The organism is Enterobacter sp. WCHEn090032 (assembly GCF_003986875.1).
Taxonomy (GTDB): Bacteria; Pseudomonadota; Gammaproteobacteria; order Enterobacterales; family Enterobacteriaceae; genus Enterobacter; species Enterobacter sichuanensis.
In genome coordinates this window covers 1-57,387 of the sequence record NZ_RXRN01000004.1, presented here as the reverse complement: position 1 = coordinate 57,387, position 57,387 = coordinate 1, and the positions used below count along the sequence as shown (strand labels likewise).

Sequence of the window (57,387 nt, the reverse complement as noted above, 5' to 3'; positions counted from 1 at the left end):
GCACCGTCTTTCACAAACTTCAGCCCTTCACTCTCCGGCATAATTTGCCCGATACAGGTAAATTTCGCGCCGAGATGGGCTAACGCCACATCCAGCGTGCCACGGTTGAGTTCCGGAACGGTAAAACACAATTCATAGTCTTCACCACCTGAGAGCGCCCAGCGCAGAGCCTGCTCAGGCTCCACATGGCGAAGCAGCTGCTCTGACAGCGGGAACAGATCCAGATCGATGCGCGCGCCAACGCCGCTGGCTTTCAGAATATGCCCGAGATCTGAGATAAGCCCGTCAGAGAGATCGATAGCCGAGCTTGCCCGCTCGCGCAGCGCCTGACCGTGCAGAATACGCGGCGTCGGGCGCAGATGGCGTTTCACCAGATAGGCCGCATCGTCAGCGTTCTTCACGGTTAAGCGATCCTGAAGAATCGCCAGTCCCGCGGCGCTGTCGCCCGGTGTACCGGTCACGTAGATCCAGTCGCCGGGTTTTGCACCCGAGCGCTTCAGCGCGCGACCGAGCGGCACATAGCCGTGGATCGCCAGCGTCATCGACAGCGGCCCGGCCGTGGTATCACCGCCGATCAGCTGCATATCGTAGTAGTTAAGCTGCTCAAACAGCGCATCGCTAAAGGCTTCAAGCCAGGCTTCATCCACCTCAGGCAACGTCAGAGCCAGCGTTAACCAGGCGGGATCGGCCCCCATTGCCGCCAGATCGCTAACGTTAACCGCCAGTGCTTTATAGGCCAGATCGGCAGGATCGATATCCGGTAAAAAATGACGTCCGCACACTAAGGTGTCGGTGCTGATTGCCAGCGTCTGTTTTTCGGGAACATTGAGAAGTGCGCAGTCATCGCCAATGCCGGTTTCAACATCAAGACGAGAGGTTCTGACACGGTCGAAATAACGGGCAATCAGGGAGAATTCGCCGCATGCCATACGTTATGCCTCAGCAAATAAAAGAAAAAACCGGAGCCGCACTGCCCGTCAGGCAATGCAGGACTCCGGTTTGCGGATCACTTTTTGTGGGGACGGATCGCAGGTGCTGCTTTATCAAGAACGCCGTTTACGAACTTGTGGCTGTCTTCAGCGCCGAAGGTTTTCGCCAGTTCGATCGCTTCGTTGATGGCCACTTTATACGGCACATCATCACGTTTAGACAGCTCAAACAGCGCAATGCGCAACACTGCTTTTTCAACCTGGCCCAGCTCTTCGAGCAGACGGGACAGGTATGGCTTCATCAGACCATCGAGATACGCGCTATTAGTCGCCACTCCCGACAGCAGTTCACGGAAGTACAGAACGTCAACGTCTTTCACGTCCTGTTCTGACAGGAACTGGTATTCAACATCAGCGATGTCGTTCTGGGACAACTGCCAGGAGTAAAGTGCCTGGACGGCACATTCACGGGCGCGGCGACGAGCAGCAGGTTTCACGGAATTCCCCTTACAAAAAATCAGGCCTTGATGGCTTTCAATACATTGATCATTTCAAGCGCGGTCAGTGCAGCTTCTGCACCTTTGTTACCGGCTTTGGTGCCAGCACGTTCGATGGCTTGTTCAATACTTTCGGTGGTCAGCACGCCGAACGCGACAGGAATTTCAGCATCCTGTGCAACGTGTGCCAGACCGTTGCTTGCACCGCCCGCAACGTATTCGAAGTGCGCAGTGCCGCCACGAATAACGGTACCCAGCGCAATCACCGCGTCGTATTTACCGGTTTTCGCCAGTGCGCCCGCTGCCAGTGGCAGTTCGTAAGCACCTGGAACCCACACAACGGTAATGTTGTCATCTTTAACCTGGCCGATGCGTTTCAGGGCGTCAACCGCACCTTCCAGCAGGCTGTCGTTGATGAAGTTGTTGAAACGCGCAATGGTGATGGCGACGCGAGCGTCCGGGGTAGCTACAGCAGCTTCAATAATGTTCATACTCTTCCTTTACGGGTTCATTTGGCCCCGCAGGGGGGCGGATTTTATCATAATACTTTGCGCACTGCTTCCCTATTTCGGGAGCAATTACGCTGTCGTTAAGTGGAGGCAGACATCCGGGCCCACCGGACGAATCTCGCTGAATTTGAGTTGTGGTGCATCAGCCAGTTTTTCAAGACCGGGCAGTACAAACAGGCCACGCGCGTCGCTGCCCAACAGTTTAGGCGCCACGTAAACAATCAGCTCATCCACCAGCCCGGCCTGCAGCAGCGCGCCGGCCAGCGTCGGACCCGCTTCCACCCAGATGCTGTTCACCTGCTGCTTACCGAGTAGCATCATCAGCACCACGAGATCCAGACGTCCGTTGTGCTCCGGCACCCTGATACTGCGCACGCCTTCCGGCCATTCGCGCGTATCGTCTTTAGTGCGCGCAAACCAGGTTTCACCCGGCTGCTGGACAATGCGGTGCTCTGGCGTCACACGGTTCTGACTATCAATCACAATACGCAGCGGCTGGCGCAGGTTCTCCTGCGGATAGAGCGCCTGGGTATCGGCATTCAGTTCGTCCCAGCGCACGGTCAGCGCCGGATCGTCAGCCAGAACGGTTTCACTGCTGGTGAGGATAGCATGGCTTTGCGCACGCAGACGTTGCACATCGCGCCTTGCCTGCGGCGAAGTGACCCACTGGCTTTCACCGTTTGCCATCGCCGTGCGTCCATCCAGCGAGGCGCCCAGCTTAAGCTGAATATACGGGAACCCGGTGCGCATGCGCTTCAGGAAGCCTTTATTAAGCGCCTCTGCGTCCTGCATCATCAGGCCATGGCTGACCTCAATCCCTTCCTGCTGCAGGCGATACAGACCCCGGCCCGCCACCTGCGGATTCGGGTCCTGCATTGATGCGACCACGCGTGCAACACCTGCGGCAATCAGCGCGTCGCAGCACGGCGGCGTACGCCCGTGATGGCTGCAGGGCTCTAGCGTAACGTAGGCTGTGGCGCCGCGCGCCTTCTCGCCGGCCATGCGCAGGGCATGAACCTCAGCATGGGGCTCACCCGCGCGGTAGTGAAAACCTTCCCCCACGATCTCGCCATCGTTAACGATAACGCACCCGACATTCGGGTTAGGGTGGGTGGTAAAACGACCGCGCTGCGCCAGTTTCATGGCGCGCGCCATGTACATCTCATCCTGCATGGACTTAATCCTGTAAGCGGGCGATCTCTTCGCCAAACTCTTTGATATCTTCGAAACTGCGATAAACAGAGGCGAAGCGGATATAGGCGACCTTATCGAGCTTTTTCAGCTGTTCCATCACCAGATTGCCGATCATCTTGCTGGGCACCTCACGCTCGCCCAAACCACGAAGGTAAGATTTTATGTGGTTTAACGCCATTTCAACGTCATCCGCACTGACGGGCCGTTTTTCCAGGGCCTTCAGCATCCCGCTACGCAATTTCTCTTCGTTGAAGGGTTCACGCACGTCGTTAGTTTTTACCACGCGCGGCATGACCAGCTCTGCCACCTCAAAGGTCGTGAAACGCTCATTACACACCAGACACTGCCGACGACGGCGTACGGATGATCCTTCGCCCACAAGACGAGAGTCGATGACTTTGGTATCCACAGCGGAGCAAAATGGGCAATGCATACGGTATCCCTGTTATCTGGTTAACTGATTTTCATTTTACCCTGATCTGGCCTGACAACAAAGGAAGAGCTTTTTGAGATAAAGGATCTATGTCTGACGCCACAATGCTGGCTACCATTAGGGCGATCCGTTATTTCAAGGAAATAAACGCAATGACAAGACGTTACCTGAAAATATTGCTGGTGGGGAGCCTCTTCACCCTTAGCGCCTGTGCACAGCAAACCGAAGTCCGTCAGATGAAACAGAGCGTGAATACGCTTAATACCGCGATGGACAAACTGAACAAAGAAACGGTGAAGATCACCCAGCAAAATGCGCTGAACGCCAAATCCAGCAGCGGAGTTTATCTGCTGCCGGGCGCGAATACCCCTGCGCGACTTAACAGCCAGGTTGGCACGCTAAAAATGTCTCTGGTGAATGTGGCGGCGAATGCAGATGGTACTCGCGCAACATTACGCATCCAGGGAGAATCCAACGATCCGCTGCCGGCCTTTAGCGGCACCGTCGAGTGGGGCCAGATCCAGGGCACCACGGAGAACTATCAGGAAGTGAATGTCAGAAATCAGCTTTTCACTGCACCCGCCAGCGTGCTGGCTCCGAGCGATGTTGACATTCCGCTGCAGCTCACCGGACTGACCCCGGATCAGTTAGGTTTTATCCGCATTCACGATATCCAACCCGCCGCGCAATAACCCCTTCTTTTCGCGGAGTGCAATGTCACTCCGCTAACATTTACATTTCGTATGGATTGGCAACATAAATGATTGCCGCTACAATCCCGCCCGTTTAAAGTACGCAAACGTGAACGCAATCGATTACGTGTATGAGAGATATGTGAAACAACACATATTTTTGTGAGCAGGGATTCCTATAATAGGCACCGCAGAAACACGAAATATTTAGAAACGCAATTCGCGCATTTTTCACTCCCGGAAGGGAATTTCAATCAGTGGCATGATTATGAAAAAAACATTACTCGCAGCTGGCGCCGTGCTGGCACTGTCCTCTTCTTTCACTGTTAACGCAGCGGAAAACGATAAACCACAATACCTCTCCGACTGGTGGCACCAGAGCGTTAACGTGGTCGGCAGCTACCACACCCGTTTCGGACCACAGATCCGTAACGATACCTACCTGGAATACGAAGCATTCGCCAAGAAAGACTGGTTTGATTTCTACGGTTATATGGATGCACCTGTCTTCTTCGGTGGTAACACCGACGCGAAAGGTATCTGGAACCACGGTTCCCCACTGTTCATGGAGATCGAACCGCGCTTCTCTATTGATAAGCTGACCGGTACCAGCCTGGCGTTTGGTCCGTTCAAAGAGTGGTATTTCGCAAACAACTATATTTACGACATGGGCCGTAACAAGTCCGGTCGCCAGAGCACCTGGTACATGGGTCTGGGTACGGACATCGACACCGGTCTGCCAATGAGCCTGTCTCTGAACGTGTACGCGAAATATCAGTGGCAGAACTACGGTGCCGCGAACGAAAACGAGTGGGATGGCTACCGTTTCAAAGTGAAATACTTTGTGCCAATTACTCAGCTGTGGGGCGGCAACCTGAGCTATATCGGCTTCACCAACTTTGACTGGGGTTCAGATCTGGGCGACAACGACTTCCGCGACCTGAACGGTAAGAAAGCGCGCACCAACGACTCCATCGCATCCAGCCACATCCTGGCGCTGAACTACGATCACTGGCACTACTCTGTTGTGGCACGTTACTGGCACAACGGTGGTCAGTGGAACGACGATGCCAGCCTGAACTTCGGCAACGGCGACTTCAGCGTTCGTTCTACCGGCTGGGGTGGTTACCTGGTGGTGGGTTACAACTTCTAATCGTATGATTGTTGCCGGGTGGCGGCTACGCCTTACCCGGCCTACAAAACCTGTAGGCCCGTGCAAGCGCAGCGCCGCCGGGCAAAAAAGCCAGCTCAAGGGCTGGCTTATTACTGCTTCACCTTCCGTAAAAAATCCGCCAACGACCTGTCCGCACTCTCGCTAAAGCGCCTCTCCGTTTGCGCAATATTGAGACATCTGTCGAGCCGAAAACAGCGATAGTCCTCGCGCCGTTCGCACCACGCTGCCAGCAGCCAGCGCTCGCCCCAAAAGAACAACCCCAGCGGCTGAACTTCGCGTTTAGAGAGCTGTCCGGCTTCATCACGGTAATGCAACGCCAGCACCCGCTGGGCGGAAATCGCCTGATGGATCCTGTCAAAATCGCTGCGGGAGTGGCTTTGCATGCAAAAGTCCGGGGCGTAGATCCGCGTCTGCTCCGCCTTTCGACGACTCTCCTCGGGCAGGATCGCCAGCACCTTCTCCTGAGCCGATTCCAGCTCACGCGACAGCGACTCCCCGCCCCAGGTTTTGAGCAGGCGAATCGCAACAATCAACGCCTCAGACTCCTTGTTTGTCAGCATCAACGGCGGCAGGTCAAAACCCGACATCAGCCGGTATCCGCTCCCTGCCTCGCCTTCCACCGGCACGCCGGAAAGCGACAGGTCGCGGATATCGCGGTAGACCGTGCGTTCGGACACGCCAAGGCGGTCCGCCAGATGCGCTGCCGTTGTCAGACGCCTGCCCCGCAGGATCTGCACTATCTGAAACAAACGGTCAGCGCGTCGGGTCATAGATTCGTTAACTCTCAGGCAGGTTGATGGAGGCCGACGCGATTACCTTCGCTGTCAGTAAACAACGCGATAGTGCCAATACCATGCGGCAGTTCCAGTGGGCCAAACACGCACTCGCCGCCAGCAGAGGCAACGCGATCGAGCGTGGCCGCCAGATTGTCGGTATGCAGATAGATAATAGCGCCTTCATGAGACGGTACAATGCCCTCAAATTTTGCCAGCGCCCCGCCGGTAGCCGGATCCTCATGGGGGAAAACGGCCAGTTCAGCACAGTCCATTTTCTCGCGTTTTAATGACACCTGCATCACGGGCTCATAAAAACTCATCGCGCGATCCATATCCGTGACCGGGATTTCAAACCAGTTAATCACACTTTTCATACATCCTCCTGACGGTTGTTTGGGTTCGAAAAGAGTCTACGACAGGGCTCCTGACAGCATACTGTCAGGAGTGTTTGTCAGGAGCAGATAAAAAAAATCCCGGTCAACAGACCGGGATTTCGATAACGCGCTAAACATCGGCTTACGGCAGAATCGACGGCTGATCCGCCCCTTCTTTCTCGACTTTCTGCTGGAGCAGGTGCTCGCGCTTCATGCCGAGTTTCAGCGCCAGTGCGGACGCTACGTAGATAGACGACGCCGTACCGATGGTGACACCAATCAGCATGGTCAGCGAGAAGCCTTCCAGTACCGGGCCACCGAACAGGAACAGCATCAGGATCACCATCAGGGTAGTACCGGATGTGATCAAGGTACGGTGCAGCGTCTGGGTCAACGACACGTTAAAGATTTCGTACGGCGTACCGCGACGGATCTTACGGAAGTTTTCACGGATACGGTCAGATACCACGATACTGTCGTTCAGTGAGTAACCGATAACGGACATCAGAGATGCCACAATCGTCAGGTCAATCTCAATATGGAACAGAGACAGTATCCCCATGGTGATTACCACGTCGTGCGCCAGAGCGATAACCACACCGGCCGCCAGTCGCCACTCAAAGCGGAAACCGACGTAGACCAGGATGGAAATCAGCGCCACCAGCAGCGCCATGGCCCCGGTTTGCGCCAGGTCAGCACCCACGCTTGGGCCGACGAACTCAATACGTTTGACCGCCGCATTCTGGCTGGTTGTTTCGTTAATCACGTTCACAACCTTACTGCCCAGCTCCTGGCTGCCGTTGGCATCGTGCACCGGCGGCATACGCACCATGATGTCGCGGCTGCTGCCGAAGTTCTGCAGCAGTGGCTCTTCAAAGCCCGCCTTCTGCAGAGACAGGCGCATCTCGTCCATATCGACCGGTTTTTCCAGGGAGATCTCGATGACCGTCCCCCCGGTGAAATCAAGCCCCCAGTTAAAGCCTTTCACGCCCATAATGACGATGGACAGGATCAGCAGGAAACCTGAAATGCCGAAGGCCCAGTAGTCCCAGCGCATAAAGTCCCAGACTTTACGGCCGTGGTTCAATTGTTCAACAGTATATTCCTGTGCCACAACGCACTCCTCAGATAGACAGCTTTTTGACGCGCTTGCCGCCGTACAGCAGGTTCACGATGGCACGGGTGCCGACAATAGCGGTAAACATTGACGTTGCGACACCGATACCGGTTGTAATCGCAAAGCCTTTGATCGCGCCAGTACCCACTGCATACAGGATAAGAACCTTAATCAGTGTTGTTACGTTCGCATCGAAGATGGAGCTAAACGCGCCTTTGTAACCTTCGTCAATCGCCTGCTGAACAGAGCGACCGTTGCTCAACTCTTCTTTGATACGTTCGTTAATCAGTACGTTGGCGTCGACCGCCACCGCAAGGGTCAGAACGATACCCGCAATCCCCGGCATGGTCAGCGTCGCCCCTGGCAGCAGGGACATAATGCCGATGATCAGCACCAGGTTGGCGATCAGCGCGCTGGTCGCAATCAGACCAAACTTCTTGTAGAAGAAGATCATGAAGAGGATAGAGACCACCAGACCGGCCAGACACGCTTCCAGACCCTGCTGGATGTTTTGCATCCCAAGCGTTGGACCAATGGTACGTTCTTCAACAATCTGAATTGGCGCAATCAGCGCGCCGGCACGCAGCAGCAGAGAGAGCTGACGCGCTTCGTTCGGGTTGTTAATACCGGTAATACGGAAGCTGTTACCCAGACGAGACTGGATGTTGGCGATGTTAATCACCTCTTCCTCTTTCACCAGTACCGCACGGCCGTTTGCATCTTTCTTACCGCTGTCTTTGTACTCCACGAACAGGGTCGCCATCGGCTTGCCGATGTTGTCCTTGGTGAAGTTAGACATGATGTTACCACCCGCGCTATCCAGCGAGATGTTAACCTGCGGCTGGTTGTATTCGTCCTGGCTGGAAGTGGAGTCGGTGATATGGTCACCGGTCAGGATCACGCGTTTGTACAGCACCACCGGCTGACCTTCGCGAGTCTGTTTCACTTCCGAGTCACCCGGAATACGGCCAGAAGCGGCAGCAGACTGGTCAACGTTGGTATTCACCAGACGGAATTCCAGCGTTGCGGTCGCACCCAGAATCTCTTTCGCACGCGCGGTGTCCTGAATACCCGGCAGTTCAACCACGATACGGTCAGCACCCTGACGCTGTACCAGCGGCTCAGCGACGCCCAGCTGGTTTACACGGTTACGCAGAATATTGATGTTCTGCTGAACGGCATATTCACGCGCTTCTTTCAGTCGAGCATCGGTCATCACCGCACGCAGCTGATTGCTGCCCTGAGAGGTGATCACCAGGTCACGGTGACGTTGCGTCAGGTAATCTACAGCCTGATCGCGCGCCGCGCTGTCGCGGAACGTGATGCTCATACCGTAGTTATCTTCTTTACGCACGGTGGTGTAAGCGATGCCTTTTTCACGCAGATCGCTGCGCAGGCTATCGATATTTTGTTCCTGCAGTTTGCCAAGCGCGGTATCCATATCCACTTCCATCAGGAAGTGAACGCCGCCACGCAGGTCAAGACCGAGTTTCATTGGCTCAGCGCTCAGCGCAGCCAGCCAACGCGGGGTTGCAGGAGCAAGGTTAAGCGCCACGACGTATTTATCACCCAGCACGCCCATCAGCGCTTCACGAGCGCGGAGCTGCGTGTCGGTGGTGTCGAAGCGAGCAAGAATTGCACCCTCTTCCAGAGCCACAGACTTAGCGGTAATTTTTTCTTCTTGTAACGTTTTCTGGACCTGGATCAGCGTTTGCTCACTGGCGGCGACACCGCGCGCGCCAGTGATTTGAACAGCCGGATCCTCACCATACAGGTTGGGAAGTGCGTACAGCAGGCCGACGAGAATCACGACGACCAGCATGATGTACTTCCACAAAGGATAACGGTTTAACACGGCAGTTCCCTTTGGGAAAAGTTGGGATTACAGCGCCTTCATGGTGCCTTTCGGCAGAACGGCAGCTACGAAGTCACGTTTGATGACCACTTCAGTGGTGTCGTTCAGGGCGATAGCAATGTAGCCGCTTTCAGCCACTTTCGTTACACGACCGACCAGACCACCGTTGGTCAGTACTTCATCGCCTTTCGCGATGGAGTCCATCAGCTTTTTGTGCTCTTTGGTACGCTTCTGCTGTGGGCGCAGGATCATGAAGTAGAAGATCAGACCGAACACAACCAGCATCAGAATCAGAGACATCGGGCTGCCCTGCGCCGGAGCACCTGTTGCCGCTACCGCATCAGAAATAAAAAAGCTCATTCAAATTCCCTCATTATTAATATTAATCAACGTTCAAAGGTGGAACGGTTCGACCCTGACGTTGGTAAAAATCGGTCACGAAGCTCTCTAATTTACCCTCTTCGATAGCCTTGCGTAAACCAGCCATTAAGCGCTGATAATAGCGAAGGTTATGAATGGTATTGAGACGCGCGCCCAAAATCTCATTGCAACGATCGAGATGATGCAGATACGCGCGAGAATAATGGCGACAGGTATAGCAATCGCACTCGGCGTCGAGCGGACTGGTGTCACTTTTATGCTTCGCGTTACGGATTTTCACCACGCCATCGGTAACAAACAGATGACCGTTACGCGCGTTGCGGGTTGGCATGACGCAGTCGAACATATCGATGCCGCGGCGCACGCCTTCAACCAGATCTTCTGGTTTACCCACGCCCATCAGGTAACGGGGTTTATCAGCCGGGATCTGCGGGCAGACATGTTCCAGAATGCGATGCATGTCTTCCTTCGGCTCACCGACAGCCAAACCGCCGACAGCGTAGCCATCAAAACCTATCTCTACCAGACCTTTAACAGAGATATCGCGTAAATCTTCGTAAACGCTGCCCTGGATAATGCCGAACAGCGCATTTTTGTTCTGCAGGGAGTCAAAACGGTCGCGGCTACGCTTCGCCCAGCGCAGCGACATCTCCATTGAGCGCTTCGCGTAATCCCAGTCCGCCGGGTACGGCGTACATTCGTCGAAGATCATCACGATGTCAGAGCCGAGATCGTACTGAATCTCCATCGATTTTTCAGGATCGAGGAAAATCGGATCGCCGTTGATCGGGTTACGGAAGTGAACACCCTCTTCGGTGATCTTACGGATATCACCGAGGCTGAAGACCTGGAAGCCGCCGGAGTCGGTCAGGATGGGGCCTTTCCACTGCATGAAATCATGCAGATCGCCGTGGAGCTTCATAATCTCCTGGCCCGGGCGCAGCCACAGGTGGAAAGTATTGCCGAGGATAATCTGCGCGCCAGTGGCTTCCACCTCTTCCGGCGTCATCCCTTTGACGGTGCCGTAGGTGCCCACAGGCATAAACGCGGGGGTTTCCACCACGCCGCGATCAAACACCAGGCGGCCGCGACGCGCGCGGCCATCGGTGGTATCGAGTTCAAATTTCATTTTCTTTCCTCTGTGCCAGAAAAACAGTCCAACACATTATTCCGGTGCCGCGGACTTATTCCCCGACACGCTCATTCAAAGCCAGCGGATTGTACGTGATAAACATCGCGTCCCCGTAGCTAAAAAAGCGATATTTTTGTTCTACCGCAGACTTGTAGGCATTCATTGTATGCTGATAACCCGCAAACGCGGAGACCAGCATAATCAGCGTTGATTCAGGCAGATGGAAGTTGGTCACCAGCGCGTCAATCACTTTGTACTGATAGCCCGGGTAGATAAAGATCTGCGTATCGCCAAAGAACGGCTCGATAAGACCATTTTTCGCCGCCTGCGCGGCACTCTCCAGTGAGCGCACCGAGGTCGTACCGACCGCAACGACACGGCTACCGCGCGCTTTCGCCGCCAGCACCGCATCCACCACATCCTGCGGCACTTCAGCATATTCAGAGTGCATGATGTGATCTTCGATGCTGTCCACGCGCACCGGCTGGAAGGTTCCCGCCCCGACATGCAGCGTCACAAACGCCATCTCAACCCCTTTCGCGCGCAGTTTATCCAGCAGGGGTTCATCAAAGTGCAGGCCTGCCGTCGGCGCCGCGACCGCGCCAGGCTTCTGGCTGTAGACGGTCTGGTACAGCTCGCGGTCAGCCTCTTCGTCAGGACGCTCAATGTACGGCGGCAGCGGCATGTGGCCGATGGCGTTCAGAATGTCGAGCACGGTGCGCTCGTCGTTAAACTCCACTTCGAACAGCGCGTCGTGTCGCGCGGTCATGGTCGCGTTGATGCTTTCATCATCGCCCAGCAGCAGTTCCGCGCCCGGCTTCGGCGCCTTAGACGCGCGAATATGTGCCAGAATACGTTTATCATCGAGCATACGTTCGACCAGCACTTCAATCTTGCCGCCGCTGGCTTTACGGCCAAACAGGCGCGCCGGGATCACGCGGGTATTGTTAAAGACCAGCAGATCGCCAGGGTTGAGCTTGTCGAGCAAATCGGTGAAAGTACCGTGCGTCAGCTCGCCCGTTGGCCCATCCAGTGACAGCAAACGACAGCTACTGCGCTCAGGCATGGGGTAGTGAGCAATCAGGGATTCAGGTAGTTCAAAGGAGAAATCGGCGACGCGCATGACGTATACTCGTGACTTAAAAACAGGCGGCATAGTCTAGTGCTCACACCCTTTTGCTGCAACAACTAGCCGCCCCCGGACAAATAAAACGCATGAATTTTCTCGCTCACCTGCATCTCGCTCACCTCGCTGACAGCTCCCTTTCCGGTAATTTGCTGGCCGATTTCGTGCGCGGCAACCCCGCCGAAAACTATTCCCCTGAGGTGGTCGACGGCATTTTTATGCATCGCCGCATCGACGTCCTGACGGATAACCTGCCGGAAGTGACCGAGGCCAAAGGGTGGTTTCGCCCCGAAACGCGCCGCGTCGCGCCGATCACGCTCGACGTGATGTGGGATCACTTCCTGTCGCGCCACTGGGGACAGCTGTCGCCGGAGATGCCATTGCCGGAGTTTGTACGCTACGCCCATCAGCAGGTGTCGATTATTCTGCCCGACTCCCCGCCGCGCTTTGTGAATCTCAATAACTATCTATGGTCAGAACGCTGGCTGGAGCGCTACCGCGATATGGACTTCATTCAGAATGTGTTAAACGGCATGGCGAGCCGCCGCCCGCGGCTGGATGCCCTGCGCGACTCCTGGTATGACCTGGATGAACATTACGACGCGCTGGAAACGCGTTTCTGGCAATTTTACCCGCGCATGATGGCCCAGGCGAAAAGCAAACAGCTCTGACAGAATTCACATTGATAGGTAAAAGCTGGCGGAACGATTGTCACCACCTCTTTGTCTTATCCCTGAACACTCTCTATACTGGCTCGCGTTGCGTTCCAAATAACCTTAGTATCTACAGGAGAATCATATGGTTCTGGTAACTCGTCCGGCTCCGGATTTTACAGCTGCAGCAGTTCTGGGCAACGGTGAAATCGTTGAAAACTTCAACTTCAAACAGCACACCAACGGTAAAGCGACCGTTCTGTTCTTCTGGCCAATGGACTTCACTTTCGTTTGCCCGTCTGAACTGATCGCGTTCGACAAACGTTATGAAGAATTCCAGAAGCGTGGCGTAGAAGTGGTTGGCGTCTCCTTCGACTCTGAGTTTGTACACAACGCATGGCGTAACACCCCTGTCGACAAAGGCGGCATCGGTGCGGTGAAATACGCAATGGTTGCGGACATCAAACGCGAAATCCAGCAGGCTTACGGTATCGAACATCCGGACGCTGGCGTTGCACTGCGTGGTTCTTTCCTGATCGACGCAAACGGCATCGTGCGTCACCAGGTTGTGAACGATCTGCCGCTGGGTCGTAACATCGACGAAATGCTGCGTATGGTTGACGCGCTGCAGTTCCACGAAGAGCACGGTGAAGTGTGCCCGGCTCAGTGGGAAAAAGGAAAAGAAGGTATGGCTGCTTCTCCAGACGGCGTAGCAAAATACCTGTCCGAGAACGTATCCAGCCTGTAATCGGCACGGTTTACGAGAAGGCCCGCTAATGCGGGCCTTTTTTTATGCCTTACGCTGCGTCTCTCGCCAGATGCGCCAGGCCATGCCCGCCAGCAGAACGACACCCGCAATCAGCACGCCCCAGACCAGTAGCGTGTTCATCCTGCTTTCCCGCTCGGCTGCGGACGTGGCGGTTAAACGCCCCTCGCCGCCTAATGCGACATTATCCTGAATGTCAGCCTGCGGCAGATTTGCCAGATCATAGGTTTTGCGCAGGTCGGCAGGGATCAGCATGTCGGGCTCCACGCTGGCAGGCTTTGCTGCTCCGTTGCCCCAGGCGAGCACGTACGGCGCTTTTCCCTGCGCGTTGAACACGAGGTCATAGCGGTCGCGATGCCCCGTCACGACCGGCAGGTTTTCCGGCAGACGCGCATTCAGCGTCGTGATTTTCACCGCCTGGACCAGCCCGCCGTTGAGCGAAACCGGTGCCGATGTTTTCCCCTCCAGACGGTAAAGGACCTCTTTCTTCAGGGGATGCCATGTGTCTTTTTCCGTACTCCGCCAGGCGATTTCCACGGGAAGGACACCGTCGCCATTCAGGGTGATGCTGACCGCGCTCAGGGGCTGCGGATGTGTCCAGTGCCATTGCGCTTCGCTTGCCGATAACGGTTCCGCCTCGGCCTCCAGACTCATTTCTTCAGACATGGCCTGCGCCGGTGCGCTAATTGCGTTTACGCCGGTCAGTGTCAGGCCCGGGTGTTCCGAATTCAGCACCACCAGCAGATAGCGGTTCGCATCGGGAGACAGCACCATGTCGGTATCGATCCGATCGAGCTTAAGACGATCCTGACCGCTGACGACATCCAGCAAGGGCATATCCTCACGCAGGCTAAACCAACGCTTAAGATCCTCGCTGTAATAGACCGACGCGGTTCCCTGCCACGGTGTCCGGGGCGCATTCCAGAGCAACTGAAGCTGGGACAGGGCAATCTCCCCTGCGTTCTGCTCCGGCAGCGTCAGGAGGTAATGTTGCCCTGAGGCGGCCGTGTTTTGCCCTTCCAGCACAATCTCCACGCCGTTGCGGGAACGGAGCAGGACCTTATCGCTATCCCCGGCGTCTCGCGAAGGCGCAAGCGGCGACGCGTCCAGAGGGAAGAGGCGCAGCGCCGTGGATTGCGGGGTCGCCTGCGGACGCGTGGCGGTGACCAGGCTAAAAGGCACCGGCTCGCCCGACTGATTAAAGACGCGAACATCATGCAGTTCTGGTGACGTGCTCTGTTCATAAACGGCGAGCGGGAGCATGACCCGATACCACTGGGAAGGGGCAGACGTATCGAGTGAACGACCAAAGGCATAGTCCCGTGGCGATTCCGTTTGTCCCTCGTCGCAAAGTGCCGGGCCGCAAAGCGCCAGCAGCGCGGTACACACTACCGCATTCATCCATTTCATTTTTCATCTCCTGTTTTGGGCGGCAGCGGTGAGAAATACCCCACAATCAGCACCAGTATCGCCACGCCGATAAACGCCACCGCGCGCGACAGACCGCCTCCGCCCGCGCTGTCTACCAGCATCAGTTTAACCATCACCACACCGAGCAGCACGGCGCCGCAGAGCCACTCCTGCCGGGAAGCCCGACGGGTGGCATGGATCATGACCACCAGCGCGCTCAGCATCCAGAACAGGGCAAAGCTGGTCTGGATAAGCCGCGAATCCCACAGCGATGCCATATTCCAGGCCACGTCGCCGTACCAGGCCAGGGCGCGCATCAGCGCACCGTTAAGCCACCAGAAGCCAAACGCCATCAGCGCGACGGCAGGCCACGGGCGCGCTTGCGCAAGCAATGCCGGGTAGTAGCGCTCCACCGCCCGATAAAAGACCACCAGCCCCAGCAGTGCGAACGCGGCACCTTCCTCAAGCGGATTCACCAGCGGCAGCCAGGTCTGACGATAGACCACACCGTCCTGGAAATTGGTCACGACCAGCAATACCAGCAGCGCCACGACCACAGGGATCGGTGCCAGGCAGGCATAAAGCGCAGGCCACTCCCGGAAGGGCCAAACGCGACGCCGTACCGCAGCCCGGAGCGCCATAATCAAACCGCCCCCCGCGGCCATCGCCAGTCCACTGCCCCAGGCCGCCATCCCCCACGGCAGCGACCGGGCAAACCAGTAAAGCTCCGCGGCCAGCGCCAGTAAAATCATCCAGAACAGCGACAGATGCAGCCCCATCGCGATACGCGGCAGGAGCCTTTCACCGTCGCGCCACAGCAGCATCAGCGCGGCAGGAAGCGCAACGCACCACGCCAGATTTGACCAGCCGGCGGCAAAGACCTGCTGATGCCAGAGCTGATAACCCACCATCAGCAGCATCAGCGGCCACAGCAGCCATTTGCTGGCATCCAGCTCTCGCCACGCCAGACGCGCGGCGGCCTGCCGCCAGCCCCAGACCGACACGGCCGAGAGCGCCAGCACGCCTGTCAGAACAGATAATTCCTGCTTCAGCATTAGCTGCGCCGCCCCCAGTTGCGCCACTATCCAGAACAACAGCCCGCCTGCCAGCAGCGCCCAACTGACCGGCAGCAAGAGAGTCCGCCACAGCCAGGCCGCAGCCAGCCAGCAGAGGCTGAGGATGGTGAAGATCAGCAGCAGGCTCAGCGACGTCACACCATTCGTTTGCGCCCACAGCGCGCTACCAAGAGCCAGCACCAGCAGCGCCGTCCCGCTATAGCTCATGCGCCGCTGCTGCTGTTGTACGCCCAGCCAGAGGATGCCCAGCCCCTCCAGCGCCCAGGCCATTGCCGTCCAGCGCGCCGACAGCGCCAGCGGAATGGCGAGCGTGGCAAACCCGCCGCCGATTGCCAGCGCCGCCATAACCAGCGGCCGTCCGAGAGAGGGATAGCGCCGCAGGGCGAGGAACGCGAGGGTAAGATAAAAGGCGCCATATCCGAGGGCACTCAGCGCCGGGCCGTAGGTCCAGTGCTGCGTCATGCCATACTGCATGCCAAAACCAACCAGCGGCGGGGCAAACAGCAGGACACCGTCAATAATCTGCTTGCCTTTCTCCTGCGCCCGCAGCGACAGCGCCACGCTCAGCACGCCGAATATCAACGTGTTGGCCATCAGGAACAGCTGGCAGACCCAAAAGTCTTCTGGCCTGTAGTCGTTCAGCCCCCACAGGCCGCCCACGCCGAACGTAAACAGCAGCCCGAGGAGATTGAGCTCGCGCCAGTGCTGCCAGATGCTAATCGCAAGAATGCCGATGGAAAGCAGGAGATAGAAAGAGAACAGCGCCACAAAGCTACCGCCCCCGGTAGACAAGAGCAGCGGCGCAAGATAGCCACCGAGGCTTGCCAGCATGGCCAGGCTCAGCGCCTTCTGCAGCACCGCCAGCCCGACGCTCGCCGCGCAAATCACCACCAGCAATGCAAAGGCCAGCGTCATCGGCAACATTTGCCAGAGCCGGAAAGCACCAAAGACGGTCAGATAGAGAATGCCTGTCGCGCCCCCCTGCAGGATCAGCGCATAGACGCGCTGTCTGTGCCGCAGCCGCCACCCGAGGGCCAGCAGGACAATAGCAAACAGCGCCGTCGCGGCCAGACGAAGCTCAAGCGGGAACAGGGAGTGCTCGACGGTATAGCGCAGCAGGAATGAAAGCCCAAGAAAGAGCAGCAGGATCCCCAGTTTCGCCAGCGGATTACCCTGCATGAACCAGCGCACCAGCGACGACAGCATACCGCCAAAGGCAGAAGGCTGTTTGGTCGCTGGCGCTGGGGGTGCAACGGGTACTGCCGCAACGGCGGGACTCTCCGGGCGCCAGGGGTCGACAGACGCGGGCGCGTCATCGACCACCGGTTCGGTCATGTCCGCCGGCGCAACGGCCTGTTCAGGCTCCGGTGCGTTCTCCGCCACGCCGCGCTGTTCAAGGGCCTCAATGCGCTGGCGAAGTCGGGCGATCTCCTGTTGTGCCGCCGAGCTTCGATTAAAGCCAATAACCGCAAGCACGGGCGCAACCACCAGCGCAAAAACCAGAAATAAACAGCCAAGGATGTAAAGCTCGTCCATGTTTCCACCTTCACCGTAAACGATCTGTTAAGATTGACACAACTCGTTGCATTTGCGCCATCTTAAAAGGTGAAAACCGTTCCGTCCGCGCTTAACTGCCGAACCAGACCGCCGCGGAGATCGCCGGAAGCGAAAGCACGCCGTCCTGCAACGTCGCTTTACCCTCTTTGCTCTTCCACGTTTTATCTGCCAGCAGCGGTGAATATGCCAGCACCACTTCGCAGGCCTCGCCCCGGTTAATCGCCACCAGCACGCGCTGCTGCTGATAAACCCGGACAAAGACCACCACGTTGTCGTGAGCATACACCACCTGGCAGCCGCCGTAGCGCAGGGCGAGACTCTGCTTGCGCAGCTTCGCCAGCCGCTGATACAGGCTGAACAGTACCTTGTCCTGCTGCTCTGGTGCCCACGGGAACGTTTTGCGGCAGAACGGATCGTTGTTACCGTCCAGCCCCACTTCGTCTCCGTAGTAGATGCACGGTACCCCCGGCCAGGTAAAGAGCCAGGTGACCGCCAGCGGCAGACGCGCGACATCCTTGCCGAGCAGGGATTTAAAGCGCGCGGTATCGTGGCTATCGAGCTGGTTAAACATCCGCAGCTGCTGCTGATGGGACAGACCGGCGCGATAGTTCTCCATCCACGCCATGCAGGTTTCCGCATCGATATGATTCGGATCGTAGGAGATGTCAGTGTTGGCGAGGAATCCCCACAGCGGGAAGGTAAAGCCGCGATAGTTCATCGCCGCATCTTCCGCATCGGCCTGCAGCCACTGGCGCGCGTCACCAAAGTGTTCGCCAAAGACGAACGCCTCAGGCTGGGCCGATTTCGCCGAGCGCGTGATCCCGGCGACGTGCTGAAGGTTATTCCGCGCCCCGCCCGCCTCACCGAGCATATGCACCACGTCCAGACGCCAGCCGTCCATATTCCACGGCGCCTTCAGCCAGTGACGGACGATACTGTTTTCACCGCCGTAAACTTCATCGACAAGAGAAGGCGACTGAAAATCCAGCTTCGGCAGGCTCGGGTAGCCCAGCCAGTCAAGCGCACGGCCCTCCTCGTTAAAGCTGTACCAGTCGCGCTGCGGCGAATCCGGGTTATGACATGCCCCGCCCATCGACTGATTATGACGGTCAAACCAGGCGTGAGAATCGCCGCTGTGGTTGAACACCCCGTCGAGAATAAGGCGCATGCCTTCATTTTGCGTATTCTGACGCAGGCGCAGCAGCGCCTCATCACCGCCAAACTGCGGGTCAACGTGGCGATAATCTTCGGTATCGTATTTATGTACGCTCGGGGCCTTAAACACCGGGTTGAGATACAGCGCCGTCACGCCCAGTTTTTTCAGATACGGCAGCTTCTCGCTGATGCCGTCCAGATCGCCGCCGTAAAAAGTCGAGCCGCCAGCCTGCGCGGTTAACGGTTCATCCCACGCTTTCAGAATGATGTCATGGCCCGCCGCATGGTGGTAATAGACCTTATCCTGTTCGGCGGTCCGCTTCTGGCTCCGGGCAAAACGGTCCGGGAAGATCTGGTAAAAGACCTGATCGTTAACCCACTGCGGGCCGTTATCCGGGTAATCAACGGCAAACTGTTCCAGCCGTGCAGGCGGGAAACGGCTAAATCCCTGCGGGGTAAACCACAGCTGGCGGTTATTCCACAGCAGTTTGAAGCTGTACCGACGGCGCGGCTGGCCGCTGCTCAGGTCGATATTCGCCCGCCACGCCGTGATCCCCGGCTGCGGCTGGCTGCGCTGTTTATGCATTTTCAGCGTGGTTTCTTCATTATCCACTTCGGCGCGGAGCGTCACGCGTTCAGGCTGGTTTTCCCCGGCCAGCCAGAGCGTAATCACAAGGTTGCCTTTGTTTTGCTTAACAAATGGCGCAACCGGAAGGTGCCAGGCATTTAACATCACGAATCCCCTTTGATGAAATTGACGTCACCTTGCCACAGGGTGGTTAAGGATAGCTCACCATGACGTGATTTATTGGGGGAGGAGGACGGGGGAGGAGTTTTTTTCGGGGGTAAAAGGGAGTGTAGGCCGGGTAAGCGCAGCGCCACCCGGCATTTTTACCTTACTGCGCTTCCGCCAGCTGGCGGTCGCGGCGGCACTTAAACATCCAGCCCACCAGCAGCAGCACGATCCACGCACAGCCGACGTAGAGAGAAATACGGGTATCCGGGTGGTAGCCAATCAGGCCAATGATAAACACCAGGAAGATCAGCCCGACGACGGTCGTTGCGACACCACCCGGAACTTTGAACTTCAGCGCTTTCGCCTCGTCCGGCGAGAGACGACGGCGGAACGCAATCTGCGACAGCAGGATCATGATCCACACCCAGACGGTTGCGAAGGTCGCGAGAGACGCAATCACCAGGAAAACGTTCTCCGGCATGATGTAGTTCAGGTAAACCGAGAACAGCAGCGCAACGGTCATGACCACGACCGTTACCCACGGCGTGCCGCGACGTGAGGTTTTAGCGAACACCTTCGGCGCACTGCCCTGCTCCGCCATGCCGTGGAGCATACGGCCCACGCCAAAAACGTCACTGTTGATCGCGGAAAGTGAGGCGGTCAGCACTACAAAGTTCAGAATACTGGCCGCAAACGCGATGCCCATATGCTGGAAGGTCAGCACAAACGGGCTACCGTTAGTGCCCACCTGATTCCACGGGTAGATGGACATAATGACGAACAGCGTGCCCACATAGAACACCAGAATACGCATCGGCACGGAATTGATGGCGCGTGGAATGGATTTCTCCGGATTTTTCGCTTCCCCGGCGGTGATACCGATAATCTCGATACCGCCGTAAGCGAACATCACCATCTGCAGCGACATCACCATGCCGAGCCAGCCGTTGCTGAAGAAGCCACCGTTGCTCCAGAGGTTATGGATACCGGTTGGCTGACCGCCGTTGCCAATCCCCCAGATGATGATGCCGAAACCGGCCACAATCATGATGATGATGGTGGCGACTTTGAAGAAGGAGAACCAGAACTCCAGTTCGCCAAACACCTTCACGCTCATCAGGTTAACGGCACAGATGATCAGCACCACGCTCAGGACCCAAATCCAGTGCGGCACCGCCGGGAACCAGACGCCCATATAGATGCCAAACGCCGTTACGTCGGCGATCGCCACAATCAGGATTTCGAAACAGTAGGTCCAGCCGGTGATGAACCCGGCCAGCGGGCCGAGGTTTTCCTGCGCATAGCGCGAGAATGAGCTGGCGGACGGATTGTGAACAGACATTTCACCGAGGGCGCGCATGATGATATACGCCGCCACGCCGCCGATGATATAGGCCAGCAGAACGCTGGGACCGGCCATTTTGATGGCATCTGCCGAGCCATAAAAAAGACCGGTACCGATAGCAGAGCCCAGCGCCATAAAGCGAATGTGGCGCGTGCTCAGCCCACGTTTGAGTTTGTTAGTGCTTTCCATTTAAATCTTGCCATTCAACACGAAAAAACAAAAAACCACGGGGCCTTAAGCCCCGTGGTTAAACAGTTTGTTGCCGTTGATTAATGGGCGTTTGATGTCACCTGACGCCCTGCAGCACGGTCCCAGATAATCGCCAGCACCAGTGCAACAACGGTAGGCATCAGCCAGGCCAGGCCCTGCTCGGACAGCGGCAGACGCTGTGTCCAGGCTGGCAGTATTTGCGCAAATGCTGATGCTTTAATCCCGTCAAGGATACCAAAAATCAGGCTGATAAACATGGCTGGCGCAATAATTCGTGAGGAGTTATTCCACCACGGGCGAGTAAAGCTCAGCACCACCAGCACGATACACGGCGGGTAAATCGCTGTCAGCACCGGAATCGAGACCTGAATCAGGTGGCTCAGACCGAGGTTAGACACCGCCATGGAGAAAATACCGAGGATAAACACCAGAGTGCGGTAAGAGAGCGGCAGATACTGCGCGAAGAACTCTGCACAGGCGCAGGTCAGGCCAACCGCGGTCACCAGACACGCCAGGAAGATCAGCGCCGCCAGCAGCATACTGCCCGCGCCACCGAAGGTGTGCTGGACGTAAGCGTGCAGGATAGCCGCACCGTTCGCGTTCTGATCCACCAGCATGGCGCTGTCGGAGCCCAGACGGAACAGCGCCAGATAGAGCAGCGTCAGACCCACGCCGGCCATCAGGCCAGCCCAGATGGTATAGCGGGTCAGCAGGCGCGCTTCGGTCACACCGCGGGAACGTGCGGCGTTAACGATAACGATACCAAACACCATCGCCCCCAGCGTATCCATCGTCAGATAGCCGTTCACAAAGCCGTTAGAGAACGCGGCGTTTTTGTAGGCGTCCATCGCGTCGCTGATCGGGCCTGCAGGCCAGACAACAGCCGCTACCGCCAGGACAATCAGTGCCACAATTTTCAGCGGTGCAAGGAAGTTACCTACGGTATCCAGCAGCTTGCCCGGATAGAGGGAAACCAGAATCACAATCGCGAAGTAAATCAGGCTGTAGATAAACAGCGGCATCGCGCCGTCACCGGTCAGGGGAGCAATCCCCACTTCGAAGGAAACGGTCGCCGTACGCGGGGTCGCAAACAGCGGGCCAACAGCCAGATAGCAGACGGTTGCCAGCAGAACACCCGCCACTTTGCCAATCGGGGTGCTGAGGCTATCCACACCGCCACCGACTTTCGCCAGCGCGATGACGGTCAGCACCGGCAGACCCACGGCAGTAATCAGGAAACCAAACGCGGCCGTCCAGACGTGTTCACCCGCCTGTAAGCCAACCATGGGAGGAAAAATGATGTTGCCTGCGCCAACGAACAGCGCAAATGTCATAAAGCCCAGCGCGATGATGTCACGCGATTTTAAGTGATGGGTCATAAAACCTTACTGCCTGTGGATGTGGTGTTGAAAACATTGAGATTTTCGTTTTCCCTGACGGGACGATACAGCCGAAAAATTGCTCAATTTCAGCGGGAAATGCTCCCGTCCTGGCGTGGAGAAGAATAGTTTTTCGATTTACCACGCAAATACAGTCGGTCTGACAGTATCTGGGGCGCAATTTAAACGCTTATAACGTTTAAAGGCAAGGAGGGATCGCAAAACCAGAACAATATGCCAGCATGAAAATACTGACCAGAATAATTCGCTAATTTCATGAAAAAGCCATGGCTAATCATGCGAACAAAAAACCACCAACCGTATAAAATTCATTCGCGTTTCGCCTGACTGCAAAGCAAACGGGCCAGCAGAGGCTGACCCGTGGAAAGGTAAAATGACATACCGGCTGTCAGGCGATCTTTTTGGCAATTAATCGTTCCGGGATCACGAAGCTGAAGCGGGTTCCTTTACCCAGCGTACTCTCGATATCGAGACGGCTTTCGTGGTGATTCACCGCATGTTTAACAATTGCCAGCCCCAGGCCGCTTCCTCCGGTCTGCCGTGAACGCGCTTTATCCACGCGGTAGAAGCGCTCGGTGAGACGCGGAATATGCTCCGGCGCGATACCCGGCCCGTTGTCCTCCACGCTAAATTCGGCTCCCGTCGGGGTATGGTGCCAGCGCACCACGATCTCCGTCCCTTCCGGCGTATGATTCACCGCGTTATACACCAGGTTAGAAATGGCACTTCGCAGTTCATCTTCACTGCCCAGCACCTTTAGCGTGTTGTCGACCTCAAAGGTCAGGTGATGCCTGTTGTGGCTTAAGGTTTGCGCTTCACCCTCCACGACCCGCAGCATCATTGGCACATCGATAGTGTCATTCAGCGCAAGCGTTGGCGCGGCTTCAATCTTCGAGAGCGTCAGCAACTGCTTCACCAGGCCTTCCATCCGGTGCGTTTGCTCGCGCATGGTGTGCAGCGCTTTCTCGCGCGGCGCACCTTCAAGCGTTTGCTCCTGCATCATCTCCAGGTAGCCCTGAAGCACGGTCAGCGGAGTCCGCAGTTCGTGGCTGACGTTTGCAAAGAAGTTGCGACGCGCCCCCTCCAGCTGGTGCATCTGGGTGACATCGCGCGCCACCATCAGCCATTGCTTATCGCTGTAGGGCATCACGCGGATTTCCAGATGGCGACCGTTATTGAGCTTCAGATTGTGCGGTCGGGTAAAATCACGCTTTTTAAGGTACAGCGTGAACTCGGGATAGCGCAGAAGGTTGAGGATATTCTGGCCATTATCATCCGGCCAGCGCAGGCCCAGCAGCTGTTGCGCCAGACCATTACACCAGAAGATGGTCCCTTCTTCGGTGGTCAGGATGACCGCATCCGGCAGCGATTCCGCACCGCTGCGAAAACGCTTAATCAGGCTTCCCAGCTCGCGGCGGCGCTTTTTATTACGCATCTGCATCTGATGCAGACCGTACAGCAGCGGCTCCCAGCTGCCGCTTCCCGGCGGCGGCGTCATACTGCGGTCAACCCACAGCCACCAGGAGAGGCGCAGCAGGTTCCAGAAATGCCAGATCAGCAGCCCGGTGACCGACGCCAGCAGAAACCACGGCAGGTGTCCAAGAAAGGCCCCCAGAATGAAGGCCGGAATACAACATAAGATCAGTTCAAAGACGAGCCTTTTCCATGACAGACGTTCCAGCACGCGTCACACTCCTGTCATTGTTCAGAAACGGGTAGAAAAACGATAACCCGTGCCGCGGACCGTCTGCACCATGCGATCGTGGCCGCTCAGTTCCAGCGCTTTTCGCAGGCGGCGGATATGTACGTCAACCGTCCGGTCTTCGACATACACGTTAGTTCCCCAGACGTTATTCAGCAACTGCTCGCGGCTGTAAACGCGTTCCGGGTGAGTCATAAAGAAGTGCAGGAGTTTAAATTCGGTAGGCCCCATGTCCAGGGGATTTTCACCGGTCATTACGCGGTGTGAGGTGGGGTCAAGGCTCAGTCCCTGCATCTCGATCACCTCTTCCACCGCCATCGGTGAAATGCGGCGCATCACGGCTTTAATGCGGGCCACCAGCTCTTTCGGTGAAAACGGTTTGGTAATGTAGTCGTCCGCGCCGGTCTCCAGACCGCGCACGCGATCCTCTTCTTCACCGCGCGCCGTCAGCATCACCACCGGGATGTCGCGGGTCAGCGCTTCACGCTTCAGGTGCTTGATAAACTGCAGTCCGGAACCGCCGGGCAGCATCCAGTCCAGCAGAATCAGATCGGGCCAGGGTTCATTCAGCTGGTTCACTGCGCTGTCATAATCTTCCGCTTCAACCGGCTGGAAGCCATTTTGCTCGAGCACGAAGCACACCATTTCACGAATTGGAGCTTCATCTTCTACGACCAGAATACGTCTCGCCATACTTTGCCCTGTCTTATCTTATGTACGTTACAAGTTTGTAATTCGGCGCCATTATGCGTCAGATTTATGACAGATTTATGAAAAACAGTACCACGACAATAGCCAAACTGTTGTTTTATTACAGCGGTTATTTTCCCTTCCCTGAAGGTTTATAATCCTGCTTTCTCTTTTTCGCCACGGATCAGCTATGCGCATACTTCACACCTCGGACTGGCATCTGGGTCAAAATTTTTACAGCAAAAGCCGTGCGGCTGAACATGACGCGTTCCTGAACTGGTTGCTGGAAATGGCCCAGGCGCATGAGGTGGACGCGATTATTGTGGCGGGTGACATCTTTGATACCGGTTCTCCTCCCAGCTATGCGCGAGAACTGTATAACCGCTTCGTGGTGAATTTGCAGCAAACCGGCTGTCATCTGGTGATTGTCGCCGGTAACCATGATTCCGTCGCAACGCTCAACGAATCCCGCGACATCCTGGCCTTTCTTAATACCACCGTCGTCGCCAGCGCCGGGCACGCCCCGCAGATCCTGAAAAAACGGGACGGTACACCAGGGGCGGTACTGTGCCCTGTCCCGTTTTTACGTCCCCGCGATATCGTGCAAAGCCAGGCAGGGCTGTCAGGCGCACAAAAACAGCAACATCTTTTACAGGCCATCACCGAGTATTATCACCAGCAGTACGCCGAAGCCTGCGCCCTGCGCGGCGAACAGCCGATTCCGGTGATTGCGACCGGGCATCTCACCACCGTCGGGGCCAGTAAAAGTGACGCCGTTCGTGACATCTATATCGGCACGCTGGACGCCTTTCCGGCGCAAAACTTCCCACCAGCGGACTACATTGCGCTTGGGCATATCCACCGCGCGCAGGTTATCGGCGGCTGCGAACACATTCGCTACTGCGGCTCCCCCCTTTCACTCAGCTTCGATGAAACGGGTAAAGCCAAATCCGTGCATCTGGTGAGCTTCTGCGACGGAAAACTCAGCGCCGTCGAGACGCTGGACGTTCCGGTCACTCAGCCACTGGCGGTGCTGAAAGGCGATCTCGACGCCATTACCGCACAGCTGGAGCAGTGGCGCGATGTCGAGCAGGATCCCCCCATCTGGCTGGACATCGAAATCACCACCGATGACTACCTGCATGATATGCAGCGAAAAATCCAGGCGCTGACTGAAGATCTGCCGGTTGAAGTCTTACTGGTGCGCCGCAGCCGCGAGCAGCGCGAGAAAATTCTGCTCAGCGCCCGGCGTGAAACCCTCAGCGAGCTGAAGGTAGAAGAGGTGTTCGAACGCAGGCTTTTGCAGGAGGAGATAGACGACGCGAAGCGCGCAAGGCTCAGCGAGTTGTTCTCCCATACCCTGCATGCGCTCAATGATGAGGATGAAAACGCATGAAAATTCTGAGCCTGCGCCTGAAAAATCTCAACTCCCTCAAGGGCGAGTGGAAAATTGACTTTACCGCTGAGCCCTTTGCCAGCAACGGACTGTTTGCCATTACCGGTGCGACCGGGGCAGGCAAAACCACTCTGCTCGACGCCATCTGCCTGGCGCTTTATCACGAAACCCCACGTCTGAGTAAGGTTTCTCAGGCGCAAAATGATCTGATGACGCGCGACACCGCCGAGTGTCTGGCCGAGGTTGAGTTTGAGGTAAAAGGGACGGCCTATCGCGCGTTCTGGAGCCAGAACCGGGCGCGCAATCAGCCTGACGGCAACCTGCAGGCGCCGCGTGTGGAGCTGGCGCGCTGCGAAGATGGCAAAATCCTGGCCGACAAAGTGACGGATAAGCTGGAGCAAACTGCCGCCCTCACCGGGCTGGATTATGGCCGTTTTACCCGCTCAATGCTGCTCTCTCAGGGACAATTTGCCGCCTTCCTCAATGCCAAACCGGGCGATCGGGCTGAACTGCTGGAAGAGCTGACCGGCACCGAGATTTACGGCCAGATCTCCGCCATGGTCTTTGAGAAACATAAATCCGCTCGCAGTAGGCTTGAAAAGTGTGAAGCGCAGGCGGCGGGCGTCGTGCTGCTGAGCGAAGAGCAACAGCAGCAGTTACAGCAAAGTTTGCAGGCACTTACTGACGAAGAGAAAACCCTGCTGGTACAGCAGCAAAGCCAGCAGAAAGATTTTCAGTGGCTTACGCGCCATGATGAACTGGTGCGCGAGCAGCAGCGTGTCACCGAGATGCAGCAGCAGGCGCAACAGGCGCTGACGGACGCTGCGCCTGAACTGGCCAAACTCCAGCTTGCTCAGCCAGCCGCTCAGCTCCGCCCGCTTTGGGAACATCTGCAGGAGCAAACCGTGCGTCTGACGCAAACCCGGCAGCGAATTATCGAAGTAAATACTCGCTTACAATCCAGAACCGCGCTGCGTGCGCGGATCCGCAATACCGCTCTGCGTAATCACGCGCAGCTTCAGACCGAACTGACCGCACTGGCGCAGTGGCTGGCGGAGCACGAACGCTATCGCCTGTTGGGCCAGGAAATTGCCGGCTGGCGCGCGCAATTCAGCCAGCTGACCCGCGATAAAACGCACATCGCCACCCTTGCCGCACGAATGGCTGAGCTACGCCAGAAGCTGGCAGAGATGCCGGAAAATACCCTGACGCTGACCGCCGATGAGGTGAGCGCCGCCATGGAGCAACAGTCCCGGACGCGCCCGCTGCGCCAGCGGCTAACGTCGCTTCATGCGCGCTATCAGCCACTGCAAAAACGTCTGCTTCAGAATGCGCAAATCCTGCAAAAAGCCCAGGCGGAACAGGCGAAGCTCACTGAAACGCTGACGCTGCGCCGCCAGCAGTACAAAGAGAAAAACCAGCACTATCTCGATTTGAAAGCCCTGTGCGAAACCGAAGCGACAATTAAGAAGCTGGAGCATTACCGTTCTCAACTTGAGGCAGGCAAACCCTGTCCGCTGTGCGGCTCCAGCGAGCATCCTGCCGTGGAGACATACCGCTCGCTTGAACTGACGGATAATCAACGCCGCCGTGATGCCCTGGAAAAAGAGGTCGCCTCGCTTAAAGAGGAAGGCCTGCTGGTGCTGGGACAGGTCAACGCTCTCACTCAGCAGATCCAGCGTGAGACAGACGACGCGCAGACGCTGTCGCAGGAAGAGCAAGCGCTCGCTAAAGAGTGGCAGGAAACCTGCGCGTCCCTGAATGTCGCGTTAACGATTCAGGACGATATCGCGCCATGGATGAATGAGCAGGAACACTACGAGCGCCAGCTTTATCAGCTCAGTCAGCGTCTGACCCTGCAAAACCAGCTGCATGAACAGGAGGCACAGGAGCGGCAGTATCAGCAGCAGCTGGTCGCCGCGCGACAGGCGCTGGAGCACACCCTGTTCTCATTATCACTTAACGTCCCGGAAGAGGGAGATGAAGCCGCCTGGCTGCAGGCCCGTGAGGCTGAATTCGCTCAGTGGCAGGAGAGGCAAACGCAGCAGGGTGTGCTTCAGGAACGAATGAACGCTCTGCAGCCGCTGCTCGACGCGCTGCCGGTAAGCCCTGGTGAAGACACTGAAGCGACTATTCCGGATGACTGGCGCGCCATCCACGACGAGTGCGTGTCGCTGCAAAGCCAGCTTAGTGCACAGCAGCAGCAGGAAGCGCTGGAGCAAGCGCGCCTGCAGCAGTCGCAGACGCAATTCAGCGCGGCGCTCTCCGCAAGCTGTTTTGCCGACCAGGATGCGTTTCTTGCTGCGCTGCTGGACGAAGCCACGCTTCGTCACCTCGAACAGCTGAAACAGACGCTGGAAAACCAGATCCAGCAGGCCGCGGCGCTGTGCGGACAAGCTAACCAGCAGCTGCAGTCTCATCTGGTGCTGCGGCCGGAAGGGCTCGACGCCGACGCGCCGACGCTGCAAACCCAGCTGCAGCAGCTGGCGCAACAGCTTCGGGAGAACACCACCCATCAGGGCGAGATCCGCCAACAGCTTAAGCAGGACAGCGACAACCGGCAGCATCAGCTGGCATTGATGCAGCAAATTGAAGAGGCTGCGCGTCTGGCAGACGACTGGGGATATCTCAACGCGCTTATCGGCTCCAGCACCGGCGACAAATTCCGTAAGTTTGCGCAGGGGCTGACGCTGGACAATCTGGTCTGGCTCGCCAACCAGCAGCTTAACCGCCTGCACGGGCGCTACCTGCTGCAGCGTAAGGCCAGCGACGCGCTGGAGCTGGAAGTGGTCGACACCTGGCAGGCGGATGCGGTGCGCGATACCCGTACCCTCTCCGGCGGCGAGAGCTTCCTGGTCAGTCTGGCGCTGGCGCTGGCGCTTTCCGATCTGGTGAGTCACAAAACACGGATCGATTCGCTGTTCCTGGATGAAGGGTTTGGCACGCTCGACAGCGAAACGCTGGATACCGCGCTGGATGCGCTTGATGCGCTGAACGCCACCGGGAAAACCATCGGCGTGATCAGCCACGTTGAGGCGATGAAAGAACGTATTCCGGTGCAGATCAAGGTGAAGAAGATTAACGGGCTGGGGTATAGCAGGCTGGATAAAGTGTTTGCGGTGGAATAAATGGTGGGATGGTGCGGTCTGGTGCCCTCACCCTGGCCCTCTCCCACAGGGAGAGGGTACAAACATTAAAAACGGCAACTTGCGTTGCCGTTTTGCGTTCATTCCGGCCACAGCCACGCCGCGCCGCGCACGCCGCTGGAGTCACCGTGGACAGCTTTGCGGATAGGGGTTTCACACTCGCCACCAAAGACCCACTGCTTCACCAGCGTCGGTACCGTGGCATACAGCCGGTCGACGTTGCTCATGCCGCCGCCCAGCACAATCACGTCCGGATCGAGAATATTCACCACATGCGCCAGAGATTTCGCCAGACGCATTTCGTAGCGGCTCAGGGCCAGTTCTGCCACCGGATCCTGCTCCTCGACCAGACGCATGATCTCGTTGCCCTTGAGCGGCTGACCGCTCAGACGATGGTAATCGGTCGCAAAACCGGTGCCGGAGATAAACGTCTCAATACAGCCCTGTTTTCCGCAGTAGCACGGGACTTCAGTGCGGTATTTGAGTTCGTCTTCATCCATCCACGGTAACGGGTTATGCCCCCATTCGCCCGCGGTGCCGTTACCGCCGATATGGGCGCGACCGCCAAAGGCCACGCCCGCGCCGCAGCCGGTACCAATAATGACGGCAAACACGGTCTGGGCGCCGGCTGCCGCGCCGTCGATGGCCTCAGAGACCGCCAGACAGTTAGCGTCGTTAGCCAGACGCACTTCACGGTTGAGGCGCGCGCTTAAATCTTTATCAAATGGCTGGCCGTTGAGCCAGGTCGAGTTGGCGTTTTTAACCACCCCGGTATACGGTGAGATCGACCCTGGGATCCCCATCCCGACGCTGCCGGTTTGCCCTGTCGCCTGCTCTGCCATCCCGACCAGCGTGGCAATCGTCTCGATAGTCTGGTGATAATCATCGCGCGGCGTCGGCAAACGGTGGCGGAACAGCTGCTCGCCCTGCTCGCTCAGCGCGATGACTTCGGTTTTGGTGCCGCCCAAATCAATCCCAATACGCACAAGACTCTCCTCATTATTTTGATTATCAACAGAGTAGAAGCACGCTTCCCGATTAGCAATGCAAGCGATGCGACAATTCGTTATCATGCCCGCTGATTTAACGACAAGGCCGTGGAAATTATCATGCTGTGGTTCAAAAATTTGATGGTTTACCGTCTCAGCCGCGACGTTTCGCTGCGTGCAGAAGAGATGGAAAAACAGTTAGCCGCTTATACCTTTTCCCCTTGCGGTAGCCAGGATATGGCAAAAACCGGCTGGGTTCCGCCAATGGGTTCACAGAGCGATGCATTGACCCACGCCAGCAGCACGGGTCAAATCATCGTCTGCGCCCGTAAAGAAGAGAAAATTCTGCCCACGCCGGTGGTGAAGCAGGCGCTCGAAGCGAAAATTTTCAAGCTGGAAGCCGAGCAGGGCCGCAAGCTGAAAAAAACCGAAAAAGATTCGCTGAAAGACGAAGTTCTGCACTCACTGCTGCCGCGCGCCTTCAGCCGCTTCAGCCAGACCATGATGTGGATCGATACCGTTAACGGGCTGATCATGGTGGACTGCGCCAGCGCGAAAAAAGCGGAAGATACGCTGGCCCTGCTGCGTAAAAGTATCGGCTCTTTACCGGTCGTTCCGCTGGCGCTGGAGACGCCAATTGAGCTAACGTTGACCGAATGGGTACGCAGCGGTGCGGCGGCGCAGGGATTCCAGATCCTTGATGAAGCCGAGCTGAAAGCTCTGCTGGAAGATGGCGGCGTGATCCGTGCGAAAAAGCAGGATCTGGTGAGCGACGAGATCGCCGTACATATCGAAGCGGGCAAAGTGGTGACAAAACTGGCGCTCGACTGGCAGCAGCGTATTCAGTTTGTGATGTGCGACGATGGTTCCATCAAGCGTCTGAAGTTCTGCGATGAGTTGCGCGATCAGAACGAAGATATCGACAGGGAAGATTACGCCCAGCGCTTTGACGCGGACTTCATCCTGATGACCGGCGAGCTGGCCGCGTTGATTCAGAATCTGGTGGAAGGCCTCGGCGGCGAAGCGCAGAGATAATTCCATCTAACCCTCTCCCCATGGGGGAGAGGGGATAAAATCATTTCAGGTAGCGGCACAAATAAGAGGTCGGTTCAGCGACCTGCAGATGAAACTCACTGTGACCAGGCACGTTGAAAGCCTGTCCGGCAGCGTAAACTTTCCATTCCGTTTCACCCGGCAGTAAGACGTTCAGCGCCCCGCTGACCACCGTCATCTCTTCCGCTTCCGCCGTGCCGAAGGTGTACTCCCCTTCGGCCATCACGCCAACACTGGCGCGGCCAGTACTGCTGCTGGTAAAACCAATGGATTTCACTTTACCGGAAAAGTATTCGTTACTCTGAAGCATGAACTGGCCCTTATATTTTAGACAAAAATTCACTATAGGGGCCATGCTCATCACCTGTCACGCAAAATCATTACATCAAAAGCTCCGAGGCCAGGCGAGCCATCAGAACGTTGGATAACAGCACGGGCACATCCAGCGCTTTTTGCAGTAAATCACGGTGGTGCTGGTGGAAACCCAGGCAATCCAGGATCAAGACATCGGCCCCTCTCTCGAGTAACTCCTTCCCGGCGGCAATGAGTTTGGCCTCACTGTCCCAGAACGGATTGGCCAGTGCATATAAGGGCACTTTTTCAAGTACGTGCCATTTTGCTTCCTGATTGTCCATAAGCTCCTCGATGGGGACAATTACCCCCACCTGATGACCATCAACAATCGAGGCCACCAGCGGCGGTATGATCCGCATCGGCTCCAGCAAAATCGCATTGCGCGCCGTGAGTCCCTTAATGGGTGCGGTACTCATCAGCAAAATCACGTCATAACCCTGATTATCGAGCACTTCTATCACGCCCTGTAGCGATCGCTCGATCTTCTGGCGGGAAACATGCGCCAGTTTACCGTCACTTAATAACGTCGCCAGGGGATCCTCCCCCGCCTCTACAGCGTAGTCTTCCATGACCTCTTCCCGACTCATCTTGCCCAGCAGGCTGAGATGCGTTATCTGTTGTTCAGATACATGCTCGGTTAAGAGCGGTAACACTTCGCTTACAGGGACCACACCAATGGTGAGGATCGCCAACGTTGCCTTCATCTTTATCGCCTTCCATTACTCCAACATCGTGCACACAGGTACAGGCTCACTACGCTGCACAGTTCGTTTTTTCAACAAAACAGCACCAAGCGTAGCAGGTGATCCCGACATCGAAATGTAAAGATCGCCTGCCGATACCGGAGTTACTTGTAATAACTAAATATTAACTCCTGCTTAACTTTCCCGATGAGTAAAAAGTGTGATTCAGGCACGATTCTGGAGCGTTTAGGAAAACGTTCAGGTTATGTCGGGATCTTCGTAGCGCCGTTTCGCATCCAGCGCTTCCTGTTCAGTTTCGTGTTCACTGATCAGCGAGTCCGGTTTGGGGTGATCGGCACGCAGTTGATACCAGGTCACGGTATGACCCGTCTGTCCTTTTTCAACGGTAACAATGCGCGCTTCACGCGGATAGGGAGGTCTGGTTGGCATAGCTCATCCTTCTATTATGTCTGAGCTATAAGTATAGACGCCGCTTAGCTGGCACACGCCAATCGCAGGGCGGTAATAATCTGAATCACAACGTCTTCGGGCGCCGCTGACGCATCCACGATGTGATGAGCCGATTCGCGGTACAGGGCATCGCGTTCGGCCAGCACTTCACTCACCTCTTCGTTGAGCGGTCTGGCGGTCAGCGCCGGGCGTTGCCCCTCTTCCGGAAACGCCTCCAGACGCCCGACCAGGGCCGACACCGGCGCGCTGAGATAGATAACAATCCCCTTTTCGCGCATAAAGCGACGATTACACTCTGCCAGAACAATGCCTCCGCCGGTCGCAATCACCGCTGATGGCGTGGTGACTGCTTTCAGCGCGGCCGTTTCGCGTGCGCGAAAACTCTCCCACCCTTCCTGCTCAACAATGTCAGCGATGGTTTTACCGGCCTCGGTTTGCAGCCAGTGGTCGGTATCCACAAACTGGCGATGACACACGCGTGCCAGCTCCAGACCAACGGTGGTTTTCCCACAGCCGCGGGGGCCAACTAAAAAGATGGGTTGGGTCATAACCAGGTGTTCCCCTTGATGCCGGATGGCTGAAGAGTGTAAAGAAATAATTGCAGAAGATGTTGCGATTACTTTACTGCAAAGCGGTACGGGATGACAACCCTGTGGAGGTCACACTGTACCACAAATTGACAATAATTATCATTACGCAGTACGGCGCTTCACTTCCAGCAGCCATTTATCCAGCTCGGCAGCGAACTGCTGGCGATCGCGCTGGGACAGGCTGTCCGGTCCGCCGGTCTGGACGCCGCTGGCCCGCAGTGTATCCATAAAATCGCGCATCGTGAGCTTTTCCCGAATGGTCGATGGCGAGTAACGTTCACCGCGCGGGTTAAGCGCCGCCGCCCCTTTCTCCAGCACTTCAGCGGCCAGCGGAATATCCGCCGTGATCACCAGATCGTCCGCGCTGCACAGACGCACAATTTCATTGTCCGCCACGTCAAACCCCGCAGGAACCCGCAACGAGCGGATGAACCGCGATGGCGGTACGCGAATATTCTGGTTCGCCACCAGCGTCAGCGGCATCTGAACGCGCTCGGCAGCGCGAAACAAAATCTCTTTAATCACATTCGGACATGCGTCCGCATCAACCCAAATCGCCATATTGTCTCCCCATAATGACTCTGCCGACTATTGTCGCCTGCATTTCGTTGTTAAGCTATCAATCAGAGAAAACAACGCATAATGACGGAGGATCGTGATGGACAAGAAAATCGGGTTTATCGGCTGCGGTAACATGGGCAAAGCCATTCTGGGCGGCCTGATCGCCAGCGGGCAGGTGCTGCCGGGTCAGATTTGGGTCTATACCCCGTCACCGGACAAGGTCGCCGCGCTGCGCGATCAATACGGGATCAACGCCGCCGAAAGCGCGCAGGAAGTGGCCCAGGTCGCCGATATCGTCTTTGGTGCCGTTAAGCCGAACATCATGATCAAAGTGCTGAGCGACATCACCTCCAGCCTGAATAAAGAGACGCTGGTGGTGTCGATTGCCGCTGGCATTACGCTCGATCAGCTGGCGCGCGCGCTGGGCCACGACCGCAAAATCGTCCGCGCGATGCCCAATACCCCTTCACTGGTGAACGCCGGCATGACCTCCGTCACGCCAAACGCCCTGGTGACCTCAGAGGAAGTGGCCGATGTGCTGAACATCTTCCGCTGCTTCGGTGAGGCGGAAGTGATTGCCGAACCAATGATCCACCCGGTGGTCGGCGTGAGTGGTTCTGCCCCTGCGTATGTCTTTATGTTTTTAGAAGCGATGGCCGACGCCGCGGTGCTTGGCGGTATGCCGCGCGCGCAGGCGTATAAGTTCGCCGCCCAGGCCGTCATGGGCTCCGCCAAAATGGTGCTGGAGACCGGCAAACACCCTGGTGAACTGAAAGATATGGTCTGCTCTCCGGGCGGTACCACCATCGAAGCGGTGCGGGTGCTGGAAGAGCGCGGGTTCCGCTCGGCGGTCATTGAAGCGATGGCAAAATGCATGGAAAAATCAGAGAAGCTGAGTAAATCCTGATGACCTCCGCCGGGCGTCAGGCAGCCACTTCGGTGCGGCTGCGCCCGGCATTTTTCGCTCTGTACAACGCGACGTCAGCCGCCTTCAGCCATTCCCGATAATGTCCAAACTGCGGCCCCCAGGGGGCAACGCCTACGCTTATGCGCAGCGCTTCTTTTGGCGCGCACGGTAACGACAGTTTTTCCAGCCGCTCGTGTACCCGGGACATGACGGCGATGGCGCTTTCCGCCGCGGTCTGCGACATAATCACCGCAAACTCATCCCCGCCAAAGCGGCCGATAGCATCCCCTGCCCGCACCGACATCTGCAGCTGGCGCGTAATGGCAATGATCGCCTCATCGCCCACATCGTGCCCCCAGGTGTCGTTGATATTCTTGAAATGGTCGATATCGATCAGCAGTATCGTGGCGGTGCAGTGGTTGCGGCGGCACTGCTCAAATTCATTTCGCAGCAGCATTTCCCAGTGCCGACGATTAAAGACCCCGGTCATGCCGTCGCGGGTACTCATCATTTCCAGCCGCCGTTTATGCTCTGCAAGCCTGACGGCGGTGCGGTGGCTGAGCCAGGCAAACAGCATGGGATAAAGCACAAGTACGGGAAGCGTTAACCCCCACTCCACCGGATCGGGAGTGAAGAAAACTATCCGTCCGGCCAGCGGCAGCGTCACCAGCGCGGAAAGCAGTGTCAGGAAGATCCCCGGAACAAACAAACGACAGCCGCCAGAGCCCATCATATTCATCCCCACCATCATCACCAGCGCGGCGGTGGGCAACGCATTCATCCCCATCAGACCAATCCAGACCCCGGCGATAATGGCATCGATCTTCAGATTGAAGATTTCCTGCTGATGCGGTGAAGCGGCACGGCAGGAAAGCTGCCAGGCGAAATGGGGCCAGACGAAGGACCACCCCACCAGTAACAGCCACCAGCCGCCGGGTAAGAAATGGGTGACCAGCATTCCGGCAATGGGAAAAAACATGACTGCCAGCCCGACAGCGCGCGCCAGCCGAACCCGCCGGGCAAACTGAATGCCGGCTCGGTGAGGGTCATCCTGAGAAAGGGTTAAATTCCACTCTTCCCGAATGCGCTTTTTGTTGTAATACGTTTCATCATTCATCATTTTTGGGAATATTCTGAAACATTTTCCCAAATTATAGAGAGGGGGTCTGCGGGGAAAGTATGAAATTTCGGGTGAGCCGCCGGAGCCGCTCACCCGTTAGAACTACACTTTTTTCTTCAGACAGGCACTCATAAACTTGCTGCGGTCGTCCCCTTTCAGGGACTGCTCGGTTGCCTTCGCATTACACTCGCGCATTTTTTGCTGCTGCGGCGTCAGGCTTTTTTCATCGGGCTTCGAAGCACCGTTTTTGAGGCAGTCGCTCATATAGGTCTTACGGGCATCCCCCTTCAGACTTTGTGACGTCGCCTGTTGATTACAGGTGGTCATACGCTGTTGTTGCGGCGTTAACGTTTTCTCTTCCGCGTTCGCTGATGTGACCAGGAACAGACCAGAAAGCAGAGTGACCAGTAATGTTGTTTTCATTGCACCATCCTTTTGTGAACATTCCCTGTAAGTCTGGTTCGTGACAGGAAAAAAACCACCCGGCAGATGTGATTTCCGCCGGGCTTTTATCATTTAAGACCCAGTGCCGCCTTCATGGTGTAGAACAGATCCGTCTGATCGGTCAGCCCGACCACGTTGGCCGCATGTGGGCCGTAGGCGGCAATGCGCAGCTGGGTGCCCGTGTGCTCCATGGACTCTTCTTCCGAGTTGCCATAGCTCAGCACCATGACAGCACCATCTTTGGTGTTCAGCGCCTGCGTCAGGCCCGGGGCTTTGGTATCCGCCGGAATGATCTGGCTGGCGTGCGCATGGTCCGCGGTGACGATCACCAGGGTGTTACCCTCTTTTTTCGCGAACGCGAGCGCCTTCTGCACCGCTTCGTCCAAATCGACCGTTTCGCCAATCTGGCCGCACGGATTGGCCGCGTGGTCCTGCTTATCGATCGACGCGCCCTCTACCTGCAGGAAGAATCCTTTTTCGCTCTTGCTCAGCAGCGAGATCGCTTTATCGGTCATCGCCGCCAGCGTCGGTACGCTGTCAGTGCGTTTCGGGTTAGGCGTACAGGTCACGGCAGGCTTATCGATATTGCCGTGATAAGAGGCTTTTGGCCCTTCCCAGCGCACGGGCATGTTGCCGTCGGAGAAAAGCCCCAGTAGCGGTTTGTCCTGGTTCGCCTCGGTTATCGCCGCCAGAGAGCGGGCATCGCTCACCAGCTGATAGCCGCGAGCCTGTGCCTGCTCGCGCAGCGTTTTGCCCTGCCACTCGCCCGCCGTCGCGGTCTCCGCGAAGGTTTTCGCGCCGCCGCCAAGGGTGACGTCAGGACGCGCATTCAGCAGCTGTTCCGTAATGGAACCCTTGCCGCCTTTTTCCAGCGCGTTCGTGGGGCATTTTTCGCTGGTCACTGACGGGCCATAGCATTTACGGGAGGTGACGTGGGCCACCAGCGCCGCCGGGGTTGCGTCCTGAAGCTCAGCGGTGGAGACGTTGCCGGTTGCCAGCCCTGCTGCTTTTGCCATCTCCAGAATCGTTTGATGATCTTTTTCGTGAATATCGACACCCAGCGCACCATTATAGGTTTTCACGCCCGTGGACCACGCCGTGGCCGAGGCCGCCGAATCGGTTACGTAATCCGGTTTACCGGTTTTTTTATCCAGCGAATAATGGGTATATTGTCCGGTCAGGGGTAATGCATCGATACCTTTAAAAAAGCCGCCCGCACCTTCAGCATAATTTCGCGCCGCCGTGATTTCGGAATCACCCATTCCATCGCCGATAAGCAGAATAATATTTTTCGCGGGTTTTTCATTAAGCGAAGCACGAATAGCGGCGGTTTGATCTTCCGACAATCGGCGCGCGCCGCCAGGCTGGGTGATATCCCCTTTTGCTGCACGATTATCCAGCACGCGGGTCTGGTGGGTGTCAGCATAAATGGCAGGGGTAAATAACAGGGGAAGTAATGCAATGAAAAGTGCGCTCTGTTTCAATTTATTTTCTCCATGTACAAATACATAAAAATAAAAACAGAGCGACTATAGGCATCCTGCATGACAATTCTATGACACGTCGTTACGTCCTGTGACGGTTTAGCTGCGCGGATGCCTTAACAGCTTCTTTACGTACTGATGAAGCATCTCTGCATCCTCAACCGGCACCTGCGATTCAGGCCTGACGCTCTCCAGCGCACCTTCCACGCTCTCGATCAACGCCTGTTGCTCGCTTTTCGCCATCTGTCGCAGCAGCGCGGTAACCACAATTTCCAGCGCTTCGACCTGGGCGACCAGCTCTTTTGATTCCTCTTCCTTTTGTGCAAGCTTGACCAGCAATTCCGCAATCAGATTTTTCATCGTGCTATTTCCTTATCAGTTTTGTCTGAAGTTAGCATTCTGAATCGGTTATGCAAAGAGAAGATATTTATTATGGTATGCAAAAGTGATGTGGGCATAAAAATAAATGCCCATCACGACCAGCGAAACGTTTTTCTATTAAAAAGCGATACGGTTATCTCGCCGATTTCGCCTCCGCCATTTGTCTGCGGCGGCGCAGCGCAATTGCCAGCTGGATAATATTGATTAACACCACCATCGCCGTGGCAGCAAATACCCAACGAAAACCCGCCATTGCCGAAACGGATGCGCCAATAAGCGGACCGGCAACATTCCCCAGATACATAAATGACTGGTTATATCCAAAAATACGCCCGGTCACCTGGTCGCTGGAATATTTGACCAGCAAGGTCTGTACCGCAGGCAACATGGCACCATCGGCAAAGCCGAGCAGAAAACGCAGGACGCCCAGCTGCAGCGGAGAGGTGACAAACGACATGGCGAAAAAGAGCACCACCGCAAAGCAAAGCGTCGCCATCAGAATGCGCGCGGTGCCGATCCGGTCACCCAGTTTTCCAAGACGCGGCGCGGAAATCAGCGCCGATACCCCCGGCACGGCGGCAATCATCCCGCTGAGAAACGCAATATTGTTGCTGTCTGGCTCCATCGATTTAATAAACAGCGCCAGAATCGGCCCCACCGAACCGTTACAGAGCTGGATAACCATGGTGGTCACAAACAGGCTGATCATCAACCCCGGATAAGGCAGCGAGGCGAACACGGCCTTACCGCTCAGGCGTTCAGACTTGCTGATAACCGGGCGGCCACCCTCTTTGATAAGAAAGAGCGTCACCAGAAAACTGATCACCAGCAGAACCGCAGTGATGATAAATACCGCGCGCAGCCCGACATGGTCCGCCAGAAAGCCTCCCAGCAGCGGGCCACCGATAACGCCGCTTATCTGCGCTGTGGAGAGCGTACTCAGCGCCCAGCCGCTCCGCTCACGCGGTACCTGAGAGGCGACCAGCGCCATGGCATTGGGAATATACCCGGAAGTCAGTCCCATCACCGCCCGCAGGAAGAACAGCTGCCAGACGTTGGTGGCAAAGGCCTGCAGCAGAATGGCGATCGCCATCCCGAGCGACGCGCGCAGCAGCATCAGCTTCCGGCCCTTCCGGTCGGCCAGGCTGCCCCACATCGGCGACACAATCGCGGACACCAGAAACGTGACGCTGAAGGTCAGACCGGACCACATGGAAAGTGCTTCATGCGAGGTCACCCCCAACTGTGAAACGTATAGCGGCAGAAACGGCAAGATCTGGCTGATGGCAAGCCCGGTAAAGAAGCAACCGAACCAGACCGAGATGAGATTAACTTTCCAGGATTCCATAAAGAAACAGTCTTCATTTTTAGGCGAATTCGCCGACAGATTAGCAAGTTACGCGTGTTGACGTCGCACCAGAGATGCGGCCTGACAGACTTTGGTGTTTTATCTTCCCAGTCATCATATTTGTGAAATAAGTCACAATTCATCCATTTTCTGACGGAATATTATGCTTCAGCGGCAGAGCCCAAAACCGCGCATCCCCAGATGAAAGTGATTGGCATGCGCCGCGTTATACTCCGGCCCCAGGCCGTTCCCGTAATAGCCGCAGCTCGCCGCCAGCATGGCCTTTAGCCATGGTTGCGTTTTTGCTCCTTTCCAGCCGTTCAGTACCGTGACACGCTCTCCGTTTGCCAGCCGAAAAGCTGCGATATCCAGCGCCTCCGCCGTGGCATGTTCACTGCGTCGCGCGTCGGGGCGGTGATAAATATTGCGGCAGGCAAAGCTGCCGAGGTGATCGATGCGCGTCAGGTCACTGCCCATAAAGCGTTTTGTCAGTGGCCGGGCCTGCTGGTGGATATAGAGCGCTGAGCCGAGCGCCAGCGGACAGCTTGCAAGGAAACTGCTGTTCAGGCTGACCGGGCCGAAATCGCGCACGCGCACGACGTTGTTAAGCGGGCACGCTCCGCCGCTGTCCGTCACCGGCTGGGAGCGGATTAGCGCGCGTTGGTTAGCCTGGGACAGCAGACTCGTGCATGCCTCGGGGGTTAAACGCCGCAGCTTATACTGGGTGATTCGGCCGGGTGGGTCGTCAAGCGACAGCGGTATGAAAGGGTTGTAGTAAGGCGGCAACCAGTAGTAACCCACCGTTGCGACTGCGATAAGAATCAAAACGGTCAGCAGCGTTTTTCCTTTCACTCGCCCCCCTCAACATTCCCCAAAACATTATGGCAGAAGGTCGCGAAACCCGCCGGGCATCGTGGTATGTTATTGGCTTTTCGTCAGACTGGAAGAGAGTGAGATGGCTATGCAGCGCGTAGGTATTGTCTTTGGGGGAAAATCAGCGGAGCACGAAGTGTCATTGCAATCGGCCAAAAATATCGTCGATGCGATCGATAAAAGCCGTTTCGACGTGGTGCTGCTGGGCATTGATAAACAGGGCCAGTGGCACGTTAACGATGCCAGCCAGTATCTGCTTAATGCCCACGATCCGGCACATATCGCCCTTAATCCTTCGGAAATTAGCGTCGCCACCGTACCCGGCGTCGTGAAGGGACAGCTCATCGACGCAGGTAACGCACAGGCTCTCGCCCAGATTGATGTTGTTTTCCCAATCGTTCACGGCACCCTGGGCGAAGATGGTTCTCTGCAGGGAATGCTGCGCATGGCCAACCTGCCGTTCGTCGGCTCGGATGTTCTCGGTTCCGCCGCCTGCATGGACAAAGACGTCACCAAACGCCTGCTGCGCGATGCCGGGCTGAATATTGCGCCGTTCGTCACCCTGACCCGCGCCAACCGCGACAAACACAGCTTCGCGCAGATTAGCGAACAGCTGGGTCTGCCGCTGTTTGTGAAGCCGGCCAACCAGGGTTCCTCCGTGGGCGTCAGCAAAGTGACAAACGAGGCACAGTTCACCGAGGCCGTCCGTCTGGCGTTTGAGTTCGACCATAAAGTGGTGATTGAGCAGGGCATCAAAGGCCGTGAAATTGAATGCGCCGTTCTGGGCAACGATTTTCCGCAGGCGAGCACCTGCGGCGAAGTGGTTTTAAACAGCGACTTCTATTCGTACGACACCAAATACATTGATGATAAAGGCGCCCAGGTGGTTGTGCCTGCGGCTATCGATCCGGACATCAACGATAAGATCCGGGCGATCGCCATTTGCGCCTATCAGACGCTCGGCTGCTGCGGCATGGCGCGCGTGGATGTGTTCCTGACGCCGGAAAACGAGGTGGTGATCAATGAAATCAACACGCTGCCGGGCTTCACTAACATCAGCATGTATCCGAAACTGTGGCAGGCCAGCGGCCTGAGCTACTCAGACCTGATCACCCGCCTGATCGAACTGGCGCTGGAGCGTCACGCCGCCGACAGCGCGCTGAAAAGTTCCGTAAACGGTTAATCGGCTCTCTTCGCCGTTTCCGTCTCATCCGCTGTCGTCTCTTCAGGACGACGGCGGATAATCAACCCCGCCAGCCAGAAACTGATGACCCAGGTCACCAGCCCAACAGCATAGGTTTGCCACCCTTTTGCCTCAAATCCCAGCAGGCCCACGACACCGTTAAGAATAAAGATGAGCCCGATAGCAAAGGCGTAGTAGTGCCAGTCTCGGCGTAGTTTGGACGTGAGCTTCATAACAACTCCGGCAGGAAAAAAAGACATCCTCTCACAGTTTTACGGTCAGGTCTGTGGCAGATGCGGAAAATCTGAAACGCGACGCAATTTCACTTAAGTGACAAAATTGTGATGTGCTGCAGAAATCGACAATCCAGGAGAATTCCGGCAGGGAAATTACCACGATTCTGATATTGACAAATGCGATGACCTGTCAAACTCACCCCGTAAGAGGCTTATTGAAACAGAGTGATATTTTCGGGAGGTCATATGGCTGACTTTACATTGTCGAAACCGATTTTTGGCGGCAAACCAAAAACCTCCACGGCGGGTAATATCGCTTATGCCCTGTTTGTCCTGTTCTGCTTCTGGGCCGGCTCGCAGCTGCTCAATATGCTGGTCCATGCGCCAGGCGTTTACGAACACCTGATGCAGGTCCAGGACAACGGACGCCCGCGGGTTGAGATTGGATTGGGTGTCAGCACCCTGTTCGGTCTGATCCCCTTCCTCGCGGGGTGTATGATTCTCGGCATGGTGGCGTTAGTTCTGCGCTTTCGCCGCCGCCATTAAAGCCCCATACAGCGAGCCCGGCGGTCATCCACGCGTTTTGCGAACCATGCGGTGGTCAGGTTACGCGTGATCTTCGGGCTTTCCAGCTGGATGCCCGGCAGGATAGCCCTCGGTAGCGTTTTCCCGCTTTTCTTCTCTGCCAGCGCAAACACCTTTCTGTACAGATCCGTTTTCTCAAATGCCAGGCTGTCGCCTTTCTCAAGCTGACGGCGGATGTCGCTGTTGCTCATGCCAAGCGTTGTCGATAATTTCCGTACTGCCAGTTCGGTGCTTCCCGCCTCGCTGCTTCCGTAAGCGATGAGATCGCCATCCAGCGCCAGCTTCACGCCGCTTGCGCGGCTGACCGCACTCTGAAATGCCGCATTACGGCTGGCATACCAGCCCGCGTTAAAATCGGCAAAGCGGTACAGCGGCTCATCGTAGTTCGCCGGGTAGTTCAGCAGATGATATGTGCCAAACCACAGTCCACCGCGCAGGGAGAAGACCTCCTGGCGCACCGTACCGTCGATTTTCCACGGGTAGCCGTCAGTATGCTTCTCTGCGAACGCAATACTCACCTGCATCGGGCCGCCGGTATGCACCGGGTTAAGTGAGCCAAACAGCTTCTGCCCCATCGGCACCATGTTGATGAAATCATCGAAAATGGCGCTGAGCTGTTTTTCGGTTTTCACCGTATCCAGCCGGTCACTGTAGCTTTTGCCGTTCGGCGAGGTGATTTTAAGCGCGGTGTGCACGAGAAATACCGGGATATGCATGGATTCCGCGCGACGGTCGATCTCTTTCCAGGCAATTTTGTTCAGACCCGGCACAACCGGGTCTGACTGGTACATCGACTCCTGCTGTGCCACCGCCAGCACCGAGCAGATATTCTCCTCAGTGGGGGCAATCTTTTGGCTCTCAAAGGTTTTTGCCAGAGCATCTGCCCAGGCGTTGCGATCCTTCACGCTGGCGGGCATTTTCTGCCGTACCACGCTTGCCACATCGACGGGCTTCTCCCCTTTTTTCAGCGGAGCGGCCCCTTTTTCGGCACAGCCCGCCAGGACGAGGGCGGCCAGTAAAGACAACGGTAACGCGCGCGGTACGGCAAAAGACATAGCAACTCCCTGTATTAGCTAAACGTATTGGTCACTTCCTGCAGGTCACGATCGTCCAGCTCGCGTTCAAAGCTGCGCAGACGTTTGTAGATGGACATCAACTCCACCAGCGTGGTCCAGGAGCTGATCAGGTACTGGAACGACCCACGAACCTGACCGAAAACATTGGTGATCTGCGTCATCAGACCGAGGGTAATCGTACCCGCAACAATCGACGGAAACAGCAGGAACAAACCGAAAACGCTATCCACCTGCAGGTACAAAATACGCGCAATGTTGAAATACATATAGTGGAAGTAGAGACGGAAATAGTTACGACGCACGGCGCCAAACAGCTCGCGGACGGTCGGCGGCGAGGCGCGGCTGGCATCGTCTTCACCGTAAACCAGCTCTTTACGGTATGCGGCTTCGACGCGTTGATTTTTAAACTCCAGTCCCGGCAGTTTGATCCCCACCACCGCCAGCAGACCCGTTCCCATCAGCGACCAGACAATCGCGGCAATCACCAGACCATACGGCAGATGACCAACAATGGGCAGTTCCGGCACGTGCGCCGAGAGCGTTACCAGCACGGGCAGGAAAGCAATCAGCGTCATGATGGCATTGATAAAGCTGACCCCCATGTCTTCAAGGGTGGAGGCGAAACGCATGGTGTCTTCCTGCACGCGCTGCGCGGCGCCTTCGATATGGCGCAGGTGCTGCCAGTGCGCCATGTAATGTTCGTTCATCGCGGTACGCCAGCGGAAAACGTAGTGGCTGACGAAAAAGTTGTTCATCACGCCAATGACCACCGCAATAAGAGCGATACCGAGGAAGATCCCCACTTCATGGTAGAACTGGTTGATGGTCACCTTATGCGGTGAACTCAGGGCAGTCTGGATCAGATCGTAGAACGGCGCATACCAGGCGTTCACCGCCACGCCCACTTCCACGAGGAACCAGGTCACAAAGATAATCAGCGATGTGCCGAGAATTGACCAGTACTGCCAGCGGTGCGGAGAATAAACAAACCAGAACAGCGCAAACAGCCCTACGCACACCGTGTAGTAGGCGTAAAACAGCAGGTAGCTCAGCGACCAGAAGCGCGCCGCGCTAATCGGTACTTCGCCCGTCGCGCCGGTAATGCGAGCCAGCCACGCGCCGCCGCCCGCCTGCCAGAAAATGACAGCGATCAGTGCCCAAATAAATGCCGACAGGAAAAAAGGCCCCGGCTTTGGGAAAAAAGACTTAAACATAATGCTTCCTTCTTGTTGTTATGGCTGTTGCTGTGTACAACACATCACCACACGAAAATCTGCCTGAGCCAGTATCCCGACGCAGGCAAAAAGGTCAGACCCAGGGGTTGATAATTAGTTCGCTTTCCAGTTTTCGAGAATTGTTTCGGTGCGTTTCACCGCGAGAGGATTCGCCGGCGCAATGAAGTTGCGCCAGACGTCGTTGTGGTGGTTGATCAGGATCTGTGCTTCTGCAGCCGGGCGGTTGGATGTGGTATGGGCATCCTCTGCGACGGTGATGTGATACCCGCGACTGACGCCGTTCTTGATGGTCGCGTCAACACAATAATCCGTGGCGCAGCCGCAGATCACAAACTCGCGAATGCCCTGCTCACGCAGCAGCGTCTCAAGCCCGGTGTTGTAGAAGGCGTCACAGGCGGTCTTCGTCACGTAAAACGCGCCGGCTGGTTGGTCCAGCTCGGGAAGCAGGGCAAACCCTTCGCTCCCCTCCTCCAGCCCACCCTCTTCCGTATGCTGAATAAAGATGACGGTATCGGCCGCCTGCGTAAGCTGGTTGATACGCGAAACACATTTTTCTCGCTGAAGACGAGGGGTCTCAAATACCCCTTGCTGCATATCGACAACCATCACCACACGTTTCTCAGACATACCGTTCTCCGTAAAATTGAGTGACACTGGTGCCTATCATAAGCCCGATGTCACAAAATGGGAGATGGCTCCTGAGTAAATTGTTTATATTTACCCATGGTTACGTTTTTCTCGCTATGTTATGTAATTCGGGGCATTGCGCGACACCGATTAGTAGTATAAATACCCATTACTTTCCTCATTCACTTCATGGATGCTCTTCGTTGAAACGTTGTCTGCTCTTTTTTGCCGCGCTGTGTGCGGTGAGCTTTTCTACCGCCCAGGCAGCCCAACCGCTGACGGCGCCAGTTTTAGCTTCTGATATTGCCGATCGCTACGCGAATCTAATCTATTACGGCAGCGGCGCGACCGGGATGGCGTTGGTCGTGATCGACGGCAACCAGCGAGTGTTCCGCAGCTTTGGCGAAACGCGCCCGGGTAATAACGTTCGCCCGCAGCTGGATTCCGTTATCCGCATCGCGTCCTTAACCAAGCTGATGACCAGCGAAATGCTGGTGAAACTCCTCGACCAGGGCGTGGTGAGGCTCGACGACCCGCTCAGCAAATATGCGCCCCCGGGCGCGCGGGTACCGACGTATCAGGGGACACCGATCCGGCTGGTGAACCTTGCCACCCATACCAGTGCCCTGCCGCGTGAGCAGCCTGGCGGCGCGGCGCATCGTGACGTCTTTGTCTGGCCTACGCGCGACCAGCGCTGGAGTTACCTGAGTACCGCCACGCTGAAGGTGGCGCCGGGTTCGCAGGCCTCTTATTCAAACCTGGCGTTTGACCTGCTGGCAGATGCCCTCTCTACGGCGGCCGGCAAACCCTACCCTCAGCTGTTTGAAGAGCAGATCACCCGTCCGCTGGGCATGAAAGACACCACCTTTACCCCTTCCCCGGATCAGTGCCGTCGTCTGATGGTGGCCGAGAAAGGCGCAAGCCCCTGTAATAACACGCTGGCGGCCGTAGGCAGCGGTGGGGTGTATTCCACCCCTGGTGATATGATGCGCTGGATGCAGCAGTTCCTCTCCTCGGATTTCTACACTCGCAACAGCCAGGCCGACCGGATGCAGACCCTGATTTATCAGCGTACGCAGCTGAACCGCGTCATCGGGATGGACGTGCCGGGTAAAGCCGATGCCCTCGGCCTGGGCTGGGTCTATATGGCGCCGAAAAATGGCCGTCCGGGTATTATCCAAAAAACGGGCGGCGGCGGTGGCTTCATTACCTATATGGCAATGATCCCACAGTCAAACGTAGGGGCGTTCGTGGTGGTCACCCGCTCACCGCATACGCGTTTCGTCAATATGAGTGACGGTATTAATAATTTAGTGGCTGAACTGAGCGCCAATAAAGCCCAGGTGCTCACCGCGTCGAACTGATCTTAATACTCCATGGGCAAGCGGTTGATACTAACCAGCTTGCCCCGGCTCATGTTGATGTAGTTTCCTTGCCGAAGCGCGGCGAGAACCTCTGCCACCACCGAGCGCGAAATTCGGGTGCTTTGTTGAATATGATTCATTACACCAATTTTTGAGCGCAGCGTTTCATCCCACTCGGCCATATTCAGCAGCATGGCGCGGATCTGGTGGTAGGAATTATTTCCCACCAGTTGCATATCGCGTTTCGCAAGAAGGTAATTTATCCACGATAACCAACTGAAGGCCTCTTTCCAGAGCGCATTCTGTTGTATGAGTTGCCGGGTGGTGTCAGTCGATAAATAAAATCCCGTGCAGGGTGTTTTGGCGACCACGTTGTATTTCTGGCAATGTTTAATCATCACGCTGGACAGGCCCAAAATAAATGGTGCTTTTGCGATACCCACCAGCAATTCATCAGAATGACGATAAATATCCATTATACCGGTTTGTAATACGATCGTGCGGGGCTCAATACACTCACCGGATAGAATGAATTGTTGTGGCGCAGATTGAAAAGGGGTACTGGCTGCTATCAGACACTGTTCGAGCCGGCTTAATTCAGCAAGTGGTTTCGCATTAACGTTCATGCAGACCTCAAGACATCCGTATTTGTCGGTTCAATATTATTTTTTATTTTTATCGATAAAAAAGCGGGGGATAATTTCCCCCGCTGACAGACATTACCAGGTATATTTCACGCCCACACTGGCGCCCCAGTTCTGGTCAACGTCGCCGCCGCCCAGATAAGTGGCATCCGTGTAAGCACTGAAGTTCTTCGTAAAGCTGAACTGTGTCCCCAGTCCCACGCGCACAGCAGAACCTTCTACGCCATTATCGATGCTGTCACCGTTAATATCAGCATTGTTATCAGCGTCATCATAGACCCAGGCCAGTTTGAAGTATGGCGTCAGAGCCTGGTCACCGCCGTAGTTGAAGGTGTATCCCGCATCAATGCCGAGTTCATAACGCAGGCTATCGTAAGATTGCCCGTCAACGCGCATGTCGTTGCTCAGACGGTAATCATCACCCGACTGGAACAGGCCCGAGACGGCAGCGTATGGCGTCACGTAGCCAGACAGGTTGGGTTTCCAGTCATAGCCCAGTTTCATTCCAAAGCCTACCGCATCTGTCGTGGTATTACCGTCCACGTACTGACCGTTGCTCATAGTTGCGGAAAGATCATTATTGAAGCGGGTATAGCTCAGGGAGCTGTCGAGGAACACATCGTTCGCAAACTTCGCTGAGGCATAGATCATCGCCGTCTGGCTATCCTGATCAACCTGACCGGCACGATCGCTGATATCCCCCTTCGCGAACCCTGCCGCACCACCGACGATCCACTTCGCGTTATTACCGTCGATCTGCGTATCCAGACCCACCATAATGCCGCTGACGTCCTGATCGTAGCGGATAACGCCATTGTCACCGTCGAAGTTGCCGCCAAAGTAGCTCACCCACGCCCCACCGTTATCCGCCAGGCCGTGACGGCTGTTGGTCAGACGCGTCCCTACGGTATCCTGCTGCAGGTTCCAGATGTTGGTATTAGCAGAAGGAATGCTCAGCGCCATATTGGCGTAGTCGGTCAGCTCTTTCTGCTGCAGAACGACGGTATCCCCCTGCTGCTTCGCCTGGTAGGTATAAGCACCTAAATCGGCTTTGTTGGCGGCAGTGAAGCTGGCAGCCGTATCCGCGTTATTGTCATAGACACGAACGATCTCTCGGTTTTTGTAATCGGCAACGGAACCGGCCCCCGTCGCATCGTCGATACGCACCTTGTAGTTGCCTGCGACATCACCGTTCACCGCCAGATGGCCGTCAGAATTCAGCGCCACAACACCATAGTCGTACTCGGCTTTGTGCGTATCGTTAGTGATATAGCGTGCGTTGTTCAGATCGCTGTTCAGCACGTAATCACGGCTGGCTACGTTCAGCACACCGCCATCGGTCAGTACCATATTGTGCGTATCAACCTGACCCAGTCCCAGCGCCAGCTCAGCACCGTTATCGACGGTGATGGTGTTGGCATACAGCTCCGCCGTTTCTTCCGTCAGTGCCGCACGGCTATAGCTGTCGAGATACAGATGGTCGGTCGCCACGCCACCACTGTCGCCCACGTTCAATGATGAGGCATTGGTCAGGGTGATGGTATCCGCCAGCAGGCCAGAGTTTTCAACATTCACCTGCGACTGGTGGTTTACCTTCAACGTATCGATATTCGACTGCTTACGGGTATCCCACTCAGAGCCGTTATCCAGCGTGACGTTAAACAGACCGCTCTGATAAACATCCTCCCCGGCAACGTGACCGTTGCTGTCGTAGGTGGAATCCGGCCAGATACTGTTCGGAGAGAGCGCTCGCCAGTCAACGTTGCTGTATCCCTGGCCATACATTTGTGACGTACCGATGGCCTCAACGCTGGACTGCGCAGCACCCACCCATTTGCTGCCGTTGGTCAGCGTGACATCCAGTTTATCGGTGCCATCCCAGCCGTTGGTGGTTGGGTTATACACGCCGTCTGCGGTGGTATCGGTTGCCGGATCCCCATTCTCGTAGAAGTTATTGTCGAAGGTGCTGGAGAAGAGAATATCGCCCGTCACGGTGGAGTGATCAAACGTCGCGGTCGTTTGCATCGCGTTGTCAGACGCGCCGGCAGCAACGATCAGCGCCGCGTCATCTGCCGCGGTGGCATTATTTTCACCATAATCACTCGGCTTCGCCGTCTGGCCGTAGAACCCGCTGGTGCCCAGATCGCTATAGGCGCCAGATGTCAGAACAGAGTCTTTTACCACCAGGGTATTGGTGAAAACATGGCTATTATTCGCCACGCCTTCAACGCCGTCATACGGGGTGTTATCCGGTTGTTGATAACCCTGCGTCAGCGTAATACCGGCAATGTGAGAGTTATTCTGGATAACAATATCCGATTCCACATCCAGGGTAATCGCATTGCCCAGCCCGTAGGTATCCAGTGAGTGGTTATCGGTGTTATCGCCGTTTACAACATCGTAAGCATAATGCTCATAGGCGTCGTTAATGGTGGAGTGATCAACCGTCAGGCTAAAACGATCGTATTGCGTATGGGTTGTACCATCCGGATCCACACTATTATCACAGGTTGTGGTCATACACTTCGAAGTAATCATGCCATTAATGGTGCTGTTGGAAATGCTTAACGCATTTGCCCGACCATTAATACCATCGTCCAGATAATACGTTGAAATAACGCCATTCACGGTGGATTTATTAATCACCGGATAAATATCACCGTCATGACTGTCACCGGCGTAATCCCAGTCAGCATACCCATAATACCAGGGGGTCGTCACGGTATTATCATATCCAAAAGTATTATATGTCGTGCCGGAAATATCTTTCGCATTGGCCTGAGAAGCGATAGCCAGGGTACAGGCTAATGCAAGTTGAGATACAACCAGTTTCTTTTTCCATGTTTGCATTGGGTCATCCCTCCTCAGGGACGTAAGCAAGTTTGTCCATCAAATCATTTGGCAATATTTTATTGCGCAGCGAATTATGCATTTTCATTTCGAAAAGGTTCAATGAATGATTCAATTAAGTCCGGATACAGACAAACAGCATCAAAAAACGCGTAAACAAACACGACAAAACAGTCACCTGGGAAATAAACACCCTAAGCACAGGGAATATTTTAAAGAATAAGAAATCATTATTTATGATATATTTATTTCAATACAGAAATTTCACCAATACTTCACGCCGTTAAAAACCGCGCTTTTCGCGTTATATAAAGTTATCGCCTGAAACATCGCAGAACGCATTTCGCATTAACAAAAAGCCCACTTTCGTAAAACCACAGCCGCCACTTTGATGTACACTAGCCCTCTTTGTTCCACAAACATCAGGCATACCATGACCGATTTAATTGCACGCCCCCGCCGCCTGCGCAAGTCACCTGCACTGCGCGCCATGTTTGAAGAGACAACCCTGACCTTAAACGATCTGGTGTTGCCGATTTTTGTCGAAGAAGAGATTGATGACTACAAGGCCATCGAAGCCATGCCTGGCGTGATGCGCATTCCTGAGAAACATCTGGCGCGTGAGATCGAACGTATCGCCAACGCGGGGATCCGCTCGGTGATGACCTTCGGCATCTCCCACCATACCGACGCGACCGGCAGCGACGCGTGGAAAGAGGATGGCCTCGTCGCCCGCATGTCGCGTATCTGCAAAGAGACCGTGCCGGAAATGGTGGTGATGTCCGACACCTGCTTCTGCGAATATACCTCCCACGGCCACTGCGGCGTGCTGTGCGATCATGGCGTAGATAACGATGCCACCCTGTTGAACCTGGGCAAGCAGGCTGTCGTCGCGGCCGCTGCAGGTGCCGATTTCATCGCTCCTTCTGCCGCGATGGACGGACAGGTTCAGGCAATTCGCCAGGCTCTGGATGCGGCGGGTTTTACCGACACCGCCATCATGTCCTACTCCACCAAATTTGCCTCTTCCTTCTACGGCCCGTTCCGTGAAGCTGCCGGTACCGCGCTGAAGGGCGATCGTAAAACTTATCAGATGAACCCGCTGAACCGTCGGGAAGCGATCCGCGAATCCCTGCTTGATGAAGCCCAGGGTGCTGATTGCCTGATGGTGAAACCGGCTGGCGCGTATCTGGATATTCTGCGCGACATCCGCGAGCGTACCGAGCTGCCGCTGGGCGCTTACCAGGTCAGCGGTGAGTATGCGATGATCAAGTTCGCCGCGCTGGCGGGTGCAATTGACGAAGAGAAAGTGATCCTGGAAAGCCTGGGGGCGATCAAACGCGCGGGTGCGGATCTGATCTTCAGCTACTTCGCACTGGATCTGGCCGAGAAAAAAATCCTCCGCTAATCTTCACCAAACTGCAATACAATCGACATCTCCTCCTTCTACTGTCTGGGCAAGACGGCAGGAGGAGTGACCATGTTTAGCCTCGATAGCGTTCTCGACGATCTTTGGCCTCAGGCGAGGCCTGCACCCTGGCAAAAAAGTCTGTTAAAAAGACTGTTTTACGAAGACGAATTTCAGCAGTTTGCCGCCGCCCACCGCCACCTGAAAGGGCTGGATATGGTGGAGCAGGTTCTGGAACACCTTGATATCGTCTGCACCATTTCCGCCCGCGACCTCGAACAAATCCCCGAACATGGCCCGCTGGTCATTATTGCCAACCACCCGACAGGGACACTGGACGGGCTGGCGTTGCTGTATGCCGTTTCCCGCGTGCGGCGCGACGTTAAAGTCGTCACTAACCGGATGCTGACCCACCTTGAGCCCCTCAGCTCGCTGTTTATTCCGGTGGACAATATGGGCGGCAGGACGGCGAAAACGTCTCTGGTGCAGATGGAACAGCATCTGCAAAATGCGGGCGTGCTGATCTTCTTCCCGGCGGGCGAAGTCTCTCGCCCCACGCGCAAAGGCATTCGCGATAAAAAATGGCACCCAGGATTTATCAAACTCGCCGGCAAGCTGCGCGTCCCGCTGCTTCCGGTACATATTCAGGCCCACAACAGCCTGCTCTTTTATGCCAGCACGCTGCTCTCCCCTACGCTGTCGATGCTGCTGCTGATGCAACAGATGTTTCGCCGCCGTCACAGCCAGCTGCCGATAAAAATCGGCCAGCAGATTGCCTGGCATCACTGGCATAGCGCCACCCTTTCGTCGCGTGAGATGGCCGAGCAGTGTCGTCAGCACGTGATGCGTCTTGGCAAGGGAGTGCCTGGCATCTTTAAAACCCAGTGCGCCATTGCCCGTCCGGAAGATCGTGCCACCCTGAAACGCGCGCTGGCGCAGGCCGAATGTCTGGGCAAAACCAGTGACGGTAAAACCATCTATCTTTGGCAGCGCAACGGTCAGGAAGATGCCCCGCTGCTGCGCGAACTGGGCCGTCTGCGCGAGATTGCTTTTCGCGCGGTGGAGGAAGGGAGCGGTAAACGTCGGGACACTGACCATTACGATGATGATTATCTGCACCTGATCCTCTGGGATGATGAAGATCTGGAGATCGTCGGCGCATATCGCTTTATGCCGACCGCCAGCCAGGTTGAACGTCGCGGTCTGGAAGGGTTGTACAGCTACAGCCTGTTCCACTACGACGATAAAATGCAGGACGTGCTGGAACACGGCATTGAGCTGGGGCGCAGCTTTATTCAACCGCGCTACTGGGGTCGCCGCGGCCTGGATTATTTATGGTCCGGCATTGGGGCTTACCTGGCGCGCTATCCGCACTATCGCTACCTGTTTGGCCCGGTCTCCATTTCCGGCGGCTTACCGCCTGCCGCACGGGATCTGCTGGTGGCCTTTTACCGCCTGTGGTTCCCGGCGACGCATCCGCTCGCCGCGTCACGTCAGCCTTACCCAGCCTCCCTGCCGGACGTTCTGGCGCAGTTTGGCGGCGTGGATTACGTGGACGATCTGACGAAGCTGAAATCCCTGCTCGGCAATCTTGGCTGCGGTATTCCGCCGCTCTACAAGCAGTATTCCGAGCTTTGCGAACCCGGCGGCGTGCAGTTTATTGATTTTGGCAGCGACCCGTCGTTCAACGACTGCGTCGACGGGCTGGTGCTGGTGGATTTGTGTTATCTCAAGGCGAACCGCTATCAGCGGTATATTGAGGCGCATTTAATACCCTCACCCCAGCCCTCTCCCTAAAAGGGAGAGGGTGAAAACCGCACATGGCAGTCCCCTCTCCCCTTTGGGGAGAGGGTTAGGATCAAGATGCACGGTAAAACGGTTTATCCCCTAAAATCGTCGCCCGCTGCATAATCCGCCGCTGGGGCAGATAGTCTGCATTGGCATAGTGCTGCGTCACGCGGTTATCCCAGATTGCCAGATCGTTCTCCTGCCAGTGCCAGCGCACCTGGAACTCCGGTTTGGTGATATGCGCGAACAGGAAACTTAACAGCGCCTCACTCTCTTTTTCCGTCACGTCCACAATGCGCGTCGTGAACCCTTCGTTCACAAACAGCGCCTGCTTGCCCGTGACCGGATGGGTGCGCACCACCGGGTGCAGCAGCGGTGGATGTTTCGCAACCGCCTCCTGCCAGCGCTGATGTTCCGCCTCGGTTTTCCGGTACTTGTATTCCGGGAACGACTTTTTGAAGTCATGCTCCGCCCGCAGGCCGCTCAGCAACGTCCGGAACGGTGCCGACAGCGCCTCATAAGCCGCGATACCGCTGGTCCACAGCGTATCGCCTCCCGTTTCCGGCAGCTGCTTCGCCGCCAGAATCGCCCCGGCCGGTGGCGTCTCGATAAAGGTCACATCGGTATGCCAGTTATCGTTATCCGGCGGGTTATCGTTGTGGGTATCCAGGACGATAATCTCCTCTACCCCTTCGGCATGCGGATAAACCGGATGAATATGCAGATCGCCAAAGCGCAGGGCCAGCGCACGCTGCTGCTGCGGGGTGATCGCCTGCTCGCGCAGGAATACAACCTGATGGCGCAGCACCGCATGGTACAACTGCTCGAACTGGTTATCGCTCAGGGGACGGGTTACATCCAGGCCCGACACCTGCGCGCCAATAAACGGCCCCAGTGGGGTAATGGTCAGACGTTCACTCATTGTATTTCTCCATGCCAGGGCGTCAGACGGCGCTGTAACGCGCGCAGCCCCAGTTCTAATCCGAAGGCGATCACGGCGATCACCGCGATCCCTGCCAGCACCACGTCAGTCGCCAGAAACTCTCCCGCCGACTGCACCATAAACCCTAATCCCCGCGTGGCGGCGATCAGCTCAGCCGCCACCAGCGTTGACCAGCCCACGCCAAGTCCAATGCGTAACCCGGTTAAAATCTCCGGCAGCGCGCCCGGTAAAATCACGAACAGCAGCACCTGCGTTCGGCTGGCGCCCAGCGACTGCGCCGCGCGGATCCTTACCTGCTGGGCGCTTTTCACCCCCGCCAGAGCGGACATGGCAACCGGGGCAAAAATCGCCAGATAGATCAGCAGGATCTTTGACGTTTCACCAATACCAAACCAGATCACCATCAGCGGCAGATACGCCAGCGGCGGCACCGGGCGGTAAAGCTCAATCAGCGGGTCAAGAATGCCGCGCACCGTCGGGCTTAACCCCATCGCGATGCCGACCGGAATACCCAGCACCACCGCCGCCAGCAGCGCCACCAGAATGCGCGTCAGGCTTGCACCGAGATGCTGCCAGAGCGTGGCATCCATAAAGCCCTGCGGCCCGGCGATGGTAATCAGTTTGGCCAGCACCTGTCCCGGCGGCGGCAGGAACAGCGGGCTGACCCACGCCTGCGCGGCAACCAGCCACCACACCGCGAGTAACGCCAGCAACGTCCCCACGCTGAGCGTGATCTGGCGGGAGAACGGCCAGCGTAAGCTGAGGCGCGTGCGGCGCGTTTTTTCACTGAAGACAATGCTCATGAGAAAGCCTCCCGTTGGTCAAACACGCGGCTTAAGACGTATTCACGCTGTTCAATAAACAGCGGATCGGATTTGATGCTGCGCACGGGTTCCCCCGCAACGTAGCGGCGGGCAAAATCCAGCGGTAAGCGCTCCCGCACGCGACCTGGCCCCGGTGATAGCAGCACCAGTTCGGTGGCCATAAATACCGCCTCTTCAATATCATGGGTGATCAGCAGCACCTGCTTGCCCGTTTCATGCCACAGGCGTAAAAGCAGGGTTTGCATCTGTTCCCGGGTGAACGCATCCAGCGCGCCGAACGGTTCATCCAGCAGTAACAGCTGCGGGTTGGCCGCCAGCGCGCGGGCAATGCCGACCCGCTGGCGCTGGCCGCCGGAAAGCTGCCAGATAAACCGCTTTTCGGCCCCTTCGAGCCCCACTTTTTTCAGCATCTCCCGCGCGATGGCCAGCCTTTTTTCACGACTGACGCCCGCAAGCTGCAGCCCAAATGCCACGTTTTCCTGCACGTTGCGCCAGGGGAGCAGCCCTTCGTTCTGGAAGACCACGCCGCGCTCGGCACCCGGGCCCTCCACCCTTTTGCCTTCCAGTTGAATGGTGCCATGCTGATACGGTACAAACCCGGCGATCAGATTCAGCAGCGTGGTTTTCCCGCACCCGGACGGACCCAGCACCACCAGCAACTCCCCGCTGTCCAGCGTCAGGTTGATCTCTTCTAACGCGGGTTTACCACCGTAATCGGCAGACAGATTTGTAATATTCAGCATGGCGGACTCCTTATTTCACAAAGCGGTCGGTCACGTACTGGCTGTAATCCGTCGCCACAGCGGGCACTTTGCCCTGCTCTTTCAGGAAAGTGGCCGTATCCACAATCGCTTTGTTTACCGGCCCGGTCAGCTGTTGTACCTGCTGCGCGGGGGTCAGATAGGTATTACCCTTCACCAGCCCCGGCACGTCCGCTTCCGGCACGCCGCTCAGGCGCGACAGTTTTTCCAGGTTGGCAGGCTGCTTCAGCCACTCATCCGGGTTGCTGATATAGGGCTGCTGGGCGTCAATGGCGCTTTTGGCAAAGGCCTTCACCACCTCAGGATGCTTCTCAGCGAAGTCTTTACGCACGACCCATACGTCGAGGGTTGGCGCGCCCCACTGGCCCACTTTTTCGGAGTCGGTCAGCACGGTGCCCTCTTTTTCCAGCTCGTTCACGGCCGGTGCCCAGACGTAAGCCCCGTCAATATCGCCGCGCTGCCAGGCCGCGATAATGGCCGGCGGCTGCAGGTTGATAATTTGTACCTGACCCGGTTTGATGCCCCAGTGTTTGAGCGCCGCCAGCAGGCTGTAGTGAGTGGTGGAGATAAACGGCACGGCGATACGCTTGCCGATCAGATCTTCCGGTTTGGTGATGTTTTTCTTCACCACCAGCGCTTCGGAGTTACCGAGCTGTGACGCCAGCAGGAACACCTCAATCGGCACCTGCTGGCTGGCCGCGACCGCCAGCGGGCTGGATCCGATATTGCCGATCTGCACATCGCCGGACGCCAGCGCGCGCACCACGGCCGCCCCGCTGTCGAACTTACGCCAGTCAACTTTTGCGCCGCTCTCTTTGGCAAAGGTGTTATCCGCCTGCGCGACTTTCGCCGGTTCCGCAGAGGTTTGATACGCGACGGTGACGTCCACCGCCTGCGCCTGAAATGCCCACAGCGCCAGGGCGCCGAGTAGTGTGATTCGCGATGAAATTGCCATAATGCCTGCTCCCCTTGTTGTTATGAGGGCAGTATTTCCGGCGGAGGAATTTTGATAAAGGAATTAAAATGAATCGCTAATAACCATTCGTTTTTAGATAAAAAGCGGGAAAGGATAGTGAATTTTGTGCGGTGTTTTTTCTCTCTCCCTGTGGGCTGAGGGATCCCCAGTAATTTTTTTACCGAAAGCGACGAAGGTTGTTTCAGGAAAATGAATGAA

General features: G+C 56.4%; 54 protein-coding genes and 1 pseudogene (1 of these 55 only partly in view). 13 read left to right on the top strand and 42 right to left on the bottom strand.

What is annotated here, in order from left to right; translation table 11 throughout:
- The 5 genes from thiL to nrdR all read right to left on the bottom strand — a co-directional run.
- On the bottom strand, positions 1–929 hold the 5' portion of the coding sequence (thiL, locus tag EKN83_RS04695) for a thiamine-phosphate kinase (RefSeq protein WP_025756194.1). 43 nt of this gene lie to the left of the window's left edge; only the first 929 of its 972 coding nucleotides appear in the window; the start codon lies at positions 927–929; its stop codon lies beyond the left edge, outside the window.
- Positions 930–1,006: 77 nt separating this feature from the next.
- Positions 1,007–1,426 carry a transcription antitermination factor NusB gene (gene nusB / locus EKN83_RS04690; RefSeq protein WP_006809908.1) on the bottom strand — a complete coding sequence of 140 codons (420 nt, stop codon included), beginning with the start codon at positions 1,424–1,426 and terminating at the stop codon, positions 1,007–1,009.
- A 20-nt stretch (positions 1,427–1,446) separates the two neighbouring features.
- Positions 1,447–1,917 (bottom strand): 6,7-dimethyl-8-ribityllumazine synthase, encoded by a 471-nt coding sequence (ribE, locus tag EKN83_RS04685; RefSeq protein ID WP_003859098.1) that lies wholly within the window; start codon positions 1,915–1,917, stop codon positions 1,447–1,449.
- Positions 1,918–2,004: 87 nt separating this feature from the next.
- A complete protein-coding gene (gene ribD, locus EKN83_RS04680) occupies positions 2,005–3,108 on the bottom strand; it encodes a bifunctional diaminohydroxyphosphoribosylaminopyrimidine deaminase/5-amino-6-(5-phosphoribosylamino)uracil reductase RibD (RefSeq protein WP_025756195.1) in 1,104 nt (367 codons plus the stop codon).
- A gap of 4 nt (positions 3,109–3,112) precedes the next feature.
- Complete coding sequence (gene nrdR / locus EKN83_RS04675; protein ID WP_025756196.1) at positions 3,113–3,562, bottom strand: transcriptional regulator NrdR; 450 nt, start codon at positions 3,560–3,562, stop codon at positions 3,113–3,115.
- A gap of 152 nt (positions 3,563–3,714) precedes the next feature.
- Between nrdR and EKN83_RS04670 the strand changes: the two genes are divergently transcribed.
- Complete coding sequence (locus EKN83_RS04670; protein WP_025756197.1) at positions 3,715–4,254, top strand: DUF3251 domain-containing protein; 540 nt, start codon at positions 3,715–3,717, stop codon at positions 4,252–4,254.
- 268 nt (positions 4,255–4,522) lie between these two features.
- Positions 4,523–5,407: a nucleoside-specific channel-forming protein Tsx gene (locus tag EKN83_RS04665; RefSeq protein ID WP_025756198.1), complete on the top strand. Its 885-nt coding sequence runs from the start codon at positions 4,523–4,525 to the stop codon at positions 5,405–5,407.
- 110 nt (positions 5,408–5,517) lie between these two features.
- Here the strand turns inward: EKN83_RS04665 and EKN83_RS04660 are convergent, their stop codons facing one another.
- The 7 genes from EKN83_RS04660 to queA all read right to left on the bottom strand — a co-directional run bounded on the left by EKN83_RS04660 (position 5,518) and on the right by queA (position 12,186).
- Positions 5,518–6,198 (bottom strand): helix-turn-helix transcriptional regulator, encoded by a 681-nt coding sequence (locus tag EKN83_RS04660; RefSeq protein ID WP_025756199.1) that lies wholly within the window; start codon positions 6,196–6,198, stop codon positions 5,518–5,520.
- Positions 6,199–6,212: 14 nt separating this feature from the next.
- Positions 6,213–6,578: a VOC family protein gene (locus EKN83_RS04655; protein WP_094918602.1), complete on the bottom strand. Its 366-nt coding sequence runs from the start codon at positions 6,576–6,578 to the stop codon at positions 6,213–6,215.
- Positions 6,579–6,720: 142 nt separating this feature from the next.
- A complete protein-coding gene (secF, locus tag EKN83_RS04650) occupies positions 6,721–7,692 on the bottom strand; it encodes a protein translocase subunit SecF (RefSeq protein ID WP_025756201.1) in 972 nt (323 codons plus the stop codon).
- A gap of 10 nt (positions 7,693–7,702) precedes the next feature.
- The gene (gene secD, locus EKN83_RS04645) at positions 7,703–9,550 is read right to left on the bottom strand and encodes a protein translocase subunit SecD (protein ID WP_071994021.1); all 1,848 of its coding nucleotides are present in this window, start codon (positions 9,548–9,550) and stop codon (positions 7,703–7,705) included.
- Between the two features lie 27 nt (positions 9,551–9,577).
- Positions 9,578–9,910 (bottom strand): preprotein translocase subunit YajC, encoded by a 333-nt coding sequence (gene yajC, locus EKN83_RS04640; RefSeq protein WP_000007630.1) that lies wholly within the window; start codon positions 9,908–9,910, stop codon positions 9,578–9,580.
- 22 nt (positions 9,911–9,932) lie between these two features.
- Positions 9,933–11,060 carry a tRNA guanosine(34) transglycosylase Tgt gene (tgt, locus tag EKN83_RS04635; RefSeq protein WP_025756203.1) on the bottom strand — a complete coding sequence of 376 codons (1,128 nt, stop codon included), beginning with the start codon at positions 11,058–11,060 and terminating at the stop codon, positions 9,933–9,935.
- 55 nt (positions 11,061–11,115) lie between these two features.
- The gene (gene queA / locus EKN83_RS04630) at positions 11,116–12,186 is read right to left on the bottom strand and encodes a tRNA preQ1(34) S-adenosylmethionine ribosyltransferase-isomerase QueA (RefSeq protein ID WP_045285214.1); all 1,071 of its coding nucleotides are present in this window, start codon (positions 12,184–12,186) and stop codon (positions 11,116–11,118) included.
- Between the two features lie 92 nt (positions 12,187–12,278).
- On the opposite strand from queA, the gene acpH reads away from it, so the two are divergent.
- Together acpH and EKN83_RS04620 are read left to right on the top strand one after the other, a co-directional pair.
- Complete coding sequence (gene acpH, locus EKN83_RS04625) at positions 12,279–12,860, top strand: ACP phosphodiesterase (protein ID WP_025756205.1); 582 nt, start codon at positions 12,279–12,281, stop codon at positions 12,858–12,860.
- Positions 12,861–12,987: 127 nt separating this feature from the next.
- Positions 12,988–13,590, top strand: a complete 603-nt coding sequence (locus tag EKN83_RS04620; RefSeq protein WP_008503347.1) for a peroxiredoxin — start codon at positions 12,988–12,990, stop codon at positions 13,588–13,590.
- Between the two features lie 42 nt (positions 13,591–13,632).
- Here EKN83_RS04620 and EKN83_RS04615 read toward each other — a convergent pair whose 3' ends face one another.
- From EKN83_RS04615 to phoB, 7 genes are all read right to left on the bottom strand, one after another.
- Entirely contained in the window at positions 13,633–15,018 is a 1,386-nt protein-coding gene (locus EKN83_RS04615) for a DUF3999 domain-containing protein (protein WP_095441160.1), read from the bottom strand.
- Positions 15,015–17,630: a DUF2339 domain-containing protein gene (locus EKN83_RS04610; protein WP_126800426.1), complete on the bottom strand. Its 2,616-nt coding sequence runs from the start codon at positions 17,628–17,630 to the stop codon at positions 15,015–15,017. Before EKN83_RS04610 ends, EKN83_RS04615 begins: the two co-directional genes overlap by 4 nt.
- 91 nt (positions 17,631–17,721) lie before the next feature.
- A complete protein-coding gene (gene malZ, locus EKN83_RS04605; protein WP_126800425.1) occupies positions 17,722–19,539 on the bottom strand; it encodes a maltodextrin glucosidase in 1,818 nt (605 codons plus the stop codon).
- Positions 19,540–19,702: 163 nt separating this feature from the next.
- Entirely contained in the window at positions 19,703–21,076 is a 1,374-nt protein-coding gene (proY, locus tag EKN83_RS04600) for a proline-specific permease ProY (protein ID WP_045285210.1), read from the bottom strand.
- A gap of 80 nt (positions 21,077–21,156) precedes the next feature.
- Positions 21,157–22,476 carry a branched-chain amino acid transporter carrier protein BrnQ gene (gene brnQ / locus EKN83_RS04595; RefSeq protein WP_025756208.1) on the bottom strand — a complete coding sequence of 440 codons (1,320 nt, stop codon included), beginning with the start codon at positions 22,474–22,476 and terminating at the stop codon, positions 21,157–21,159.
- 409 nt (positions 22,477–22,885) lie between these two features.
- The gene (gene phoR / locus EKN83_RS04590) at positions 22,886–24,181 is read right to left on the bottom strand and encodes a phosphate regulon sensor histidine kinase PhoR (RefSeq protein WP_126800424.1); all 1,296 of its coding nucleotides are present in this window, start codon (positions 24,179–24,181) and stop codon (positions 22,886–22,888) included.
- 21 nt (positions 24,182–24,202) lie between these two features.
- Entirely contained in the window at positions 24,203–24,892 is a 690-nt protein-coding gene (gene phoB, locus EKN83_RS04585) for a phosphate response regulator transcription factor PhoB (protein ID WP_008503265.1), read from the bottom strand.
- Between the two features lie 187 nt (positions 24,893–25,079).
- On the opposite strand from phoB, the gene sbcD reads away from it, so the two are divergent.
- Positions 25,080–26,285 (top strand): exonuclease subunit SbcD, encoded by a 1,206-nt coding sequence (gene sbcD, locus EKN83_RS04580; protein WP_126800423.1) that lies wholly within the window; start codon positions 25,080–25,082, stop codon positions 26,283–26,285.
- A complete protein-coding gene (gene sbcC / locus EKN83_RS04575; protein WP_126800422.1) occupies positions 26,282–29,413 on the top strand; it encodes an exonuclease subunit SbcC in 3,132 nt (1,043 codons plus the stop codon). The genes sbcD and sbcC overlap by 4 nt, the downstream gene beginning before the upstream one ends.
- Before the next feature lie 98 nt (positions 29,414–29,511).
- On the opposite strand, the gene mak is transcribed toward sbcC, so the two are convergent.
- A complete protein-coding gene (gene mak, locus EKN83_RS04570; RefSeq protein ID WP_032672414.1) occupies positions 29,512–30,417 on the bottom strand; it encodes a fructokinase in 906 nt (301 codons plus the stop codon).
- Positions 30,418–30,540: 123 nt separating this feature from the next.
- Between mak and rdgC the strand changes: the two genes are divergently transcribed.
- A complete protein-coding gene (rdgC, locus tag EKN83_RS04565) occupies positions 30,541–31,455 on the top strand; it encodes a recombination-associated protein RdgC (RefSeq protein WP_025756213.1) in 915 nt (304 codons plus the stop codon).
- Between the two features lie 40 nt (positions 31,456–31,495).
- Here the strand turns inward: rdgC and ppnP are convergent, their stop codons facing one another.
- The 5 genes from ppnP to EKN83_RS04540 form a co-directional block, all read right to left on the bottom strand.
- Positions 31,496–31,783, bottom strand: coding sequence for a pyrimidine/purine nucleoside phosphorylase (gene ppnP / locus EKN83_RS04560; protein ID WP_025756214.1), 288 nt, complete (start codon positions 31,781–31,783; stop codon positions 31,496–31,498).
- A 70-nt stretch (positions 31,784–31,853) separates the two neighbouring features.
- Positions 31,854–32,531 carry an AroM family protein gene (locus tag EKN83_RS04555; RefSeq protein WP_008503271.1) on the bottom strand — a complete coding sequence of 226 codons (678 nt, stop codon included), beginning with the start codon at positions 32,529–32,531 and terminating at the stop codon, positions 31,854–31,856.
- Between the two features lie 237 nt (positions 32,532–32,768).
- Positions 32,769–32,960 carry a protein YaiA gene (yaiA, locus tag EKN83_RS04550; protein ID WP_008503272.1) on the bottom strand — a complete coding sequence of 64 codons (192 nt, stop codon included), beginning with the start codon at positions 32,958–32,960 and terminating at the stop codon, positions 32,769–32,771.
- A 44-nt stretch (positions 32,961–33,004) separates the two neighbouring features.
- A complete protein-coding gene (gene aroL, locus EKN83_RS04545; protein WP_126800421.1) occupies positions 33,005–33,529 on the bottom strand; it encodes a shikimate kinase AroL in 525 nt (174 codons plus the stop codon).
- Between the two features lie 144 nt (positions 33,530–33,673).
- Entirely contained in the window at positions 33,674–34,132 is a 459-nt protein-coding gene (locus tag EKN83_RS04540) for a YaiI/YqxD family protein (RefSeq protein WP_045285205.1), read from the bottom strand.
- 97 nt (positions 34,133–34,229) lie between these two features.
- Here EKN83_RS04540 and proC point away from each other — a divergent pair, with 97 nt between their 5' ends.
- On the top strand, positions 34,230–35,039 hold the full coding sequence (proC, locus tag EKN83_RS04535; protein WP_025756217.1) for a pyrroline-5-carboxylate reductase: 810 nt from the start codon (positions 34,230–34,232) through the stop codon (positions 35,037–35,039).
- Between the two features lie 16 nt (positions 35,040–35,055).
- Here proC and adrA read toward each other — a convergent pair whose 3' ends face one another.
- The 6 genes from adrA to EKN83_RS04505 form a co-directional block, all read right to left on the bottom strand.
- The gene (gene adrA, locus EKN83_RS04530) at positions 35,056–36,159 is read right to left on the bottom strand and encodes a diguanylate cyclase AdrA (protein WP_104556247.1); all 1,104 of its coding nucleotides are present in this window, start codon (positions 36,157–36,159) and stop codon (positions 35,056–35,058) included.
- A gap of 102 nt (positions 36,160–36,261) precedes the next feature.
- Positions 36,262–36,582: a phosphate starvation-inducible protein PsiF gene (psiF, locus tag EKN83_RS04525; RefSeq protein ID WP_025756219.1), complete on the bottom strand. Its 321-nt coding sequence runs from the start codon at positions 36,580–36,582 to the stop codon at positions 36,262–36,264.
- 89 nt (positions 36,583–36,671) lie between these two features.
- Entirely contained in the window at positions 36,672–38,087 is a 1,416-nt protein-coding gene (gene phoA, locus EKN83_RS04520; protein ID WP_045285203.1) for an alkaline phosphatase, read from the bottom strand.
- Positions 38,088–38,186: 99 nt separating this feature from the next.
- Positions 38,187–38,447 (bottom strand): anti-adapter protein IraP, encoded by a 261-nt coding sequence (gene iraP, locus EKN83_RS04515; protein ID WP_045285202.1) that lies wholly within the window; start codon positions 38,445–38,447, stop codon positions 38,187–38,189.
- A gap of 154 nt (positions 38,448–38,601) precedes the next feature.
- A complete protein-coding gene (locus EKN83_RS04510) occupies positions 38,602–39,816 on the bottom strand; it encodes a multidrug efflux MFS transporter (protein ID WP_025756222.1) in 1,215 nt (404 codons plus the stop codon).
- A gap of 168 nt (positions 39,817–39,984) precedes the next feature.
- Positions 39,985–40,668, bottom strand: a complete 684-nt coding sequence (locus tag EKN83_RS04505) for an extensin family protein (protein ID WP_126800420.1) — start codon at positions 40,666–40,668, stop codon at positions 39,985–39,987.
- Between the two features lie 103 nt (positions 40,669–40,771).
- Between EKN83_RS04505 and ddlA the strand changes: the two genes are divergently transcribed.
- Positions 40,772–41,872: a D-alanine--D-alanine ligase gene (gene ddlA, locus EKN83_RS04500; RefSeq protein ID WP_126800419.1), complete on the top strand. Its 1,101-nt coding sequence runs from the start codon at positions 40,772–40,774 to the stop codon at positions 41,870–41,872.
- Here the strand turns inward: ddlA and EKN83_RS04495 are convergent.
- Entirely contained in the window at positions 41,869–42,105 is a 237-nt protein-coding gene (locus EKN83_RS04495) for a DUF2754 family protein (protein WP_025756225.1), read from the bottom strand. The genes ddlA and EKN83_RS04495 overlap by 4 nt on opposite strands.
- Before the next feature lie 249 nt (positions 42,106–42,354).
- Here EKN83_RS04495 and EKN83_RS04490 point away from each other — a divergent pair, with 249 nt between their 5' ends.
- Positions 42,355–42,654, top strand: a complete 300-nt coding sequence (locus EKN83_RS04490) for a DUF2755 family protein (RefSeq protein WP_045285199.1) — start codon at positions 42,355–42,357, stop codon at positions 42,652–42,654.
- Here the strand turns inward: EKN83_RS04490 and EKN83_RS04485 are convergent.
- The 3 genes from EKN83_RS04485 to EKN83_RS04475 form a co-directional block, all read right to left on the bottom strand.
- Positions 42,651–43,748 (bottom strand): DUF1615 domain-containing protein, encoded by a 1,098-nt coding sequence (locus EKN83_RS04485; RefSeq protein WP_025756227.1) that lies wholly within the window; start codon positions 43,746–43,748, stop codon positions 42,651–42,653. The two genes, EKN83_RS04490 and EKN83_RS04485, sit on opposite strands and share 4 nt — an antisense overlap.
- 14 nt (positions 43,749–43,762) lie before the next feature.
- Positions 43,763–44,983 (bottom strand): peptide antibiotic transporter SbmA, encoded by a 1,221-nt coding sequence (sbmA, locus tag EKN83_RS04480; RefSeq protein ID WP_126800418.1) that lies wholly within the window; start codon positions 44,981–44,983, stop codon positions 43,763–43,765.
- Between the two features lie 114 nt (positions 44,984–45,097).
- Positions 45,098–45,631: a cysteine hydrolase family protein gene (locus tag EKN83_RS04475; protein ID WP_025756229.1), complete on the bottom strand. Its 534-nt coding sequence runs from the start codon at positions 45,629–45,631 to the stop codon at positions 45,098–45,100.
- Between the two features lie 203 nt (positions 45,632–45,834).
- Between EKN83_RS04475 and ampH the strand changes: the two genes are divergently transcribed.
- A complete protein-coding gene (ampH, locus tag EKN83_RS04470; protein ID WP_126800417.1) occupies positions 45,835–46,995 on the top strand; it encodes a D-alanyl-D-alanine-carboxypeptidase/endopeptidase AmpH in 1,161 nt (386 codons plus the stop codon).
- A gap of 2 nt (positions 46,996–46,997) precedes the next feature.
- Here the strand turns inward: ampH and EKN83_RS04465 are convergent, their stop codons facing one another.
- Both EKN83_RS04465 and EKN83_RS04460 read right to left on the bottom strand, forming a co-directional pair.
- Complete coding sequence (locus EKN83_RS04465) at positions 46,998–47,621, bottom strand: helix-turn-helix domain-containing protein (RefSeq protein ID WP_025756231.1); 624 nt, start codon at positions 47,619–47,621, stop codon at positions 46,998–47,000.
- A 93-nt stretch (positions 47,622–47,714) separates the two neighbouring features.
- Complete coding sequence (locus tag EKN83_RS04460; protein WP_126800416.1) at positions 47,715–50,489, bottom strand: autotransporter outer membrane beta-barrel domain-containing protein; 2,775 nt, start codon at positions 50,487–50,489, stop codon at positions 47,715–47,717.
- Positions 50,490–50,922: 433 nt separating this feature from the next.
- On the opposite strand from EKN83_RS04460, the gene hemB reads away from it, so the two are divergent.
- Both hemB and EKN83_RS04450 read left to right on the top strand, forming a co-directional pair.
- Positions 50,923–51,897: a porphobilinogen synthase gene (gene hemB / locus EKN83_RS04455; protein ID WP_025756233.1), complete on the top strand. Its 975-nt coding sequence runs from the start codon at positions 50,923–50,925 to the stop codon at positions 51,895–51,897.
- A 72-nt stretch (positions 51,898–51,969) separates the two neighbouring features.
- Positions 51,970–53,694 (top strand): lysophospholipid acyltransferase family protein, encoded by a 1,725-nt coding sequence (locus EKN83_RS04450; protein ID WP_126800415.1) that lies wholly within the window; start codon positions 51,970–51,972, stop codon positions 53,692–53,694.
- Between the two features lie 61 nt (positions 53,695–53,755).
- Here the strand turns inward: EKN83_RS04450 and tauD are convergent, their stop codons facing one another.
- The 5 genes and pseudogenes from tauD to EKN83_RS23400 form a co-directional block, all read right to left on the bottom strand.
- Complete coding sequence (gene tauD, locus EKN83_RS04445) at positions 53,756–54,607, bottom strand: taurine dioxygenase (protein ID WP_126800414.1); 852 nt, start codon at positions 54,605–54,607, stop codon at positions 53,756–53,758.
- Positions 54,604–55,431: a taurine ABC transporter permease TauC gene (tauC, locus tag EKN83_RS04440; RefSeq protein ID WP_047957848.1), complete on the bottom strand. Its 828-nt coding sequence runs from the start codon at positions 55,429–55,431 to the stop codon at positions 54,604–54,606. Before tauC ends, tauD begins: the two co-directional genes overlap by 4 nt.
- On the bottom strand, positions 55,428–56,195 hold the full coding sequence (tauB, locus tag EKN83_RS04435) for a taurine ABC transporter ATP-binding subunit (RefSeq protein ID WP_025756237.1): 768 nt from the start codon (positions 56,193–56,195) through the stop codon (positions 55,428–55,430). The genes tauC and tauB overlap by 4 nt, the downstream gene beginning before the upstream one ends.
- A gap of 10 nt (positions 56,196–56,205) precedes the next feature.
- Positions 56,206–57,168, bottom strand: a complete 963-nt coding sequence (gene tauA / locus EKN83_RS04430; RefSeq protein WP_025756238.1) for a taurine ABC transporter substrate-binding protein — start codon at positions 57,166–57,168, stop codon at positions 56,206–56,208.
- A gap of 20 nt (positions 57,169–57,188) precedes the next feature.
- Positions 57,189–57,387 (bottom strand): annotated as a pseudogene (locus EKN83_RS23400) (hypothetical protein); the annotation flags it as partial.

Excerpts from the sequence above, each read along its gene's own strand:
- acpH (WP_025756205.1), top strand. The coding sequence starts at position 12,279 with ATGAATTTTCTCGCTCACCTGCATCTCGCTCACCTCGCTGACAGCTCC.
- EKN83_RS04460 (WP_126800416.1), bottom strand. The coding sequence starts at position 50,489 with ATGCAAACATGGAAAAAGAAACTGGTTGTATCTCAACTTGCATTAGCC.
- EKN83_RS04620 (WP_008503347.1), top strand. The coding sequence starts at position 12,988 with ATGGTTCTGGTAACTCGTCCGGCTCCGGATTTTACAGCTGCAGCAGTT.
- EKN83_RS04665 (WP_025756198.1), top strand. The coding sequence starts at position 4,523 with ATGAAAAAAACATTACTCGCAGCTGGCGCCGTGCTGGCACTGTCCTCT.
- psiF (WP_025756219.1), bottom strand. The coding sequence starts at position 36,582 with ATGAAAACAACATTACTGGTCACTCTGCTTTCTGGTCTGTTCCTGGTC.
- nrdR (WP_025756196.1), bottom strand. The coding sequence starts at position 3,562 with ATGCATTGCCCATTTTGCTCCGCTGTGGATACCAAAGTCATCGACTCT.
- tauC (WP_047957848.1), bottom strand. The coding sequence starts at position 55,431 with ATGAGCATTGTCTTCAGTGAAAAAACGCGCCGCACGCGCCTCAGCTTA.
- sbcD (WP_126800423.1), top strand. The coding sequence starts at position 25,080 with ATGCGCATACTTCACACCTCGGACTGGCATCTGGGTCAAAATTTTTAC.
- tauA (WP_025756238.1), bottom strand. The coding sequence starts at position 57,168 with ATGGCAATTTCATCGCGAATCACACTACTCGGCGCCCTGGCGCTGTGG.
- hemB (WP_025756233.1), top strand. The coding sequence starts at position 50,923 with ATGACCGATTTAATTGCACGCCCCCGCCGCCTGCGCAAGTCACCTGCA.
- queA (WP_045285214.1), bottom strand. The coding sequence starts at position 12,186 with ATGCGCGTCGCCGATTTCTCCTTTGAACTACCTGAATCCCTGATTGCT.
- ppnP (WP_025756214.1), bottom strand. The coding sequence starts at position 31,783 with ATGCTTCAGAGTAACGAATACTTTTCCGGTAAAGTGAAATCCATTGGT.
- EKN83_RS04485 (WP_025756227.1), bottom strand. The coding sequence starts at position 43,748 with ATGTCTTTTGCCGTACCGCGCGCGTTACCGTTGTCTTTACTGGCCGCC.
- brnQ (WP_025756208.1), bottom strand. The coding sequence starts at position 22,476 with ATGACCCATCACTTAAAATCGCGTGACATCATCGCGCTGGGCTTTATG.
- tgt (WP_025756203.1), bottom strand. The coding sequence starts at position 11,060 with ATGAAATTTGAACTCGATACCACCGATGGCCGCGCGCGTCGCGGCCGC.
- EKN83_RS04670 (WP_025756197.1), top strand. The coding sequence starts at position 3,715 with ATGACAAGACGTTACCTGAAAATATTGCTGGTGGGGAGCCTCTTCACC.
- EKN83_RS04660 (WP_025756199.1), bottom strand. The coding sequence starts at position 6,198 with ATGACCCGACGCGCTGACCGTTTGTTTCAGATAGTGCAGATCCTGCGG.
- aroL (WP_126800421.1), bottom strand. The coding sequence starts at position 33,529 with ATGACCCAACCCATCTTTTTAGTTGGCCCCCGCGGCTGTGGGAAAACC.
- tauD (WP_126800414.1), bottom strand. The coding sequence starts at position 54,607 with ATGAGTGAACGTCTGACCATTACCCCACTGGGGCCGTTTATTGGCGCG.
- ddlA (WP_126800419.1), top strand. The coding sequence starts at position 40,772 with ATGGCTATGCAGCGCGTAGGTATTGTCTTTGGGGGAAAATCAGCGGAG.
- rdgC (WP_025756213.1), top strand. The coding sequence starts at position 30,541 with ATGCTGTGGTTCAAAAATTTGATGGTTTACCGTCTCAGCCGCGACGTT.
- EKN83_RS04615 (WP_095441160.1), bottom strand. The coding sequence starts at position 15,018 with ATGAAATGGATGAATGCGGTAGTGTGTACCGCGCTGCTGGCGCTTTGC.
- proC (WP_025756217.1), top strand. The coding sequence starts at position 34,230 with ATGGACAAGAAAATCGGGTTTATCGGCTGCGGTAACATGGGCAAAGCC.
- ribD (WP_025756195.1), bottom strand. The coding sequence starts at position 3,108 with ATGCAGGATGAGATGTACATGGCGCGCGCCATGAAACTGGCGCAGCGC.
- tauB (WP_025756237.1), bottom strand. The coding sequence starts at position 56,195 with ATGCTGAATATTACAAATCTGTCTGCCGATTACGGTGGTAAACCCGCG.
- EKN83_RS04610 (WP_126800426.1), bottom strand. The coding sequence starts at position 17,630 with ATGGACGAGCTTTACATCCTTGGCTGTTTATTTCTGGTTTTTGCGCTG.
- malZ (WP_126800425.1), bottom strand. The coding sequence starts at position 19,539 with ATGTTAAATGCCTGGCACCTTCCGGTTGCGCCATTTGTTAAGCAAAAC.
- phoB (WP_008503265.1), bottom strand. The coding sequence starts at position 24,892 with ATGGCGAGACGTATTCTGGTCGTAGAAGATGAAGCTCCAATTCGTGAA.
- adrA (WP_104556247.1), bottom strand. The coding sequence starts at position 36,159 with ATGATGAATGATGAAACGTATTACAACAAAAAGCGCATTCGGGAAGAG.
- sbmA (WP_126800418.1), bottom strand. The coding sequence starts at position 44,983 with ATGTTTAAGTCTTTTTTCCCAAAGCCGGGGCCTTTTTTCCTGTCGGCA.
- ribE (WP_003859098.1), bottom strand. The coding sequence starts at position 1,917 with ATGAACATTATTGAAGCTGCTGTAGCTACCCCGGACGCTCGCGTCGCC.
- EKN83_RS04450 (WP_126800415.1), top strand. The coding sequence starts at position 51,970 with ATGTTTAGCCTCGATAGCGTTCTCGACGATCTTTGGCCTCAGGCGAGG.
- EKN83_RS04490 (WP_045285199.1), top strand. The coding sequence starts at position 42,355 with ATGGCTGACTTTACATTGTCGAAACCGATTTTTGGCGGCAAACCAAAA.
- yajC (WP_000007630.1), bottom strand. The coding sequence starts at position 9,910 with ATGAGCTTTTTTATTTCTGATGCGGTAGCGGCAACAGGTGCTCCGGCG.
- yaiA (WP_008503272.1), bottom strand. The coding sequence starts at position 32,960 with ATGCCAACCAGACCTCCCTATCCGCGTGAAGCGCGCATTGTTACCGTT.
- EKN83_RS04540 (WP_045285205.1), bottom strand. The coding sequence starts at position 34,132 with ATGGCGATTTGGGTTGATGCGGACGCATGTCCGAATGTGATTAAAGAG.
- EKN83_RS04655 (WP_094918602.1), bottom strand. The coding sequence starts at position 6,578 with ATGAAAAGTGTGATTAACTGGTTTGAAATCCCGGTCACGGATATGGAT.
- EKN83_RS04555 (WP_008503271.1), bottom strand. The coding sequence starts at position 32,531 with ATGAAGGCAACGTTGGCGATCCTCACCATTGGTGTGGTCCCTGTAAGC.
- sbcC (WP_126800422.1), top strand. The coding sequence starts at position 26,282 with ATGAAAATTCTGAGCCTGCGCCTGAAAAATCTCAACTCCCTCAAGGGC.
- EKN83_RS04475 (WP_025756229.1), bottom strand. The coding sequence starts at position 45,631 with ATGTCTGAGAAACGTGTGGTGATGGTTGTCGATATGCAGCAAGGGGTA.
- EKN83_RS04495 (WP_025756225.1), bottom strand. The coding sequence starts at position 42,105 with ATGAAGCTCACGTCCAAACTACGCCGAGACTGGCACTACTACGCCTTT.
- proY (WP_045285210.1), bottom strand. The coding sequence starts at position 21,076 with ATGGAAAGCACTAACAAACTCAAACGTGGGCTGAGCACGCGCCACATT.
- iraP (WP_045285202.1), bottom strand. The coding sequence starts at position 38,447 with ATGAAAAATCTGATTGCGGAATTGCTGGTCAAGCTTGCACAAAAGGAA.
- EKN83_RS04465 (WP_025756231.1), bottom strand. The coding sequence starts at position 47,621 with ATGAACGTTAATGCGAAACCACTTGCTGAATTAAGCCGGCTCGAACAG.
- EKN83_RS04510 (WP_025756222.1), bottom strand. The coding sequence starts at position 39,816 with ATGGAATCCTGGAAAGTTAATCTCATCTCGGTCTGGTTCGGTTGCTTC.